This is a genomic window from Phycisphaerae bacterium (genome assembly GCA_019636475.1).
Lineage (GTDB): Bacteria > Planctomycetota > Phycisphaerae > UBA1845 > UTPLA1 > JADJRI01.
Genome location: JAHBXN010000011.1, coordinates 1 through 57,671 on the forward strand (window position 1 = coordinate 1; position 57,671 = coordinate 57,671).

49 protein-coding genes, 1 tRNA gene and 2 pseudogenes (1 of these 52 running past the window's edge) are annotated in these 57,671 nt (G+C 60.5%); 33 read left to right on the forward strand and 19 right to left on the reverse strand.

What is annotated here, in order from left to right:
• Positions 1-2,495 (reverse strand): RHS repeat protein (locus tag KF841_15120; protein ID MBX3396689.1); only part of this gene is annotated, 2,495 nt, incomplete at its 3' end.
• Positions 2,496-3,204: 709 nt separating this feature from the next.
• Between KF841_15120 and KF841_15125 the strand changes: the two genes are divergently transcribed.
• Positions 3,205-4,407: a transposase gene (locus KF841_15125; GenBank protein MBX3396690.1), complete on the forward strand. Its 1,203-nt coding sequence runs from the start codon at positions 3,205-3,207 to the stop codon at positions 4,405-4,407.
• A 75-nt stretch (positions 4,408-4,482) separates the two neighbouring features.
• Here KF841_15125 and KF841_15130 read toward each other — a convergent pair whose 3' ends face one another.
• Together KF841_15130 and KF841_15135 are read right to left on the reverse strand one after the other, a co-directional pair.
• Complete coding sequence (locus KF841_15130; protein ID MBX3396691.1) at positions 4,483-7,926, reverse strand: protein kinase; 3,444 nt, start codon at positions 7,924-7,926, stop codon at positions 4,483-4,485.
• Positions 7,927-7,943: 17 nt separating this feature from the next.
• Positions 7,944-8,504, reverse strand: coding sequence for a sigma-70 family RNA polymerase sigma factor (locus tag KF841_15135; GenBank protein ID MBX3396692.1), 561 nt, complete (start codon positions 8,502-8,504; stop codon positions 7,944-7,946).
• 233 nt (positions 8,505-8,737) lie between these two features.
• On the opposite strand from KF841_15135, the gene KF841_15140 reads away from it, so the two are divergent.
• Together KF841_15140 and KF841_15145 are read left to right on the forward strand one after the other, a co-directional pair.
• Positions 8,738-9,316: an SIS domain-containing protein gene (locus KF841_15140; GenBank protein MBX3396693.1), complete on the forward strand. Its 579-nt coding sequence runs from the start codon at positions 8,738-8,740 to the stop codon at positions 9,314-9,316.
• Between the two features lie 543 nt (positions 9,317-9,859).
• Positions 9,860-9,933, forward strand: a tRNA-Pro gene (locus KF841_15145).
• A gap of 467 nt (positions 9,934-10,400) precedes the next feature.
• Here KF841_15145 and KF841_15150 read toward each other — a convergent pair.
• From KF841_15150 to KF841_15190, 9 genes and pseudogenes are all read right to left on the reverse strand, one after another.
• Positions 10,401-10,727, reverse strand: a pseudogene (locus tag KF841_15150) (recombinase zinc beta ribbon domain-containing protein).
• A 219-nt stretch (positions 10,728-10,946) separates the two neighbouring features.
• Positions 10,947-11,399 (reverse strand): annotated as a pseudogene (locus KF841_15155) (recombinase family protein).
• A 3-nt stretch (positions 11,400-11,402) separates the two neighbouring features.
• On the reverse strand, positions 11,403-11,615 hold the full coding sequence (locus KF841_15160; protein MBX3396694.1) for a hypothetical protein: 213 nt from the start codon (positions 11,613-11,615) through the stop codon (positions 11,403-11,405).
• Positions 11,616-11,705: 90 nt separating this feature from the next.
• Positions 11,706-11,879, reverse strand: a complete 174-nt coding sequence (locus KF841_15165) for a hypothetical protein (protein ID MBX3396695.1) — start codon at positions 11,877-11,879, stop codon at positions 11,706-11,708.
• A gap of 2 nt (positions 11,880-11,881) precedes the next feature.
• The gene (locus tag KF841_15170; protein MBX3396696.1) at positions 11,882-12,169 is read right to left on the reverse strand and encodes a hypothetical protein; all 288 of its coding nucleotides are present in this window, start codon (positions 12,167-12,169) and stop codon (positions 11,882-11,884) included.
• 35 nt (positions 12,170-12,204) lie between these two features.
• Entirely contained in the window at positions 12,205-12,795 is a 591-nt protein-coding gene (locus KF841_15175) for a hypothetical protein (protein MBX3396697.1), read from the reverse strand.
• 100 nt (positions 12,796-12,895) lie between these two features.
• Positions 12,896-14,401 carry a hypothetical protein gene (locus tag KF841_15180; protein MBX3396698.1) on the reverse strand — a complete coding sequence of 502 codons (1,506 nt, stop codon included), beginning with the start codon at positions 14,399-14,401 and terminating at the stop codon, positions 12,896-12,898.
• Positions 14,398-14,715: a DUF1232 domain-containing protein gene (locus KF841_15185; protein ID MBX3396699.1), complete on the reverse strand. Its 318-nt coding sequence runs from the start codon at positions 14,713-14,715 to the stop codon at positions 14,398-14,400. The genes KF841_15180 and KF841_15185 overlap by 4 nt, the downstream gene beginning before the upstream one ends.
• Positions 14,716-14,836: 121 nt before the next feature.
• Positions 14,837-15,667, reverse strand: a complete 831-nt coding sequence (locus tag KF841_15190) for a ParB/RepB/Spo0J family partition protein (GenBank protein MBX3396700.1) — start codon at positions 15,665-15,667, stop codon at positions 14,837-14,839.
• A 159-nt stretch (positions 15,668-15,826) separates the two neighbouring features.
• Here KF841_15190 and KF841_15195 point away from each other — a divergent pair, with 159 nt between their 5' ends.
• Positions 15,827-15,997 carry a hypothetical protein gene (locus KF841_15195; protein ID MBX3396701.1) on the forward strand — a complete coding sequence of 57 codons (171 nt, stop codon included), beginning with the start codon at positions 15,827-15,829 and terminating at the stop codon, positions 15,995-15,997.
• Positions 15,994-16,479: a hypothetical protein gene (locus KF841_15200; GenBank protein MBX3396702.1), complete on the forward strand. Its 486-nt coding sequence runs from the start codon at positions 15,994-15,996 to the stop codon at positions 16,477-16,479. Before KF841_15195 ends, KF841_15200 begins: the two co-directional genes overlap by 4 nt.
• 17 nt (positions 16,480-16,496) lie before the next feature.
• On the opposite strand, the gene KF841_15205 is transcribed toward KF841_15200, so the two are convergent.
• A complete protein-coding gene (locus KF841_15205; protein MBX3396703.1) occupies positions 16,497-17,045 on the reverse strand; it encodes a sigma-70 family RNA polymerase sigma factor in 549 nt (182 codons plus the stop codon).
• A 176-nt stretch (positions 17,046-17,221) separates the two neighbouring features.
• On the opposite strand from KF841_15205, the gene KF841_15210 reads away from it, so the two are divergent.
• From KF841_15210 to KF841_15225, 4 genes are all read left to right on the forward strand, one after another.
• Entirely contained in the window at positions 17,222-17,851 is a 630-nt protein-coding gene (locus KF841_15210) for a sigma-70 family RNA polymerase sigma factor (protein MBX3396704.1), read from the forward strand.
• Complete coding sequence (locus KF841_15215; GenBank protein ID MBX3396705.1) at positions 17,835-21,134, forward strand: protein kinase; 3,300 nt, start codon at positions 17,835-17,837, stop codon at positions 21,132-21,134. Before KF841_15210 ends, KF841_15215 begins: the two co-directional genes overlap by 17 nt.
• Positions 21,135-21,313: 179 nt before the next feature.
• A complete protein-coding gene (locus tag KF841_15220; GenBank protein MBX3396706.1) occupies positions 21,314-22,345 on the forward strand; it encodes a tyrosine-type recombinase/integrase in 1,032 nt (343 codons plus the stop codon).
• 77 nt (positions 22,346-22,422) lie between these two features.
• The gene (locus tag KF841_15225; GenBank protein ID MBX3396707.1) at positions 22,423-22,635 is read left to right on the forward strand and encodes a hypothetical protein; all 213 of its coding nucleotides are present in this window, start codon (positions 22,423-22,425) and stop codon (positions 22,633-22,635) included.
• On the opposite strand, the gene KF841_15230 is transcribed toward KF841_15225, so the two are convergent.
• From KF841_15230 to KF841_15245, 4 genes are all read right to left on the reverse strand, one after another.
• Positions 22,617-22,838 carry a hypothetical protein gene (locus tag KF841_15230; GenBank protein MBX3396708.1) on the reverse strand — a complete coding sequence of 74 codons (222 nt, stop codon included), beginning with the start codon at positions 22,836-22,838 and terminating at the stop codon, positions 22,617-22,619. The genes KF841_15225 and KF841_15230 overlap by 19 nt on opposite strands.
• The gene (locus KF841_15235) at positions 22,835-23,218 is read right to left on the reverse strand and encodes a helix-turn-helix transcriptional regulator (protein ID MBX3396709.1); all 384 of its coding nucleotides are present in this window, start codon (positions 23,216-23,218) and stop codon (positions 22,835-22,837) included. The genes KF841_15230 and KF841_15235 overlap by 4 nt, the downstream gene beginning before the upstream one ends.
• A 356-nt stretch (positions 23,219-23,574) precedes the next feature.
• Positions 23,575-24,003: a hypothetical protein gene (locus KF841_15240; protein MBX3396710.1), complete on the reverse strand. Its 429-nt coding sequence runs from the start codon at positions 24,001-24,003 to the stop codon at positions 23,575-23,577.
• A gap of 52 nt (positions 24,004-24,055) precedes the next feature.
• On the reverse strand, positions 24,056-26,722 hold the full coding sequence (locus KF841_15245) for a relaxase domain-containing protein (protein ID MBX3396711.1): 2,667 nt from the start codon (positions 26,720-26,722) through the stop codon (positions 24,056-24,058).
• A 505-nt stretch (positions 26,723-27,227) separates the two neighbouring features.
• On the opposite strand from KF841_15245, the gene KF841_15250 reads away from it, so the two are divergent.
• The 8 genes from KF841_15250 (at position 27,228) to KF841_15285 (ending at position 31,412) form a co-directional block, all read left to right on the forward strand.
• The gene (locus KF841_15250; protein ID MBX3396712.1) at positions 27,228-27,440 is read left to right on the forward strand and encodes a hypothetical protein; all 213 of its coding nucleotides are present in this window, start codon (positions 27,228-27,230) and stop codon (positions 27,438-27,440) included.
• A gap of 58 nt (positions 27,441-27,498) precedes the next feature.
• Positions 27,499-27,903, forward strand: a complete 405-nt coding sequence (locus KF841_15255) for a hypothetical protein (protein ID MBX3396713.1) — start codon at positions 27,499-27,501, stop codon at positions 27,901-27,903.
• A 67-nt stretch (positions 27,904-27,970) separates the two neighbouring features.
• Entirely contained in the window at positions 27,971-28,219 is a 249-nt protein-coding gene (locus KF841_15260; GenBank protein MBX3396714.1) for a hypothetical protein, read from the forward strand.
• On the forward strand, positions 28,216-28,449 hold the full coding sequence (locus KF841_15265) for a hypothetical protein (GenBank protein MBX3396715.1): 234 nt from the start codon (positions 28,216-28,218) through the stop codon (positions 28,447-28,449). Before KF841_15260 ends, KF841_15265 begins: the two co-directional genes overlap by 4 nt.
• Before the next feature lie 245 nt (positions 28,450-28,694).
• On the forward strand, positions 28,695-29,195 hold the full coding sequence (locus KF841_15270) for a hypothetical protein (GenBank protein ID MBX3396716.1): 501 nt from the start codon (positions 28,695-28,697) through the stop codon (positions 29,193-29,195).
• Positions 29,182-29,526, forward strand: a complete 345-nt coding sequence (locus tag KF841_15275) for a hypothetical protein (GenBank protein MBX3396717.1) — start codon at positions 29,182-29,184, stop codon at positions 29,524-29,526. The genes KF841_15270 and KF841_15275 overlap by 14 nt, the downstream gene beginning before the upstream one ends.
• Before the next feature lie 282 nt (positions 29,527-29,808).
• A complete protein-coding gene (locus tag KF841_15280; GenBank protein ID MBX3396718.1) occupies positions 29,809-30,447 on the forward strand; it encodes a hypothetical protein in 639 nt (212 codons plus the stop codon).
• Between the two features lie 308 nt (positions 30,448-30,755).
• Positions 30,756-31,412 (forward strand): hypothetical protein, encoded by a 657-nt coding sequence (locus tag KF841_15285; GenBank protein MBX3396719.1) that lies wholly within the window; start codon positions 30,756-30,758, stop codon positions 31,410-31,412.
• On the opposite strand, the gene KF841_15290 is transcribed toward KF841_15285, so the two are convergent.
• Positions 31,404-31,646 carry a hypothetical protein gene (locus KF841_15290; protein ID MBX3396720.1) on the reverse strand — a complete coding sequence of 81 codons (243 nt, stop codon included), beginning with the start codon at positions 31,644-31,646 and terminating at the stop codon, positions 31,404-31,406. The genes KF841_15285 and KF841_15290 overlap by 9 nt on opposite strands.
• An 884-nt stretch (positions 31,647-32,530) precedes the next feature.
• Here KF841_15290 and KF841_15295 point away from each other — a divergent pair.
• From KF841_15295 to KF841_15305, 3 genes are all read left to right on the forward strand, one after another.
• Positions 32,531-33,211 (forward strand): ParA family protein, encoded by a 681-nt coding sequence (locus tag KF841_15295; protein MBX3396721.1) that lies wholly within the window; start codon positions 32,531-32,533, stop codon positions 33,209-33,211.
• 14 nt (positions 33,212-33,225) lie between these two features.
• On the forward strand, positions 33,226-33,525 hold the full coding sequence (locus KF841_15300) for a hypothetical protein (GenBank protein ID MBX3396722.1): 300 nt from the start codon (positions 33,226-33,228) through the stop codon (positions 33,523-33,525).
• A 101-nt stretch (positions 33,526-33,626) separates the two neighbouring features.
• Positions 33,627-34,484 carry a replication protein gene (locus tag KF841_15305; protein MBX3396723.1) on the forward strand — a complete coding sequence of 286 codons (858 nt, stop codon included), beginning with the start codon at positions 33,627-33,629 and terminating at the stop codon, positions 34,482-34,484.
• 359 nt (positions 34,485-34,843) lie between these two features.
• Here the strand turns inward: KF841_15305 and KF841_15310 are convergent, their stop codons facing one another.
• The gene (locus KF841_15310; GenBank protein MBX3396724.1) at positions 34,844-35,779 is read right to left on the reverse strand and encodes a hypothetical protein; all 936 of its coding nucleotides are present in this window, start codon (positions 35,777-35,779) and stop codon (positions 34,844-34,846) included.
• A 176-nt stretch (positions 35,780-35,955) separates the two neighbouring features.
• On the opposite strand from KF841_15310, the gene KF841_15315 reads away from it, so the two are divergent.
• The 13 genes from KF841_15315 to KF841_15375 all read left to right on the forward strand — a co-directional run.
• Positions 35,956-36,177, forward strand: a complete 222-nt coding sequence (locus KF841_15315) for a helix-turn-helix transcriptional regulator (GenBank protein MBX3396725.1) — start codon at positions 35,956-35,958, stop codon at positions 36,175-36,177.
• Positions 36,178-36,235: 58 nt separating this feature from the next.
• Positions 36,236-36,934: an HNH endonuclease gene (locus KF841_15320; GenBank protein MBX3396726.1), complete on the forward strand. Its 699-nt coding sequence runs from the start codon at positions 36,236-36,238 to the stop codon at positions 36,932-36,934.
• Positions 36,935-37,241: 307 nt separating this feature from the next.
• Entirely contained in the window at positions 37,242-42,959 is a 5,718-nt protein-coding gene (locus KF841_15325) for a DEAD/DEAH box helicase family protein (GenBank protein ID MBX3396727.1), read from the forward strand.
• Between the two features lie 620 nt (positions 42,960-43,579).
• A complete protein-coding gene (locus tag KF841_15330) occupies positions 43,580-45,118 on the forward strand; it encodes a TolC family protein (protein MBX3396728.1) in 1,539 nt (512 codons plus the stop codon).
• A gap of 544 nt (positions 45,119-45,662) precedes the next feature.
• A complete protein-coding gene (locus KF841_15335) occupies positions 45,663-46,700 on the forward strand; it encodes an efflux RND transporter periplasmic adaptor subunit (protein MBX3396729.1) in 1,038 nt (345 codons plus the stop codon).
• A 541-nt stretch (positions 46,701-47,241) separates the two neighbouring features.
• Entirely contained in the window at positions 47,242-47,913 is a 672-nt protein-coding gene (locus KF841_15340; GenBank protein ID MBX3396730.1) for a hypothetical protein, read from the forward strand.
• A gap of 27 nt (positions 47,914-47,940) precedes the next feature.
• Complete coding sequence (locus tag KF841_15345; protein ID MBX3396731.1) at positions 47,941-48,225, forward strand: hypothetical protein; 285 nt, start codon at positions 47,941-47,943, stop codon at positions 48,223-48,225.
• Positions 48,222-48,836 (forward strand): isoprenylcysteine carboxylmethyltransferase family protein, encoded by a 615-nt coding sequence (locus tag KF841_15350; protein ID MBX3396732.1) that lies wholly within the window; start codon positions 48,222-48,224, stop codon positions 48,834-48,836. Before KF841_15345 ends, KF841_15350 begins: the two co-directional genes overlap by 4 nt.
• 15 nt (positions 48,837-48,851) lie before the next feature.
• Complete coding sequence (locus KF841_15355; protein ID MBX3396733.1) at positions 48,852-52,379, forward strand: CusA/CzcA family heavy metal efflux RND transporter; 3,528 nt, start codon at positions 48,852-48,854, stop codon at positions 52,377-52,379.
• A 66-nt stretch (positions 52,380-52,445) separates the two neighbouring features.
• Positions 52,446-52,730 (forward strand): hypothetical protein, encoded by a 285-nt coding sequence (locus KF841_15360; protein ID MBX3396734.1) that lies wholly within the window; start codon positions 52,446-52,448, stop codon positions 52,728-52,730.
• A 61-nt stretch (positions 52,731-52,791) separates the two neighbouring features.
• Complete coding sequence (locus KF841_15365; protein MBX3396735.1) at positions 52,792-52,992, forward strand: hypothetical protein; 201 nt, start codon at positions 52,792-52,794, stop codon at positions 52,990-52,992.
• A gap of 499 nt (positions 52,993-53,491) precedes the next feature.
• Positions 53,492-55,648, forward strand: a complete 2,157-nt coding sequence (cadA, locus tag KF841_15370) for a cadmium-translocating P-type ATPase (protein ID MBX3396736.1) — start codon at positions 53,492-53,494, stop codon at positions 55,646-55,648.
• A 543-nt stretch (positions 55,649-56,191) separates the two neighbouring features.
• On the forward strand, positions 56,192-57,671 hold the 5' portion of the coding sequence (locus KF841_15375) for an efflux RND transporter periplasmic adaptor subunit (protein ID MBX3396737.1). 839 nt of this gene lie beyond the right edge of the window; the window shows 1,480 of its 2,319 coding nt (coding positions 1-1,480); its start codon is at positions 56,192-56,194; its stop codon lies beyond the right edge, outside the window.

Consider the following 57,671-nt stretch of genomic DNA (forward strand, 5'->3'; position numbering starts at 1 on the left):
TTGCCATTGCCCTGATCGACCTGCGTCATGCGCCCGGCCGCGTCGTAGGTTGATTCAACCACAATTGTCCGCGTGTTCGGCGATTCGCCCACGCTCCGCGTCACACGCCAGACCCGCCCGGCCGCGTCCAGTTCGGTGATGACCGAGTCCCCGTCCTGATCGGTCGCGGTGTAAACACCGCTTGCATCGTCGTAGTTGTTCGTGAATGTGCGGGTAACTGGTGTTCCTGCGGCGTTGGGTAGATTGACCGGCTCCTCGGTCGCAAGGGAACAAGTCAGAGGGCGATCGAGATCATCATAGGAGAAGCTGCGATTCCGATCGCTGCTGTCATAGGGCGTATCCATGAGCGGATCATTGACACAGCGATTCGACGTGAGCGATGATCCCGTCGGTGAATAGCTGGATGTCGCACAGCCAGCCATCAGCGTCGCGTTGATGCCGGTCGGCTCGATCGGACAGAACGAAACACAGGTCGTTGGACACTGCGCGCAAATCTGCTGTCCCGCGTTGTCGGTGCAATAGGTCGCCGTATCGGGGCCGCACCCGGTGCAATTGGGCTTTCTACGCGCTGAACTGGAAGAGCCAACCACCGCGCCGCCTTCGTTCAGTGTGCGCCCCTGAAAAACCATCGGCCATGCCGGTTTGATATCATATTGCGAATCGACCGGGTTCTCCGTCTCTCGGGCCGTCTGCCCCCATGCGTCATAAGTGAACAGCGTCACCACCCCGTTCGGGTCGGTCACACTCTTGACGAGGCCGTTCCAGTCTTCCGGGTCGATGCCGCTCCCCGTCGCGTCGTCGTCGTAATATGCAATCACCGTCGTCGCTGTGCCGTTGCCCTGGCCGTCGGCCGGCTCGATCAGGTGCGTCGGGCTGGTCGGATGATTGGCATCGTTGTATTCGATTGCGACGGCCTTGGCCGTGTTGCCGGTCCCCGGCGTGGTCCCCGGCGGTATGATCTTGACCAGGTTGTTCATCCCGCCCGTGTCATACCCGTACGTCGTCTTGTTCCCGAGCGGATCGGTGGTCGTCAGAACATTGCCGTTCGAGTCATGGGTCGAGGTCCAGGTCTTGCCCAGCGGATTGGTGACGGTCGCGACTTCGTGCACCAGGTTTGCCGGCGAGGTGACATGGCCGATCGTCGTCGTCTCGCTGAGCGGATCGGTCGCCTGAATAAGATTGAAGGTGAGAACGTCAAAGAGGAAGAACCAGTCATTCCCTCGGACATCCGTAAAGACCGTCTCCTGTTCAAAGCTGCTGCTGCCAATTCCGTAATCGATGTGGACCTCCTGCGCCAGCGGATTGGTTACACGGCTGAGGCGTCCCATGAGGCCGTCATAATCGTGGTCATACACCTTCCCGTTCTGATCGGCGATCGTGTCGATATCGTAGTCGGCCGTGTAGTCCCAGTGGATGCGATGCCCCAGCGGGTCCTCCAGCGCGACGAAATGGCCGTCGCCATCGGTGTGCGGGTTGCCGGGGTTCGAGGTGTCCTCGTAAAGCAGCAGCCAGACGCGCTCCGCATTGTTGCCGAGCGATGGGTTGTTCGTCACGCCCAGCGGCGCGGTGATCTCCGCCAGCTTGCCATGAGAGTTGTAGGAGAAGTCCAGTACGCGACCGGATGCGTCGGTGATGTAGTCGAGTTCACCATCAGCCGGATCGGAGGCGTTATCAATGTAGGTGCAGACCACCTGGTTGCCGGAGGGGTCTTCAATGAAGTCGAGCAGGCCATCGGTGTGGAAATAGAGCTTTGATTGCGACCTGGTGGTGAGCTTCCAGCCGGTGATGGGCGATGAGCCGATGGGTTCGAGCCTGTTGAACACTCCGGGCATGGCATCCCACTGGCCGGTCGAGATATTCCTGCTGAACCTGTCTTTTGTGCCGTCGCCCCAGACGACCACAACCGTGTCCGGACCGCCGACACCGCCGGAAATCTTGAGGCTGGTGTCATAGGTATGCGTCCAGACCGGGCCGCCTTCCTTCGCGGCGAGCAGGGCGACGAATTCGTCCAGGTCCTGAAGGTCGAGTTCATCATCCTCGTTCATATCCGCGACGGCCTTTTCAGCTTCCGTGGGCGCGTCGGCAAGCACAATACCGACAAACGGGGACAAATCGGATGTATCGACCTTACCGTCGAGGTTGGCATCTCCGCGCCGAAGCGCCTCGGTCGGCTCCTCCCAGTCGCTGATCATGTGATGGTGCAGTGCCAGCGAGATGCCAGGGCCGCGGCCGCCCCAGCCGACGATCGGCAAGGCGGTATGGACCCGGCCGGTGTAAAGATCGACCTGCGAGAAAGGCGTGACGCCCATGCCGGCCGACCAGCGACGCGCCGGTCCCGTCGGCGCCTTGATGGGATACAACTCGACAGCCCCCGGCTGAGCCGAGGCATGCTGACCGTCCGCTGTAAGAATGAATGATACGCAAATGAAGGTGAAACTCGGTACAGACCATCGGCGCGAGACAGCGCGCAGCCGCATGATGGCTCGAAATTTCATATGGATCCTTTCCTTAAGAATCGGAAGCCCGTTCGTATCACGCCGGCAAGCCCCGCCCAAGGCCCGAGCGTTATTCATACATAACCGCTGACCAAGTTGCTTAGTCAACTTTTTTGCGGGACTTTTCTCTCCGGCGACGACTGCCGGGCAGTGGCATGATGGCCCGCCTGCATCTCCGCGCAGAAACTGCCCGCCCGCTGCGGCAGGGTTGAAAAGCGGGATTGGCCGAAGTCTGTGTCGTTCTCGTTGAATGTCCGGCGGCCCGGGACGATTCCGGCCCGGTTCCGGCCCTGCTGAAGCCGGTTACGGTTCATTCGTAACCGCCTCCCGTTCGGCCGTCACCGGTTACGGTTCATTCGTAACCGCCTCCCGTTCGGCCGTCACCGGTTACGGTTCATTCGTAACCGCCTCCCGTTCGGCCGTCACCGGTTGCGGTTCATTCGTAACCCCCTCCCGTTCGGCCGTCACCGGTTGTCACGGGATCGGCACCGGTCCGGTTTGAGGCGGGGCTCATCCGTTCTACGACCGGGTCAACGCAATTCTCAAGGCGCAAACCTTTGACCGCATTGCCGACGGCGCTCATGGCATTGCCGACGGCGCTCATGGCTTTGGCGGCTTCGACGCCTTTGTCGAGGATCGCTGCCGCAAGTTCTACTCCGACAAGGTCGGCCGGCCGTCGCTGCCGCCGGCGGTCTATTTCCGACTGCTGATGATCGGCTACTTCGAGGGGATCGGCAGCGAGCGCGGGATCGCCTGGCGGCTGGCGGACTCGCTGGCGTTGCGAAGATTCGCGGGTTACGCGCTGACCGACTCGACGCCGGACCATTCGACGATCAGCCGCAATCGGCGGTTGATCGACGTTGAGACGCACCGGGAGATTTTCACCTGGGTCTTGCAGGTTCTGGCGAAGGAGAAGCTGCTGGATGGCAAGACGCTGGGTATCGATGCGACGACCTTGGAGGCGAATGCGGCCTTGCGGAGCATCGTTCGTCGCGACACGGGCGAAAGCTATCAGGAGTTTCTGACGCGACTGGCGAAGGAGTCGGGCATCGAGACGCCGACGCGGGAGGACCTGGCCAGACTGGACAGGAAGCGCAGGAACAAGGGGTCAAACGATGACTGGCAGCATCCGCACGATCCGGACGCGAAGATCACGAAGATGAAGAACGGCAGCACGCACCTGGCCCACAAGGCCGAACATGCGGTGGACATGGACACGGGTGCGGTCATGGCGGTGACGCTTCAGCCGTCCAGTCGCGGCGACACGACGAGCCTCGGCGAGACGATCAAGCAGGTGGACGAGAACCTGGTGTCGGTGATGGCGGATGAGAAGGCGTGCGAGCAGTTGAGCGAGCAGGTCTTGAAGGAAGTGGTGGCGGACAGGGGCTATCACAGCAATGAGGTGTTGAAGGATCAGAAGGAGCGGGAGATTCGCACCTACATCGCCGAACCGGACCGCGGCCGACGGAACTGGCAGGGCCGGACCGAAAAGGAGATCGCCGAGAAGCTTGAAGCGCGTGATGCGGTGTATGCCAATCGTCGCCGGATCAAGGGCGAGCGCGGCAAGTCCCTGATGCGGAAGCGCGGGCAGCGGGTGGAACGGAGCTTTGCCCATTGCCATGACACCGGCGGGATGCGCCGGACGCACCTTCGCGAGCACGAAAACATATTGAAGCGACTGCTCATTCACGTGGCGGGATTTAATTTGAGTCTGATCCTGCGCAGGGTGCTCGGCTTCGGGACGGCCAGGAGCATGCAGGATGCGGCGGCGCGGCTGTTGCGCGCGATCGCGGAGTGCATTGCACATGCCCTGCCCGACCTGTGGCGGAGCTTGAACGACAATCGGGAGCCGCGGCGCCGGACAACGAACAACACGACGCCGGACGCTCTATCGATCCATTACGCCGCGTAAAGCACAGCCGTTCGAAAAAACGGAGTTCCGCCACGGGCTGATAGGGGAGGAAACGCGATCGGTATCCGGGCGGGCTTAGTTTGCCAAGGCCGACTGATGGGCGCGGTTGCCTTCAATACAGGCGTCGGCGAAATGCAGATCGAGTACATGCGTTTCGCCGGCTGAACATACGGCAGCAATGTATCGGCCATCAAAGCTGAAACACGCCGTGATGATCTCTTCGCCGGGACAAATTTCGTGGGCGGCAAGTTCCCGGCCGGCCGAAACACTCCACAGCCGCACAGTGCCGTCACTACTGCATGACGCGAACACGTCAGGCTCGTTCGGCTTGAACTCGACGCCCCACACGGTACCGGCGTGCCCCTCAAAGACATGAAGTCGCTCACCGGACCCCACATCGAACATCTCGATATTGAAGTTCCATGTTCCGGTCAGTACGCGCGAGTCGTCGGGCGTGAAGGCAATTCCCCACGGCGTGTAGTGGCAGAGCATTCTCGATATGGGTTTTCCGTCCTTATCCCATAACCTCAGTAACTGATCGCGCGATGTCGTTGCAATCCATCGCCCATCATGCGAGAAGGCGGCCGAAATCGCTTCGTATCGATCGCAGGAAAGTACGGTCGCATCGGTTGTCTTCGGATAGTCCGCAAGCGCGAAGCTGTCGCCGCGGCGAGCGAAGACCCAGCGCTGCTGGTCAGCACTCAATGCGACCGACTGCTGGGAGATGAAGTTCGAGTTCGGTACTTCCTCTTCACAATTACCAGTCTCGACATTCCAACGCCGCAAAATGCGGTCTCGTGAAACGGCGATCACTTCCTTCGCACCAGGACCAAATCGCAAGGCCCGGATCCGGTAGAGCCTGTCGTCCTCTCTAACCGGCAACTTAATCGGCCTGAGATGCCGGCGGATGGTGCTCGTTCCGAGATCAAGAATCGCGACGGAGCCATCGTCCCGAGCGATGGCCAACGAATTCTCGGCGGGATGAAAGGCGGCCGACCGGGCATCGGAGATTGCCGATACTTTCTGCTGTGCTGGCGAACCGAGCCGCCAGACCCGGATGTCTCTCATCGTCGTGGCGACCAGCGCGGACTGGTCCCGTGTGATTGCGAGCCGGGAGATCGAGCCGCGCTGGAAGGATCGCGCGCGTCGGCGGGATTCAACGTCCCACACATCCGTCGAGAACCAGCCGCCGGCGTAAATCGTTCGGCCGTCATCGGCGAACGCCGCATCGACCACGACGCCGGCAACCGGGCCAAAGGTTCCTTCGCACTCCAGTGATTTGAGGTTCCACTTCCGAAATGACCGATCGAAGTTGCCGCCCGCGCTGATCAGTCCCCGACCGTCGGGCGAAAATGCCAACATGGAAACAACATCGACATGGCCGACCAGCGTCGCGATGGGAACCGCAAATGCGTCGTCGATCGCGGATCCCGGCATCGCGCGCTCGCAGAGGCGCTCCGTGTTCCAGAGCACGATGTTGCCGCCGCGCACGGCTGATGCCATTCGCGTGCCATCCGAGTTGAACCGAATCCGGTAGATACCGGATCCGCCCGTATCCAGCTCGGTGAGCATCTTCGCCGTGCCTGAATCCCATATCCGAATCCTTCCATCATCGCCGCCGGCGACAATGGCTCGACCGTCGCAGTTGAAGCAAATCGTGCCGGTGCTTCGCCGATTGGCACGAATCTCATGAATCAACTCGCCGGTGATCGGGCGCCAAAGTCCGAGCCTGCCGTCAGCCGTGGAGGCGGCAACCATCTCTCCATCCGAGCTGAACGCCAGATCAAGGGTCACCGCTTTCAATCCGGTCAAACTGGCGATTCGAGTCTGCAAGGTGATATCCCAGACTTCCGGGTCGGCTCCTTCGCCGCCCACCGCAGCGAGTCGCCCGTCCGGGCTGAGCGCCATCGATCGGATCAAACTGAGACCGGTTCGCATGGTCGTCATGCTCGGGAAGCGGCAATAGAGTTCGTTGAGCGCCCAGTAAGCGGCCGGCGAATCGGGATCACGGAGGAATTCGCGCCAGATGATTGCTTCTGCATCGCCGAAATTTCCGGCCGCCCCGAGCGCGCGGCCGCGGTCGATCTGGCTCTGCGAGATTTCCACGCGAAGTTGTTCGGCCGTTCGATTGGCGCGATCTCGCTGGGCGAAAGCGTCGTTCCTGGCGACGATCGATTCATCCGCCAAACGTCGATTGGTGCGTGCCTGCGCCGAGGCCCAGACCGCGAAGCCGGTCAGCAGGACGACGAACGCCGCGACCGCCGCAAGCACGCCGCGATATCGCCTGACATTCTTGCGGAGCAAGTAGAGTGCCGAATCTCGCTTGGCCTCGACGGGTTCGTCATTGAGAAATCGTCGGATGTCCTGAGCCAGCTCCGATGCGGACTGGTAGCGGCGATCCTTGTCCTTGGAAAGCGCTTTGCAGACGATGGCTTCGACGTCCTGCGGAATGCGTCCGGTGCGAGCCGAGGCGGAGGAACGAATCGGTGCTGGCGGCTCCTCGGCGATGATCCGGGCGATCTCCGCCATGCCTGCGGACCCGAACTCGTAAGGCAGCCGACCTGTCAGCAATTGATAGATCAGTACGCCGACGGCGTACACGTCGGATCGGGTGTCCACACTATGGGACTCGCCCCGAATCTGCTCGGGACTCATGTAGGCGGGTGTACCGACGACCTGTCCCACGTGCGTGCGCCGTGCCGCTCCGGGCTCGTCGGCCTCGATCGCGGCCGCGACACCAAAGTCCAGCAGCTTGGGTTGCGCGTCAAAGACGCGCGTGCCCGAGACGAACCGAGATCCTGACTCGGGCGTGGTGCGGACGACAAGGATGTTATCCGGCTTGATGTCGCGGTGGATGATGCCGTTCTGGTGGGCGTGTTGCAGGGCATCGCACACGCGGGCGATCAACTCGAGCCGTTGCGTGACACTCAGGGGATCGTGGCCATCGCCCGGTGACACGGCGAACTGGAGCACATTCCGGCCTTGAATGTACTCCATTGTGTAATAAGGCATCCGCGACGGAAATGGCGGACCCTCGCCGGACGGAAATGTCACTTCCGCGACACCTGCCTCGAAAATCTGCGCGATCCCCGGATGCTGCAAACGGCCCAGGACGTGTGATTCGTGCTCGAATCGGGCGAGCGCGTCGGCCGACGCCATGAACCACCGAACCACCTTCAAAGCGACCGTGCGCCGCGGATTCTCCTGTTCGGCGAGATAGACCACGCCGAAGCCACCCTCGCCGATCTGCCGAAGAATGCGATAGGCCCCGATTTGAATCGGAACCGGCTGGCTCGAAGGGCGCAGAAGGACTTCGGTGGCGGCACGGACGGCTGCACCCACGGCGGTTTGAAATGCGGCGACGGGCGCTTCATCGTGTTCGAGAAGTCGCATGACGCAGGAACGCAGTTTTTCATCGCCGCCCGATTCACGCCGGACGAAGCGCGAGCGCTCGCCCGGCTTCAGAGCGCAGGCAGCCTGAAACAATGCCTCAGCTTTTCGAAATTCCTCGGGGGACATGCGGCGATAATCCCTCGTCAATTCCGCGCGAGCTGGCTCGATAGGTGTGCCCGGGCCATGCGCCAGTCCGCCTCAACCGTTGATATTGAAATGCCCAGGACATGCGAGATCTCATCGACGGTCATGCCGCCGTAGAATCGCAACTCGACGACCTTTGCCTTGCGGGAATCGAGCGCCGCGAGTTGCGTCAACGCTTCGTCCAACTCAACCGCGTCCACCGCATTTTTCTCCGAAGGCATGATTGACGTGGACAACATCACAGGGCGAACACCGCCCCCGCGTTTGTCTGCGGCGCGAGCCAGGGCATGATTCACCAGCGTATTACGCATGGCCCGAGCCGCGAGTGCCATGAAATGGGCACGATCGCTCCAGTTGATGTTTGCCTGGCCGGCTAGCTTGACATAAACCTCGTTGACGAGCGCCGTCGGCTGAAGCGTATGGTCCGACCGCTCGCCGCGAAGACATGCGGCCGCGAGCGCCCGAAGCTCGTCGTAGACGATCGGCAGCAGCGCATCCACGGCCGCTCGACCACCGACCGACAGGCCGGTGAGGAGTTCAGAGCGCGAAGCGTCATCCAGATGTCTGTCCGATCCGTCCACATCCGAAGTATACCCGCCCCGCGTCCTGAACACACAGTCGCGGCAGACCGTCCGCCCGCCCCACCCACCCGGAATCTTCACCGATCCGCTCGGGGCATCCCGGGCTATTCAGATCGTGACATTCGGGCGATAATCGGGCACCGATTGCGAACAGCCAGCGGCCGGCGGATGGCCATGGACTGAGAGCGATCCAACGACACCAACGAGTCCCGATGAATCGCAAAGAGGCCATTTCTCGATCGATCGAGTCCCATATCACGGCATTGCGTTCGTTGTCCGGCCAGGCCGGGACGATCGACCGGATTGTTGGCGTGATGCAGGCAGCACTTGATTCCGGTGCAAAGATCATGACCTGCGGCAACGGCGGATCGGCGGCGGAAGCCCTGCATCTGGCGGAGGAAATGATCGGGCGGTTCAGTCGCGATCGCGATCCGCTTTCGGCGCTGAGTCTATCGGCGGATCCGACCGCGATAACATGTATCTCCAATGATTTTGGATTCGAGCAGGTCTTTGCCAGACAGGTTCGCGGACTGGGCCGTAAAGGTGACGTTCTTATTGCACTCTCGACCAGCGGCCGCAGCGTGAATATCGTGGCGGCATTGGAAGCGGCCCGCGAACTGGGGATCACGACCATCGGCCTGCTGGGACGGCCGGGCAGCGCGGCAGAGCACCATTGCGACATTGCAATGACACCGGATGCGGCCAATGGCGCACACATTCAGGAAATGCACCTGATGACGATTCATCTCATTTTGGAGCAGTTGGAGCCCAAACCTCGGCCGGAAGCCTGAGCTCTGCCGCAGGCGACAGCCACTTCATCCTCCGCACATAGCCGCCGCTCACCGACGTTTTATTTGCGATGGATTGTCGACTTCTCCGGGAGTACTCGAAGGAATCCAAACTGCGCCGGTCGTACCATTGTGCCGGCGGCTTGAAGGAACTGGCTGGCTTGATACAGCAGCGGCCGGCTGCGACTAACGACAGTGCAACCGCACCGGCTGAAAGGGCCCGTCCGTGGACGGATTGCCGAATGAGGCAGCAAAGTCTTGAGGAGGCGTGTTCAATGCGGCGGGACTGCTATTCAGGGCTACGGATTGCGTACTCACGACGGCAGACTGCTTGTCCGCGGCGGCGGTTGGCCTGTTCTGAGGGACGGAATGCCTGTCCCTGTCGAGTGAACGTGATTACAGCGTCGGGTTATGACTGACAATTCTCAGCGTGAATTGCTGAGCTGGCGGCAGGTGCGTCCGAGGTCAAGTGAGACTACAATTGACCTCGTTGTCGCGCAGGGCTGTAATCTGTTGGTCGCCGGAGCGTCAACGAGGCACAGCCGCCGGGGCGTAGCTCAGTCTGGTAGAGCGCTTGGTTTGGGACCAAGAGGCCGCAGGTTCGAATCCTGTCGCCCCGAGTCTGACTCATTTCAAGCCCTTCGATGAGTACATCGAAGGGCTTATTCACTTCATAGCAGAGAGTTGCGCCGTTCAAGACGAAGTTCGAAAACACGATTTCGAGCAACTGGCGTTTTGCGGCGTAATCGGCTGAAAGCCATTTATCGACAAGGGCTTGCGAGAGTTCGAAAACCCGGATAGCCAGTTCGGCCTGTTCGCCGCGATCGCGGTTTGCGGCCTCGACGCGCAGGCCTGCCGCTGCAATCCTGTCACGCAACTCCGTTGACTTGCTTGCGAACGTGTCGGCGTCGATTTCGTCGAGCAGGCGGAGGTTGAGCAGCCGGTCCTGTTGTTGTCGCAAGAGCGTCATTTCGCGTTCGGAAACTTCGGCCTGTGTCGAGGATTCGGCCCGTTCTCGTTTCGACCATTCGCGCAGGGCGTTCGAGAACCATGTCTGAACCGTGTCGGGCTGCCTGATCGAGCGGAAGACGGCGAGAATCTGTTCGTCCAGCTTCGACTCGTTGAGGCGAACCTGCGGATGCCCGGGCGCGAGCTTGTACATGGTGCAGCGGTAATAGACGTACTGCTTACCGGTGGATTTCTTAACGACCTGTTCGCCGGTGATGAGATTGCCGCAGTGGCCGCAGCGGATGAGGCCGCCGGCGTAGGTCAGTTCATGTGAGCGGTAAGTCTTACCACCGAGCAGGACCTGCACGCGGTCCCAGGTCGCCCGATCGACGAGCGGCTCGTGTTTGCCCGGATACCACTGTCCACCATATTCGACATCGCCGAGGTAGCAGCGGTCGCGCAAGATCGCGTACACCGAGCTTCGCGGGAAGCGGGGAGAGGAGGGGCGGTACTTCAGCCCTTCATCGGCGAGACGGGCGATGACCTGATCGACGGTCAGTGGCTCGTAGGCGTAGAGGTGGAAGATTCGCTTGACAGCATTGGCCCGCATCGGATCGACTTCGATGATGCCGCGGCCGTCCTTGCGGATGTTCCTGTAGCCGTAGGGCGCGGCCCCGACGAACCAGCCCTCCTGTACGCGGCGGGCGTGACCTTCGCGGACATCGACCGACTGTTGTTCCGTGTAGAAGCTCGCCATATTGGCGAGCGTTCGCCGCATCATGCGGCCGGCGGGATTGTTGTCGGTCGGTTGCGAAACGGAGACGAAGGCGAGGCCATGCTCGCTTTCCAGCCGCTCCAGTTCGACGTAATCGAAGAGATTGCGGGCGGCGCGATCGACCTTGTAGAACAGCAGCGCGTCGAGAGTCGCCGCATTCTTCTTGGCGAAGGCGATCAGTTCCTTGAACGTCTTGCGTTCATCGCGTTTGCTGGCGGTCTCGGCGATGCGGAACAGGCGGACGATTTCGCCGCCGGTCGAGGCGGCGTAGCGCTTGAGCGCATCCTCCTGCACCGCCAGCGAGAAGCCCTCGCGTTCCTGTTCCCGGCTTGATACCCGCGCCAACGCGACATATCGCTTCATGGTTCAACCCCGCGACAAGACCTCGAACAAACGACCGACGTTGGTGAGTATCTTAACGGCGTCGTCTACGGGCATCGAGTCGCGGTAAAAGGGTTGCCATGTCGCCAGCGTCTCACGGATCAGCGCGGGCGTGATCCAGTCCGGCGCGCCCTCCGGCACGACGATGCCGTCGTGCGGCTTCTCGTGCGTTCGGATTGGAGTCTTGCGAGCGGGCATTGCAATCGTTTCGTTTTCCCTTGTGAAGTGAGGGCAGGGACGGCGAGGCGAGGGGGCTGGCGACAACGGGCCGATACATCGGATGGCCGTTCACGGGTGTGCATCGAGGCGACCCGCGCACCATCGCCATGCACCTCGCATTCGTTCGCCGATTGCCTTGATACAACATGCGGCCAGCCATGTCGGAATCACCACGAAGATGACGATGGTGACGATCATCCACCACTTCACGACAGACCAGGCAAATTCCAATGGGTCGCTCATGTTCAATCTCGCTCCGGTTGAGGCGGCTCAGGCTCAGGACCCTCGTTGCCTTTCTCAATCTGTTGCATCCGTTCATCGAGGATGGACGGCCGCTCGTCGGGGTCGCGCAATTCGCCTTGTTTGTCCTGCATGACCTCGCCGGGCGTTTTGGTTCCTGCGATTCCGTAGACTGTCGGCTGCGCCACGTTGGATTCGGGATAGACCGCGGCGCGCAGTTCGGCGAGGCCCTGACGGAACATGGCCGATGCGTGGCCGGCGCCAATCTTTGGGGATGCGTCTTCTTTTGCCATGAGTGTTGCACCTCTCAAATGCGATGAGACCTTCGCTACTTATCTTTCATGTCACGGAACCGTTCCGCGACGTTGCGTTGTTCGAGATAGGCGTCGTGCATGTCCACAGCGCGGCGACGCTCGTAGCCATCCGTCAGGCTGTTCGTGATGAAGAGGCTGCCGGCGGTGACCATGAGATAGCCGCCGAGGGGCGGGCTGACCGACAGCATGAATGCGCCGGTCAGCCACATGACGATCGGTTCAACGACGCGCTTGACGGTGACTTCGCTCGTGATTCCGGTGATTCGCATCAGTCGCGGCGTCCCGTTGTATCGCGAGTGCGGTTGCGGGCAGTCGCGCGTGATCCGGCGATTCGTCCGCAGGCGCACGGCGACGCACATCAGGATGAACGTCGCGAGGAAGATGAGCAGGGGTTCGGGCGGATATCCGGGATCGCAGAGGATCGGCCAGAAGACGATCATCACCATTCCGCCAATGACCTGAAGCCCGAGATACCGCTCGCCGAACGAGTCGGCCCGGTGCAGGAAGACCTCGACCGTGACCGCCATGGCGCGGGCGATGAAGACGAGGATTCCGAAGGCGTTTCGAGTTTCTTCGCGGTGATCGGGCATGGGGCTGTCGTGCATGGCGGTCAGTCTCCATGAGGCGTAAGTCGCAATTCGTAGAGCGATGCCGACATTGCGCACTGTTGGCTGGTGCGCGACGTGGACAGCGTTCGCAATCGTGTCAGCCGTTCTGTTGGAAAGACGTTCGCAGCCAGGTGCGGCCGCTCGCAGCGAACTGACGGCCGTTCTGGAACACGATGCCATCCACCTGACATCGGTTCTCGGGACCGCCGGTACGAAGCCGCGTGAACTCGCGCGGCTGCACCTCGTATTCGTAGGTCTCGCTGAATCCCGCCGACGTGCTGCCGGTGCGGCCGAACCAGTCGAGTCCGATGGCGGCCTTCCATTGGTCCTCGGCGTCGTAGGTGCTGTTGCCGCTCGACAGCACCTGTAGCGAGCGGCCGATCAGCCCCGCGGCCCAATCGTTCGTCACGGGATCACCGTTGGCATGCAGAATCTTGGTGTTGAGATTCGCCAGCAGCGAGTCGGTCTCGGCGCGGCCTTTCTCGCCGCCGCCCAGCGCCGCCAGGAAGTTGCTGTAGTTCTGTGAGAGCAGGACTGTGGCGACCCGTGCCGCACGGCAGGTGGTCTGGAACTGCATGTCGTAGGACGTGACGAAGTTCTGCGCCTCGTCGGCCCACAGGAAGACCGGGCGTGGGCTTACGGCGACATTGCGTCGCTCGATCGCGCGTTGAAACATCAGCTTCCAGAGCACCTGCGCGAACTGGCCGACTTCGCCGAAGGCTTTGACCGGGAGATCAATCAGAATGATCTTTCCCTGCTCGGTCTCTTCGGGCGTGATATTCGTGTCGGTGCTGAACAGCTCGCGAAGCAGGCCGCGGTTGAGCATGTCCGCCCAGCCGCTGAACGTCGCCTGAATCACGCTGCGCGTTCGCTCGGCCAGGTTCGGCCATTCGATGAGGTTGTAATCCGCTACGACCGCAAAGTCGTGCGCTTGCCGCGAGGTCTTCTCCTTGGCGTCAACCAGTCGATGATAATGAAAATTCAAGGATTGCCCTTGCCAGTACTTGTCTCGGATTTGCGCGGGCGACAGCGGCGCGGACAGCACTACCTGCACCAGATCCGGCACCGAGACGCGGCCGGTCGCGAGTGACACGAGATCGACCGCATTCCGCATCGCCTTTTGGGCGTTCTGTTTCCAGAAGTCGCCGTCCTCTCGGCCGCCGCCGGACGCATTGCGCTCACGAATCTCCATGACATTGGAAAACAGTGCGACGATGTTCTCCGTCAGGCCAGCCCCACTATCTTTTCGATTCAATTCGTAGTCGAGGAAGTTGAATCGGCGTGACGCATCAGGGCCGACGATCACCAGATCGCTCTGTCGTCCGGATTCGCGGCAATAGGTTTCCCACATCAGGCGTTCGTCCGATTTTGCGGTGAGCACCAATCCGCCGAATCCGGATTCCAGCATCGCCAGTGCCAGGGTACGACCGCTGCCGGAGGACTTGCCCGACCCGGTTGCGCCGGTGACGAGTGTGCCTTCGAGTGCATCGCGCACCGTCCAGGCATCTGTCTTCGACCATCGCAAGAGTTCGTCGCTCAGATTCCACTGACGCGGGCGCGCTTTCGGACGGGATTTGCGTCGGAATAATCGACCGAGCATCATGCGGCCTCCCGTTCGTCGTTATCATTCGAATCGGACGACATCACGGAGTTTCGCTTGGCGGCCAGGGCCTGCTCGAACTCCAGTTCCTCCAGCATCGTGCGTCGCTTGCGTTCCGTGACGGCCGACTTCGCGGCGCCGAGCGCGCCGAGGATGTAGCCAATGTCGTCGAGCCATCCGACGCCGGGCACGATATCCGGGAGGCAATCGACTGGCGACGGGATTAACAGTAGCAGCCCACAGGCCAGCGCCCACTTGGACATTTCCAGTCCGACCGAGCGCAGCTTCGATTGCGGCATGGCCAGCAGCACCGTCATCGTGATGAAGAACACTGTGCCGCAAATCACAAATACCCTCAGGAATTCAAAGAACTCAACCATGACTGACCTCCCAACTTTGTCAATAGAATCGCCTGGTGAGACCATCCCACCATTCGTATCACCTTTGCGGGCCGACTCTGTTGCCGACCTGCTGTCTCAATGTCTTGCAGAAAGTAGTGAGCGTGACGCCCTTTGGTCGTGCGCGGCGTGCCTTAGCTAACAGTTCTGAGAGGCACGAGATGAACACGTCGAGAGTTAAGCCACTACATGTCACTGTCACCGAACGACCGGCCGACAATACGGCGGTTACTCGCGATTTGCGTTCGCTTGGTATCGAATTGCCTACGTTCTTAGATTGCTTAATGCTGGCGACGACGGCGTCGCGCGATAGGCCGTGCTCAACCGCGTCTTCCGCCAGACGGTTCTGTGTTTCCATGTCTCCGGCTCGAGCAATTTCCACAGCGGTGCTCGCCGCAATCTCGCCACTCGCAACGAACTTCTTCACGATCGGCGACGCACCCAACAGTGTGAGCAGATTGCTGACTGACGATGTGCTGAGTCCGAGTTCGACTGCGGCCTGCGATGCAGACAGGCCTGATTCCTCCATAAACCGAGCGATCGCATTGGCCGTATCGAGGTCAAGTAGATTCTCCCGGTGAATGTTTTCGACCAACCGTGACGCGAGTAATTGTGACCGGTTGTAGTCGCCCTCGACGATTCGCGCGGGAATCGTCTCTTTCTCGGCTATTTGCGACGCAAGAAACCTCCTCATTCCGACGAGCAATTCATACTCATCCCCAACTCTGCGAACAATAACGGGATGCAGTACGCCGACTGTCTGAATCGACTTACTCATTCCAAGCAATGAATCACGCGTCGGAACGTCTCGATCGTTTTCTCCGAGTCGTATTCGGTCCAATGGGATGTCAACCGTGTGGCGCACAACCATGATGTTTCTCCCTGCTAACAAGCGGCAGCGCCCGCTTGGTGCCAAGCGCTTGTATTACATACTTGTCGCAGACCATCGGTTCCTTACATCGCGCCACGTTCCGTATTGCCACGCAGCGCCGGCTATGGCATACTGAAAGCAGCACATTGCGGGGGATTCATGGCCGAGACTTCATCGCGCGACCGCCAGCGCGAACCGCTTCACGACGAGATCGCTTCGCTTTTCGTTGGTCTTGCCGACGAGCCTGAACGCCGCATCGCCGAGCTTCAGGCGCTAAAGCGCGCCTTTGATGAAGTGTGGAGCGCGGCTGCCGATGAGCACCGCGCATGAGGGGCGAATCGCAGTCCCCCATACTCAATCAAGCGAAGCTCTCGGCTATCCGGTCGCTCTTCAAAGGATTGCCCGACGGCTTCGACGAGCGCCACGCGGCACTCAAAGCGATCCGCGATGAGTTCCATACCGAGCTTGCCCGTAATTTCGAGACGATTTTGAACGAGTATGCCCAGCTGTTGCCGCAGGACACCTATGACGAGAAGCGCAAAACTGCCAGCATGATTAACGGACTGCTTCGCAGCGTCGGACTCACGATCCGCAACGACAACGGGCAAGCGGCCTTGCTGGTGGTTGACACGTTGGGAGACGCCGATCCCAACGTCTCGCGTTTCCGTTTGGAATGGAGGGACGACGAAGGCCGCGTCCGACGCACCGGCACCAAGCAGTACCTTCAAGAACTCACGCTGATGCAGGAGCATCCGAGGCAGGATTTCTGGGCCAAGCGCATGCGGCGCGAGCCGCCAGACCGGGAACGCTAACGCCCTGGCGCGACCTGTTACTCGCCCGCGAAGTCGATCAGCAGCGTGCGGAGCCGCTGGCGGCAGCGGCTCTCACGGGCATAGTGGACCGACGCTCGAGTTTGACGGACTTCGGGCCGGCTGCCTTGCGCCCGATCCACGACATCCGCAAACACCGACCGCTCGGCCGGCGTCAGGCACTCCACCGCGACGGTCAGCGCCTCGCGAAACTCGCGATCCCTCACTAAGGCGACCGGATCAAAGGACCGCTGACGCGCGGCAGGTTCCTCGACGGAACCGAGCCCGATCGACAATCGCTTGGATTGCCGCACCAAGTGCAGGCAGTGGAAAAAGATGATGCCATCCACATAATGCCAAAAGGATCCCCGGCTCGGGTCATACCGCATGAGGAAGCCCCGGCACAAGATGGTGATGAGCACATCTTGGCAGGCATCCCGCGGGTCGATGTAGGGACGGCTCGCCAATAGTCGCCCGCAGCGTTTGATTACGCGGGCCTCAATCTCATCCCAGGTCGCTCCCGCCAGTTTTTCAAGCATTTCCACGCCATTGCTTTGGTTTTTCCGCATGATCTGCCTTTCTGGATGTCTTTCGTTTTCCTAGGTAGGATTTTCCAACCTGGAGCGGGCGCGACCGTCATAGCGCCACCCGGCTACAAAGAGGAATCCACGTGAGGCCCGGACGTAGCGCGGTCTGGCGATTTTTCTTTACGAGCGACAAAGGCAGGCGTGTACAAGTGGACCAGATGGAGTCAAATGAGGAGCTTTCAACGCTGCTTCGGCTGGCAATCGGCGGAGACATGGCAAGTCTGGGGCAACTGCTTGAAGCCCAACGATCATGGTGCACGGATGTTGCCCGAAGGCACATGCGAGACGGCATCCTTTTTGCTATTGACCCCGAGGATATCGTACAGACCGCGTTCGCCAATGCCACGAACAGCATTGCTTCCTTCACCCTTCAATCCGGCGATCCGATGCCGAACTTCAGGGCGTGGATGAAACGCATCATTATTAACACGATTCGCAAGGCAAATCGGCGCCGAAGCGCTGGCATCCGAGACCTTCATTCCGATTTGTTGGTTGGCTCTTCAAGCCACAATCCGCTTCGCTCACTCGCCAAGAAAGAGGCGCAACTAATCCTCTCCACATCGTTGGCTACCGTTTCGAAGCAGCACGCTCAGGTCATTCACATGTTCTACTTTGAGGGACTGTCAAAGGCTCGAATCGCCGAACAACTTGGCAAGACCCAGGCGAGCGTCATAGGCCTGATACAACGAGCCATGGAAGCGCTTCACGAGGCTGCGGGACACTCATCTGAGTTTTACTTGAAAGGTCGGAGACGGCGACGGAAGGGCACCGATGAGCCTGTTCCCTGATATGAGCAACTCACCGTCCGATTCGTTCAAGGAGTCGGACGCGGATTTGATCCCATCGGAGCCCGGTGGGAAAACGGTAGAGTGGCCACGCGAGTTCGGCCCGTTCCACCTGGTCGAGCAGATCGGCGCCGGCGGTTGCGGAATCGTCTATCGTGCCGTCCCAACCTTGCCGGATTCCAACGAGGTCGTGGCGCTCAAAGTCCTCAGGCGTCAGCACGCAAGTTCGGACATCCACCTCAAGCGGTTTCACCGCGAAGCGCGGCTCGCGCGCAAGCTGGATCATCCACGCATCGTGAAAACGATCGGTGACGGCGTCCATGACAATTGGCACTATTTGGTGCAGGAGTATGTCGATGGCGGCGACTTACTGCATTACATGAGCGATAGGCCGTTACACCCGACCCAGGCGGCCGAATTCATTCAGCAGATTGCGGAAGCCTGTCAGCACGCGCATTCCCGTGGCATTATTCATCGCGACATCAAACCGCAAAACATTCTCGTCAACGACGGAGTGCCGAGTATTACCGACTTCGGGCTTGCCAAAGACCTGGACGCCGAAACAAAGCTGACTCGCACGAATTCTCAACCCGGCACCCGGCCTTACATGGCTCCAGAGCAGGCCGATCCGTGCCTTGCTCCAATCAGCAGTCTATGCGACGTTTATTCGCTCGGCGCGACCCTCTACCAACTCCTGACGTGCCGAACGCCTTTCCCAATCGGATCGGGCCTCAGCGACGAGGCCATCGTGAACCAGATCGCCTGGGCCGAACCAATCCTGCCGACCAAGCTGAACTCCAGCATACCCCGCGATCTCGAGACCATTTGCCTGAAGTGCATGGAGAAATGGCCCCACGATCGTTATCCGACCGCTTCGCGTCTTGCCGACGATCTTGCCAGGTTTCTGCAAGGCAAGCCGATTCTAGCAAGACGTTCAAGCAGGCCGCGGCGATTTGTTCGACGCTGCCAGCGAAGGCCCGGACTAACCGCCGCGATCATTGTCCTAACCGTGCTCGCCGCAGCCGGCGCGTTCGCCGCTTTCGATTACGCCCACGAGGCGGAGGTGCAGAAGCAGTTCGCAATATCCGAGGGAACGGCAAAGGAAGAAGCCCTAATCGAAGCAAACGCCGCAAAGGCTCAAGCGCGGGTGGCGGAAACGCAAGCCGGGGAGGAATCGCGCAAGAAGCGGCTTCAGGCATATGCCTCCGACATCCAACAAATCGAGGCATCGTGGAAAACAGGTGACATCTCGCGCGCGAAGGAACTGCTCGCCAGGCACGCCCGCCCTGATTCCGGCGAAGATCTGAGGGGCATCGAATGGTATTACTGGGCATATCGACTTCGAGACGATGAACGCCCGTCATTCAAGGCCGCCCGTCGATGTCGCAGCATGGCATTTGATCCAGACGGACGATACATAGCACTTTCCACGCTGGTGAAATTGCAGCTTTGGACTATCGGCGACCAATCACTCGTACTCGATACAAAAATTGGACGTGGTACGCACACGATCGTGCTCAATAACGGACATTACTCAGACGGGAGTGTTGCTTTCAGCCCCGATGGTCGTTTTGTCGCGGCCACAAGCTACTTCAACGACAATTCATCGCGAGTGGGCTCGATAGATGTCTGGGAGTTGGACACGCTCGTTAAGGCTTTTACGATAGAAGATAGCGCCGAGGTCGGTGGGCAAGCAATCACATTTACGCCGGACTCGCGGTATGTGATCGCGGGCGGATACGACCACCGTTGGATTGCTTATGATCTAGCAGCAACAAACGCCGAACCTCGGCGAGGTCGTCCTTCCGCTGAATTCATCGCAGCACGACCGCAATTCGATGATCAGCCGCAGCTTCTCGGATTTGCCCTCCCAGTTTGGAGCATTCGCTTCTGCCCAGCACTATCGACGGCGTGTTCTGCCGGACCTTCCTATTATTGGGACTGGCCGTCCGAGCAGGTGGAGGGAGCGGCGCTTAGACCAATTCGTGATCTCGATGATGCCGTCGCGCTGCACGCACAGGCCGACGACCCGATGCTAATCAAGTTCACGAAGGACACTCTCGAATTGATCTACTTCGAGAAGGCCAAGAGACCTGCACCGGCCGATTACGAAAAGCTGCGCCGCAGATCGCTCTCGCCTGAGCTTCCCATCACGGCGGTCGGATTCTCGCAAAACAAGATTGCTGTAGCATGCAATGACAACATTATCCGGCTCTGGTCCTTCAATCCACCAGACGCGGTATCGTATGAGAAAGAACTTCGAGGAAACACCAGGTTGATAACCAGCCTTGCGTTTGACGCGCGCGGATCACGTCTGGCCGCAGCACAAGACGATGGTACGATACTGATCCATTCGATGTCGCGCAGAGCCGCAAAATCGAAGCAGGCCATACCCTCTGCGCCACAGGTTGCGTCATGTTCGTCCGATGACCGAACCCTCCGCGCCGTATACAGCCCCACCGATCGAACGATCGTTGTTTCTCGTTCGGACGATGCTGTACCTGCGTTGCACATCCCGGCTCCATTCGAACCAATTGACATGGCCTTCTTTCCATCACGGCCCATAATCGCCGTTTCATTCGGCAATTCCCCTGAGGCACACAGCGGATCGAGTAAGACATCGAAATGGCCGAAGGTCGTCATCTGGGACATCGAACAAAAGGCCAGGGTTGCATCGTTCAAGTCGACAGCAGCACTAAGGCTATCGCAATTGAGCTTCGATAAGACCGGCGACTTGCTTGCGATTCCGCTTTATGGCAGGGGGCTTGTCGTATATGACGCGCGAATCGCTTCTGCGATTTCGCTTCCCACGATCGAAAGTTGCCATGCCGTTAAACTGAGTCCTTCGGGCCGATATTTGGGTATTGGTGGCAAAGAACGGTCTGGTATCTACGACTTGCAGAGCGACGCTTGGTTATTCGCTATCGATGGTTCGTGTCAGCGATGCGCTTTTAGTTCTGACGAATCGATGGCGTTCATGCTGGATCATGAAGGCGAGTCGCGCAATACGGTAATTGACCTCAACAAGCGCGAAGTCATCCCGGCAGCGCTGGGTGGACATGTTAACGACGACATCGATATTTCAAGCGATGGCAAGCGCGCCTTCGTTCGCGGCCGGATGGGAATCGACGTGTTCTTCGTTGAAATTTGGGCAAGGGCGACCACTATGGAAGTCACGCCGCAGTTGGACGATGGAATGACGCTTTCCGGGTGGTTTGACAAGCAACTTGATTCGTGGAAAGAATTCGGCGCTCGCTATGAGCAAGTCGATACAGGTAAGGAATAGCGGCGTTCAATTCCGGCGCCGCTTGCTAGTGAATCCATGAACTAAGGCCGGCCCATTTACATTTTCTTAACGATTCTCTAGTAAGCATACTTATGGTAGACAAAGGACGTTATACCCCCGTAGTTAACGGGCAGGGGGCGCGTTTACGAATTGGCAACCCATAGCGGCATGGAGGTCGCTTGAGTGACAAGGACATCATTCCACATCCCAACCGGTCGTTGACCCCATCCCTCGACGCGGGCAAGCCGCCGGCGATCATCGCTCAGGCCAGCGCGAACGCGCAGTTCGCCTACACCGAGTTCTTCGGCGACGAGATCGGCAACGATTATACACGCAAGGCGTATCGCCACGCCGTGCATCGGTTCCTGTTGTGGTGCGAGGACAATGGCTTTGAACTGACCCGCATCCCGCCGGGCAGCGTCGGCCAGTACATTCGAACACTTCAAACCACCGAAGGCAAGCCGGCGTCGAAGCCGACCTGCAAATTGCATCTGGCGGCGATTCGCAAGTTTTTTGACACGCTCGTACAGCGGCACGCGATTGTGTTGAACCCGGCTGCGTCGGTGCGCGGGCCGAGGGTGAGCAACGTCACCGGCAAGACGCCGGCGACCGATCCGGCCAGCGCCGGAGTGTTGCTGCGGTCCATCGACGTAGGCAACATTGTTGGCCTGCGCGACCGGGCGATCCTCGCCATCATGATGTACACCGCCTGCAGGGTTGGCGCCGTCGCCAAGCTCCGCCGCCGTGACTTCTATACCGACGGCAGGCAGTGGTACCTGCGCTTCGACGAGAAAGGCGGACACCAGCGCGACATCCCGTGCCGCCACGACTTGCAAGGCTTCGTCCAGGAATATATCGACGCACTCGGCGACTCGCTGGATGCCGACGGGCCATTGTTCCGCTCTGCGCTTGGCCGCACGCGGCAACTCACGGCGTGGGCGTGCCAGAGCAAGGACATCCACCGCATGGTCAAACGACGCCTCAAGACTGCCGGACTGCCGACGATTTTGACGTGCCATTCGTTTCGGGCGACGACGGCGACTGATCTGCTTGAACAGGGCGTGCCGATCGAGGACGTGCAACAGTTGCTCGGCCATGCCGACCTGCGCACGACGCGACTCTACGACCGTCGCGACCGCAAGGTCACGCGGAATATCGTCGAGCGGATTTCGATCAAGGCGGAAGGCAGTTCCGATTCGACGCAGTCGTGATGACACTTGTCAAGGTCGTCCGGCGGCGCTATCAATGTGGCCCTCACCCATTGCAATAATTGTCAACAGGAACCCGCATGACCCAGCCCAGCCCGCTCCACCTTGCCAACAGCGCCCAACAGATGGCACGCCTCGCGCCGAAAACCGACGCCGTTGTCTTCAACAAGGTGGCGATGGTCTGCATGGGCGTCATGGCCGCGGCTGCGGTGGTGCAGATGCTTCAGCCGCTGTTGCGGGAGTTGAATCGCAGGCACGACCGGCACGAAGGTCGTCACGGTCGCGGTCGATGACGATTGCAGTTTACAGCCATCCAACCGCCAATCAGAACGCCGGCGAATGCCGAGATTAACAGGACGGACGTGGAATCAAGCCAGCCGGCGTAAAGCAGCAATGAACCGGGCATCCCGTAGATTGCCGCCGTCCCGCCCACCAGCCCGATGCAGAATTCCTGCACCGGCCCGGTCTTCGGCTCTTCGAGTTCATCCCACGTCATAGCGTCGCCTTCGCATCGTCGGTGAGCGCATCGGCGATTCGGCCGACCAGTTCTCTGACCTGATTGCGGGCGGCGCGGGAACGGATGCGATTGAATTCGGCGAGCAGCGCTGCCGCGCCGTAGGGATGCCAAGGCGGCTCGCCCGTCAACGGCCTGTCCGTCGCGCCGTCGCGGTACAGCGCATCGACCGAACATTGAATCAGGTCCGCCAGTTGGAGCAGTTGGTCGCAATCAAGGCCGGCACGGCCGCATTCGTAATTGCGGTAGGTCTTCAATGCGACGCCGATGTGGGCGGCCGCGGCGCGCTCGGACAGTCCGGCGAGATGACGATGATGCCGGAGATTACAGCCGATAAGCGTGTTGAGACTGCCGCGTTGCATGACGACCCCGCTTTGGTGTGCGTTCTGTTCGTTTGCATCCCGCCGGTGTCTTTCGGCGGAGTGCCGGGAGTCGAAAACGCCGCATACGGGCGCAGGCTGATTCCCCTTGCGGGTCTTGTATTCACCCACTCCCGACGCGGACAGCGCGGAAGCAGGGCTTGAGATACGAGCCTGCTCGTGAAGTGATCGTAGTATGCGGGATTTCGGCCCCTCGGAATAATTCATAATCCAGTGGAATTCGTAAGTCAAAGGATTCTGCGATGGCGCGTGTTCACGCGTGGATTCGTAAGTCAGTACACCGACTTGCATCGAATTGGAATGGTTGCATGAAGGATCGCTCGGCGATCAGCCGCACTTCATTCAATGGCGTCAATGACCGTGTCACCCTCGTTTGCCGTCATGTTTTCACGGTGGTCGGCTTCGCGGACCCAGGGGACGCGGTGGCGGGTGATGCCCTCGAAGAGGCGGACGTTCGGACGAACTTCGGCGTTGAGATTGCGGCCCTTCAGGCGGATCTTCTGGCCGAGGACGTGCAGCGTGATGCCTTCGCCTGGGTCGTACTCGGCCTTTTCGAGGTAGCCATAGCCGATGGCGGTGATGCTGCCGTCTTTCTTTCGCAATTCCAGCATGATGGCGCGGTCGCGGATGCCGCGCAGATGTCCGAACGCGCCGAGGTCGTCGGGCGATTCGGGGTCCGCGTTCTGTGCACTGTCGGTCGCATTGCGATGCTCGGACAGATTCTCGACGGCGCGGCCGGTGTAGCGTTTGAGGATGCTGTCGGTCATGGCGTAGGCCCTGTTTCGTTCGGGATGCGATGGCTCACCTTGTGATGATTCATCAGGCCAACTCCCGTTGCGGCTCTGCGACGCGCGGCGGTTCCGGCTCGCGCGGACGGAGGGATTCCAGGCGGTGCAGCGTTGCCGCGCGCTGGCGCAGCGTGGATGGAGTCGGAGGTTGCGCATTCATGCCCCGACCGGCTACGAACTCCGTCGCCGACAGTCGCTCGTCGGACCGGTCAACCGCTTCGAGCAACGCTTCTTTGTCGTCGGTGTAGACAGTCACCCCTTCCCTGCCCCGGCTGGCCGAGACGTAGAACTGTTCGCGGCTCGATGCCGGAAACGACTGCGACGACTGGCCAATGAAGACACGGTGTACGGTCTTGCCCTGGCTGGCGTGGCTGGTCACGACGTAACCGTGCGACAGGTGCCCGTAGTTGCGGGCGACTTTCCAGCCGTTGGAAAGGACGATGTTGCCGCGCTCGTCGAACTTTTTCACCGTGAAAATCGCGCCGTTGTTGAGCCGATGCCGGTCGTCCAGCGTTTTGCCGTTGCGCGTGACGCGCACCGCGTCGCCGGGAGCGAGCGGCAGGATGCTCGGACGGTAGACCTGATACTTGGCAGCTTCACTGATTGGCGCGGGGCCGTCGCCGAGGATGACGCGCTCACCTTTTTTGAAGCCCTTCGCGTTCTGATGGAATACCAGCACGTCGCCGGCGTTGAGGTTCACCGGGTCGGCCCGCTCGGCTTCCGTGAGGTTCGCGCTTTCGAGGACGACAAGGCGGCGCTCGCCGTCGCCGAGTCTGCCCAGTTGCTTGAGCCGGCCACGGATTTCGTCGGTGATCCACTCGCCTTCGAGATGTGTCGGCGATACCACCAGTGCCGTCTTGCCGGTTTCGACGGCATTGACGTAATCGCTGGCCAATAGCTTGTACCGCTCGGTCTCATTCACTTCCCGAATCCAGCCGAGCCGGTCCAGTTGCTCGAAGCCTTCGGCGGTGCGGCCATCGGAGAGCGCCTTCACCGCGTCCTTGTATGCGCCACTCTGCCGCCGGATGTCGCGGATTTCGGCGGGAATCAGGCCCGCTTCGTCTTCGAGCAACCGCAGCGCCGCGCCGCGCTCGACGCTGCCGTGCTGTCGCGTGTCCCCGGAGAGAATGACGCGCGCGTCGATGTGTTTGGCCAGGTCGAAGACCTTTGCCATCTGCCGAGTACCCAGTAATCCCGCCTCGTCAATCCAGAGGACATTGCCCGCAGCATCGCGCTGCAAATCCTGATCGACCAGCAGCCGCGCCACCGTGTCGGCATCGGCGAAGCCCTCGTTTCGCAGCACGCCGCGGCTGGCATCGGCCGACGGCGCGAAGGTGAACACACGCTTGCCGTTTGCCTCAATCGCTTCGACCGCCTCCTGCATCATCGTCGTCTTGCCGGTGCCAGCCACGCCGCGAATGAGAATCACTCGGTCCGGCGTTTGCAACACATGCAGGACAGCTTGCCGCTGTTCGGTATTGAGCCAATCGCGTTTGAATTCGTGCGATGCCGTTCCGAGTCGGCGGCAAGTTCCCCTGCCCTTGCGCGCGAAGTCAATCATGCCGCGCTCTTCGTCGAGCACGGCATTCGTCGTCGCCAGCGTCCGCCCGTCGCGATTGGCGATAATCAGCCCCTGCCCTTTGAGCTTGCTCTCAACGTTCGCGAGTGTCGCGTCGCCGACGGAACGCTTGAGCGCTTCGGCCATGAGCCTGCGCTCGGGAACGACCGAACTGCGCTCGAAGCAGTGCTCGACCGCCTTCTCTGCCGCGTCGCTCGCCACGCGGTCGTCTTCGGGGAGTGCGTCGCCGCCGATGCGATCGCGGACATTCCGCAGGGCGTCCCATTCGTCCGGGTCGAGGCGAGATTTCCAGTTGTCCTGCAATTCGGCCAGGGTCATGTCCTTCTGCTTCTTCTCGCGTGTCTTCGCGCCCAGCTCACCCTTGGCTTCCGCATCCGTGATGCCGCGTTCGCGAGCCTCTTTCTCAATCAATGCCGTCCGCCGCGAGAACTTTTCGAGCGCCGACGACGGCAGCCCGGATAGCTCCCAGCCCTTCTTGCTACGTTCAGTTTGAAGCCCGAGTTCCTCCAGCCTCCTTGCCAGCCGCGAATGAAACACCGCCTCGAAGAACGGAGCGTCGCGCTTCAGATCGGCAAACTGACCGGCTTTCCATCGAGCCTCTTCATCGTCCCAAGTCGTGTTGAATACGAAGCAGTGTGCATGCAGGTGCGGATCAGGGATACCATCCACCGGGCGGGCCGTCGTGTGCACGAATTCGCCCCACACCATGTTGCCGGTCGTGCGGTCCTCGTTTCGGCCTTGCGACCGCACGCGGGTTTTCATTTCCGCTTCGATGTCCTGCATCGTCGCATCGACCGACGCGCGGAATGCGTCAAGGATGCGCTCATCCTGCGTCAGGCCGTAAACCAGCGACGCGCTCTTGGGCACATGGAAGTTGAAGTCGTAGCCGACGCGGCGCTGTGTCCGTTGTCGCGGCGTCAGCGTGTCTCCGGTATTCGGGTCGCGGTTGTCGCACAGCGCGTCCCAGTCGTACTTGCGTACTTCGCCTTCAAGCCCGAGACGCTTCGCCCCCTCGCCTCGCCAGATGCCGGCCAGCTCATGGCCTTCAGTGTAATAGTCGGCCGTCGAGTAGTAACTCTTCGCGCCGGCAGCGTTCGTGTTCAGTGTGATCCGTAGCATGAATTTCAGTTCGCGGGGGGAGTCATAGATAGCAAACGTACATACACAAGAATGCTCACGGTCTGCAAGCACCCCGTGCAACAAAATGGCATCCGTATCGAAGTGACACGCAGATGACGCAGTCCGCCATGGCTCGCGAATCTGGATTGCATTTGCGCCGTGCCTGCCATGCAAGCGCGGCCATGCGGTTGCACTCCTTGCCAATGTGTCGCTGCACCTTTGGCTAACTGTTTTCGTCTCGACGTGAACGAATTGCCCGCTGTTTGTCACGTCCCCTCTTCGCATCTTCGTGCCGTCCCGCCACATGCGGCCTTCTTGATGGACACGTAAAGCCGCCGCCGGTCCCGTCAAACAGAAAATCGTTTCCCCCTAAAGGGGACCCACCATTTTCAGTTTGACCGGTGCGCTATCGCTTGGCTTCGCCCCCGGCTGCAAGCGGCTTTTTGAGTCGTGCCATCAGGCCGCGATGGTCGCGGCCGGACACTTAGATAAGAGGAGACGAATCATGTCAGACAGCAAGAACAATCCGAAGTCCACGCCGAAAGCGCCGACGCACATTGCCTACCAGGTGCGCGATCGCGAAGGCGGCAAGGGATTCTGGACCCGCATCGGGGCCGCGTGGGCGCACGCCGACAGCAACGGCTTCAACATCCAGATCGAATGCGTGCCGCTCGACGGCCGCATCACCCTGCGTGTCGCTACAGACACCAAAGAGTAATTGTCACAACGGGGCGGGTTCTTGCAGCCCGCCCCCTTTGCATCGAAAGGCATTTGATATGACTGACCATCGCACACTGACACACGCCGATCTGCGGCAATTCACCGGCGATCTGAAACGATACCGCCACTGGGCGACCCGCAGTGTCATCTACACGCCCGGCATTCAATTCCTGGCCGAAACGGGCGGCGCATACTGGCTCATTGACGAAATCGTATTTGCGCTCGGCTCAAAGCACCTGCAACGGCGGTTCGAGGCCGATCCACGGGCAGCGGAAATGCTGTTCTGGACTCTGCGAGTCAGCCCCGACGCCAGCGCTACGCTTGCGGCCGTGGTCGATCAGGATGAACCGCCCGTTTTCCAGAAGCAAATCTCGTTTACCGATTTCCCGCTTGACCAAGTGGACATTTGGTCGGCGTGCGACGGCGTGGTCTGGACGCTCTATCTGCCGAGCGAGCATTGATGTCCGCACGTTTTCCACAACCGGGACGCGGCATGACGCCGTTCCCAATTCTCGAAAGGACTTGACCATGAACCACTCGCCCACCAACTCCGACCGCGCCCGCTGGGCCGCGAATGCGCTCGCCGTCTTCACCGCCGAGACCTACGGCGGCGACCATCCCGACACGATGGATCGCGGCGACCTCGAAACCGCCATCAGCGACCTCGTCGCGGACCTGCTTCACTTCGCCGACCGGCACGGATTCGACACCGACGAAATCCTGCGCAGCGCGAATTTCCACTTCGAGGCCGAGCTGGCCGAGGAGGCGCTGCCATGACCAACGTCAACTGCCTGCAAGGCATCGCCTGCCCGAACTGTGGCAACGATTCCGTCATCCACATCGACGTGCGTGTCCTGGCCAGAGTCACCGACGACGGCGCCGAGACCTTCGGCGACATGGAATGGGACGGCGACAGCTTCACCGAGTGCCCGCAGTGCGAGCATCGCGGCACGCTGGCCAAGTTTCGCATCAGAACCACCCAAGATGATTCAACCAAGGAGGAGTAACGACCATGAACGCATCCACCTTCATCAATCCCTTCCTCGCGGCGCGAAGTGTTCGACGGGCTCCGGTCGCATTCGTCGCATCGTTCGAGAAAGTCGTCATCGGCAAGGCCACGCTCTACCGCGCCGATTGCTTCGATGTACTACCGACGCTCTCCGGTATCGGCGCTGCCGTCACCGATCCGCCGTACGGCATCGGTTTCACCTACCGCAGTTACGACGACGCGCCGGACAAGTACGACGCTCTCATGGCGCGGCTGGTGCCTGAACTGGTCCGCGTCACCGACGACGGCCCGTGTTTCGTCTGGCAAAGCCCGCTGAAAGCGGAAAGTTGGCACCGCTACTTCCCGAGCGGATGGCGCATTATCGCGGCGTGCAAGACATATCCTCCGCGTAACGGTCGAACGCCGTGCCTCAGCTGGGACCCGGTCATCTTCTGGAGCGGCAATTCGCTGCTTCGCGACCACCTGCCGCGCGACTGGCACATGGACGACCTGCGCCCGTGGGACGGCTATCGCGGCGACAACCCCGTCCCCTGCCCCCGTCCGCTGTCGCAGGTGCGGTTCTTCTGCGATTCCATTCGTGCAACCAGCATCGTGGACCCGTTCATGGGTTCAGGCACCACCGGCGTCGCTGCCGTCATGGCCGGCAAGCGCTTCGTCGGCATCGAGCGCGACCCGGTGTATTTCAAGTATGCGTGCAAACGCATCGAGGCCGCATGGAAGGAGCGCGCTCATGCAGCCGTCTAAACCCAATGCCTATGGCGTCCTTGAGCCAAGCCTCCGCGAAGTGGTAGCGACGCGCGGCCGCGCTTTCGCTGCCGTGAATATCGCATTATGCGATGACGGCATGTACCGATTCGGCGTCGAAATGCACTACGCCTACGGCGGCTTCACCTTCCCGATTTCTATTGAAGGTCCAGGCTACGCCACAATTGATGCTGCCCGCACGGCGGCAATGGAGTGTCTTCTCCGCTCATGGCACACGCCCATCCCCTCCGACCCCGACATTGTTCGGGCGGAACTCTTCGAAATGCGGCAGCAGATCGAGGCCCGCATGAGACAGCCGAGCCTGTTCTGATTCACACACATCGCTCGCACGCGCTTTGCACGGTTCGCGCCAGGCGGGGCATCGCCTGACACGGCCCTTGCCATTGAATTCCAAGGAGAACCCTCCGGCTCAGGACCATACCGGCAGGCAGGTGCGGCGGAGCGCCTGCGGCCGGTCGCGTCGGGTCCCAGCTACCGTGAGAACCCGACGGCGACGGCCTTATACGGCAGGCGAAACCGGCGCGAGATTTCTATTTACACGCGGCGTGAAATGCGGCAGGTTCGTAGCCCCGGTCAACTACGAATCGAGAGCATGAATTCAGAGCGAAACACCGCCCGCCAGGAACCGCGAGGCGAACAACTCCTGTTCGACTGGACGCAAGTCGAGAATCGCGCGGCGAATCAGCCGGTTATGCCGCAAGCCGACCAGGCGGCCGACGTGAGTCATGCGATTGATTCAGCCGCTGTCCCCTGCCTTTCGACCACGGCCCAATCGAAGGTCAAGGAGTCACGGCCATCGGAAGCCTCGGCATCGCATGAAGCCGAGCCGATTGACGGCGACGGCTATCGGCCGAACCATCCGTGGCACTATCTTGGCGACGGCGACAACGCGCCGCCGGTGCCGTTCGATGACATCCCGCCGGCCGAGGATTACGACGGCTCCGTGGAACGGGACCTGCCCAAGCCCGCCGCCAAGCGGATCATCAAGGCGCGGCAACTTCTGGACGCCGAGCGCGGCGGATTGGAGCAGGCTCGCACTCGTTACGAAGACGTGATCACCCGCGGTGTTGAAGCCCTCAGCCGCTACGACCGCGAGATCGCCTATGGCGGCAACGACGAGCTGGCCCGTGCCGGAACGCTCGCTCTGCTCTACAACCAGATCGCCTGGCGAAAGGGACGCATCGCGTGTCTGGAGCAGCTTCAATCGAGGCCCCTCACGCGTTCTCGGTAGCACGACAAGGCGACTGTAATCCGTACACTTCAATGCCCGAATGCGGTGTTTCCAGTCGCCGTTTCCACTGAGTCACCCGGATGATTTTCACCGTGAAAATGCCAAGACGCGGGCAAGGAGGACGCTCGCCTGTATCACGAGCGGCCTTTCTCAGGCGTCGTTGTCCTAGCCGTCCGCCCGGTATTGAGCTACATGCATCACCGGCGAATTCCGATTGGAGTACTTCGCAATTCTGTACACGATAATTGTAAGTAGAATGGCCGGACAAGGATCCCCCATACTGGGAGGAAGATGGCGTGGTGCCGACAATGACGACAACGAATGACGATGATGCGCCGTACATGCTACATGCGATCCTGCCGGCGATGCACCTGCGTGACCCCGTGGGCTGTGCTGGCGTAATCTTCTGCACGACCGATCATCTCGACCAGTACGCAGTCGATCCAGCGGCGATTCGAGCAGCCGTGCAGCAGCTAGCCCGGCAATACTGCGATGATCACAGTAACGTGCTTGGACGACTGGGCTTGGAGCTGATACCGAATTCGTCCGCTGATGCCTTGATTCGGCAGGGTGTAGCACGCATGTGCCGCGATGCGGTCGCCCTCTGCTTCATTATGCGTGGCGCGAGCCTGAATTGTCATCACGAGCAGGTGTTGTCGGTCGCCAATTCCGACTTTTTCGATACCCTTCCCATTCGGCTTCGAGATCAGGGATTTATCATCCAGCGACCCGGCATGCTCGGAACGAGCAACAGCCTTGACTACTACCATCCGGCGCTGCCCACGCATCTCGGAACCCCGCGAGACAGCGGCTTTCAGCTTGACGACTATCTAATGTGCGCGTTCGACCGTGCCATTGCGAAGTACATGGCCGGTCGGCAGCGGCAGGCGCTGCGACAGGTGTTCCGCGCCACCGCCCTTGCCATGCATGCAACACGAATCCTGCCCGAAACGGAGTCAACCTAATACGACCTCGGGATTCGCATCATCGGCTGGGTCTCCGCCTTCGAGACCCTCGTCCATCGTGGCACTGGTCGTGTGGGCTTGAAAGACGTTCTTCAACTGGTCGGAAGCGTACACTGGATCGATAGACCACCGCGCAATCGAACTTCGTCGCGCCGATCCGCGATTCAACTTGGCCATAAGCGATTCGTATTCCGCGACAAAAGTGGCGTGGGTCGCGAGACGGCGGCCTGCCATTTATACCGGCGTCTTTACAATTTGCGGAACGCCGTGGCTCACGGTAATCAAGTGAAGCTGCGTGAATTCGCCGCAAATCCAAAGCGCCGTGAAGGTGGCCGTATTGACGAAGTCGCACCACTCCTGTTTCGGGGCTGCCTCTTGGAGCGGTTTCGCCAGCTTCGCATCATCGAGCGAATCCCTCGACAGGGAACCTTGACACCGAGACAGTTCCACGCCGCCATCAGAGAAACTATGAACGCATCGCATTTTGATGAGGCTCTGGCCAAGGTGCTGTTCGGACGAAACGATGAATAAAGATTCGCTTCGTTTCGCTGGAAGGCGGAGAGCAGCACGCCTGATTGCTCGGAATCATCCGTGTTCCGCAGGCGTTGCCCCTGCCCTCGGTCGCACACAACATCGGCTATCCAACGGCCAATTCCAGTCAGGCACCCGGCTGATTTTCACCGTGAAAATGGCCCAGTCAGTCGCTTGACTTGTGGCGTCAAGCGTGATGAATATCGAATCATGAATTTCCGTCAGACATCTCCCCTATCACAGCTCGTGATAGGACTTTCACCGTGAAAGACCGCCTTGCTTCGGTCATTCCCGAAATGCAGAGGTCATGCTTGCGGTCTTTCTTTCCTGCCGTCTTGCTTGCCAGCAATCTGGAAGGCTGGCAAGCAAGATTGCCATCCACCCGTCATTCGTTCCTTCGTTCCATCCCTACAGCACGAAGGCATGCCCGCCAGACAGCTTGCGGGACCGATGGAATGACAGATTGCAGGACCGACGCACAGATGGACCGACGGAAAGATTGACGGCAGTACCGCATGACGGCGGGCATTCCTGACCGACTGAAATAATGCTTGCCATCCATCCCGAAATCGTGCTAGCCATCTTGCATGATTATCGTCGTTGCAAATTCGAAGGGCGGGGTCGGCAAGTCCACCCTGGCCGTCCACCTCGCCGCATGGCTCAGCGAGCAGGGGCACCGCGTCACGCTCGCGGACTGCGACACGCAGCAGTCATCGTCCGAATGGATACGCGAGTCGCGCCCTGACATCAAGGCGGTGCGCCTCGACAATCCCGACACCATCCTCAACGAATTGCCGAACCTGGCGCAGGAGGCGGACTACGTCGTCGCCGACGGGCCGGGCAGTCAGACTGAAACGAGCAGGGCGCTTCTTCTTCGCGCCGATTTGGCGATCGTGCCGTGCAAGGCGTCGATGCTTGAAGTGAGGGCGCTCGCGAAGGCGACCGACGTGCTTCGCCAGGCGCAGGACATTCGCGCCGGCATCCCCAAGGCGGTCATCGTGCTCAGCATGGTCGGCAAGACCTACCGGCTCACCAAGGACATGAAGGACGCTGCGGCGGCTCTGTCGCTTCCGCTCGCGTCGAAGGCGCTCACGCTTCGGCAGATTTACGCCGACGCGCCGGGGCAGGGGGCCGTCGTGTGGACGATGGGCGCTCGCGCCCGCGAAGCAGCCGACGAGGTGGACAAGCTCTTCCGCGAGATTCTGCCGCAGGCGGTTCGCGACAAGGGAATCAACGTGCGCGCAAAGCGCGTCGCAGCAATATCGTAAAGAGGAGAGAGGACATGGCCGAACAGCGGCGATCATTGACCGAGGGACTTCAACAGGTTCAAGAGGCTGGCGACAAGGTCGAGAAGGCCTTCGTCTTCGGTAAGCACCAGGCCGCTCGGCCGAACGGTGATGAAACGCCGGCAACGGTTGTGAACCGCGTGCAACTCAGCACGCGCATCCGCGACGACTACTTCAAGGCACTCAAGCGCGCATCGCTCGAACGCCAGATGAATGGCATCGAGCCGAGCACGATCGTTGAAATCATCGAGGAGGCGCTCGAACCGTGGTTGAAATCGAAAGGATACCTTCGGTGAGCGAGGCTCCCGAAGTCGCGACTCAAGATGAGCTCTCGCCGACGGGAACCGAACTGACGCCGACACAGCAACGCCTCCTTCACGCCGGCAACTGGATCAAGATGATGCCGCCCGAGCGGGCCGACTTCCTGCACACGGTCATGTGCCAGGTCGGACTGCCGCGACGGCGGACCGACGCCAAGATGTTCGAGCGGCACAGCGGCCACGTCAGCATTCTGCTGGAGACCGGCAAGCTCTATGACGGGAAGGATTTTGTCGAGCAGCCGTTGCCGTATGGCACGATTCCCCGGCTGGTCATGGTGCATGTCAGTTCCGAGGCGATCCGTACCCAGCAGCGCAGCGTTGAGATCGGCGACAGCATGCGCCAGTTTCTGAACATGCTCGGCATGCAGACCAGCGGCGGAAAGCGGGGAGGGTACACGGCGCTCCGCAGGCAGATGGAAGCGCTCGCGGCTTGCCGTCTCACCATCGGCATGCACGCCGAGGGCCGCGTCGTTACGGTGGATGCCAAGCCGATCAAGCGATTCGAGGCATGGCTGCAACACGACGGTTCGCAGCGGACGCTGTGGCCGGGCGTGCTGGAGTTGTCCGAGGATTTTTTCAACACGCTGGCCGAACACGCGGTGCCGCTCGACTTCCGCGCGCTCGCAGCGCTGCGGCATTCGTCGCTCGGACTCGACGTGTACACATGGCTCGCCCACCGGCTCTGCCGCGTGAATAACGCCAACGGCGTCATGCTCAGCTGGGAGAATCTCCGCGACCAGTTCGGCCAGGAATACCACACGTCGAAGGATTTTAAGAAGGAGTTCCGGCAGGTACTGCGACAAGTGTGCGTCGTCTATCCCGACGCAAGAATCGAGGAAGTGATCGGCGGCCTACGACTCTACCCGTCGCCGCCGCCATTACCTCCGACAACCGTCAGCATGATGTTGCCTTCCGGCAACACCCCCTGTGGATAACTCTCATGAACCGAGAAGTTATCCACGCTGAATCGTCCCCCCTTGGTGCGCTGAATTGCCCCCCCGTCCGACCCGGTATATGCGCTGAATCACCCCCCCGTAAAACCTATAGTCTTATTACCTATAGGTTTCCTATAGTTGCGAGGCCGGAATTCGTGGAAAAGGGGAAGTAAAGGCATCCAGGAATAGCGTCAGGCAATCAGGGACCGTCGTTTATTCCGCATTAGAAGGCCGTACAGCAGCGGAAGGCCGTCTCGACAGCCCGTTCCACGCCCCGACATAAAAAGACACGCTCCTGACGCTTGTATCGCCGGGAGCGGTGTCTTCCGTTCAGTATCGAAACTGCGAGTGTCGTCAGTTCATCCAATCAGTTCGTTCACGAATGCCTGAATGTCATCACCATTGACCTGGCAGTCGCCGGACAGGTCGGCGCCGAGGATGCCGCAATCGGGATATTGTGCGGCGAATCCACCTGGATTGACGAGCGCCGTCACGAACGCGGCGGCGTCGAGACCATCCACCAGGCCGTCGCAGTTGACATCGCCGCGCACGCCGGAGGGCGCGGGGAGGGTGACAAAGCCGACATTGCCGCCAGCCGGCGACTTTTCCCACACCAACGAGAACGCGCCGGTCTGGAGATCGAACGTCCCGACGTACATCGTGGATGGCGAACCGGGCACGCGAAACGCGCCCCACAATTCATCGTTGTACATTTCAAGCCCGTTTGCTTCCATGTCGAACCCGACGTTCCCTACAGGTGTCCAACTACTCAGCGAGGGCGGATCTGCGAAGCGGTAGAGCGTGTCCGTGATACCGTCGATCGCGAACCATTCGTGAACGCCGTCGAATGCAAGGCCGCCGATATTGCTACTGCCCGTTGAAACGTTGACGGCCTCACCAACAATTTCAAAGTCGTGGTCGAGGCGTTTGATGCCGCCATCATCACCGATCGCCCACAATTGGCCGTAGGCGAAATCCAGTGAAACGATCGCGAGACCCGGCGCGCGCTGCCCGACTTCAACAAGTGTGGGCGTTCCACAAGCTGCGCCATCGACGCGCCAGAACTTCCCTTCGTTTACCGCCTGAACGGCCAATACATCGCCTGCGACGCATCCCGCGACTGTCACCCCGGCCGGAACGGTCGTCATGCCGATGATGGCTCCCGGTTGGTTGGGGAACTCTTCCACGGAACCGTTTCCGTCCGCGTTAAACCTGTAGAGCGTCGCACCGCGACTTACGAGGCACACCGGGTCGGCGAAGACCCGTTGGCCAAACGCCAAAAACACGAAACCCATCAAAATCAGATTCGAAGACCGCAGCATCCATCGACCGCGCGCGCAAGGCATTGGAAGTCCCTCCGGATGGCCCTTTAGCCGCACGCCAGCCTTTCCGTCAAGGCGTGGAGGCGACTGTTTCGAGACCATCTTATTCCAACTATAGTTGGCAGACCGGACCGATAGCAAGGGGTAGCCTGAAAAATGTGCTTGGCGACGAATTACGAAAGGAACGCCTCAGGGCCCAACTGACGCAGGAAGAACTGGCGTCCAGGGCCGGCGTGTCTCGAAATTACGTCAGCCTTCTTGAGTTGAACGAGAAATCCCCAACGGTTCAAATGCTGTTCAGGCTGTGCAAAGTCCTGAAGGTCCGGCCGTCGTCGCTGATTCAACGTGTTGAGCTAGGCGACGGGAGGTAGCCTTGCGAGCCGCCGTTTGGAAGTACAGGGCTCCCCCTGAAGGATCGGATAAATCGATATGCCAGAACGGCGACGAACAAGACCACCAAGGCAGGTTGAAAAACGCGTCTATCAGGAAGCAGGGTCGCGATGCGCGTACTGCCCCGAGGCCACTGTCGCCTCTCTCCAGATTCATCACATCGACGGCGACCCGCTGAACCACGTCTTTGAAAACCTGCTTCTGGTCTGCGCCAACTGCCATACGAAGATCACGGCAGGCACCATTAGCGCAACGACTGTCCGGGACCGGAAACGCTTGCTCATGCAAGCCGGTGCACCGCCTGTATCCATGCCCGCCGTTTCCGTATCAATCAACGCGTCTCAGTTTCAAGGCGACATCGCTCAGACGATCACCAAGATCGCTACGGGAGGACGCCCCCGTATCAAGCACCCCGACGGATCCTTGGGGGCCGACCTAAGCAAGAAGGGGTACATCGACTACCTTATAGCGCGATACTTCGAGTACCGCCAGGCGGACACGTCCTACGGACGGCACGTCGCGTTTTCGCACGGCGTGTTGCACAAGAGCATTCAGCGTAAATTCGGGCACAAGACGTTTTTCATGCCCGTCGAGTTTTTTCCGCAGCTGGTGAATTATCTGCATCAACAGATTGACAAGACGATCCAAGGCAAGCGCAACACGAAACGTGGCATCCCGAACTATCACACCTTCAACGTGCATCTGATCGAACACGATCACTCGGCCGCACGTCGATGAGTGGAGTGGACGAACCGGTCGGTACGTCGTCACCCAGGGTTTATTACGCCAGTTGTTTAACGCACTCCGGCATTCATATCAAATTCGCATTGTTTTTTGGTTGATTCCGCCGCGACGATGTGGCATGTCATGTCGCGTCCAATTTAATTCCCTTCAACATGCCCTTCCGATTACTTCGTCACCACACTGAACACACCGCAATCCCCGTCCTGATCCGGCTTCCGACGCCGGTGGGCAGGGTCGTTCACGTGCGTGCGGCCGAGCGCGCGGGCGGGCATGAATTCACGGATCGCGCGGCGTTTTGACGATGGCCCGGAAGTCGCGATCGCATTATCACACCCCATTATTGTTTTCGCTCGAGAGCGGCGACACAGCGGTTGCACTCGAAGACCCATCGCCACAACAGGAAGGAGACTCCCATGCCCTACAAGACGATCATTCTCGAACTGCTGCAAGCGAACACGAAGTTGCACGAGACGCTCCGCTGCGGTCGGATGCTGCTTCCGGTCACGGAGTCACTTGCGATAGCGCTGAAGGCGCGGCACGAGGTGCTGAAGGAGCAGCTCGCCACGACGCAAACCGGCATCGAATCGAGTCAGGCATCGAGCGCGGCGATGGAGATCGCGGTCACGGAGATGGAGAATCGTTTGCAGGCCGCGTTTCCGCCGGACGGGCAGGTGGAACTGTCGCTGGACGACGCGATGGCGTTCGTCCGAAGTCTCACGTCGCACGCCTGAAATGGTCGCGCAGCCCGACGCTTTGGGATCTACCCGGCGAAGAAACGCACGAGGATGCAATTGGACAGGCCGTCCACGGCGAGCATTCCGAATCCCAAGTCAGTTATTCGACTGAATCAAACGAACAGCATCACGCCACTCAATCCGCAATTCCCAATGACACGGCACCGGCACCCGTCGTCCAGTTCGCCGGCGGCGAAAAGGAAAAGGCACGCGACATCCTCGCCGCCATTCGCACACTGCAACAAATCGAGCGGGAGAAGCGGCCGGCATCCTTTGAGGAAAAACAAGTCCTTGCCCGGTTCCCCGGCTTTGGCCCCGTGGCCCTATCGATCTTCCCCGACCCGGTGACGGGCCGCTACAAGAACGCCGGCTGGCAGGTGCTGGGCGAGGAACTGCAAGCGTTGCTTTCGCCCGCCGAGTACGACAGCGCCAAGCGAACCACGTTCAATGCCTTCTACACGTCGCCGACCGTAATAGGCGCGATTCACGATGCAATCAAACGGCTCGGCGTGCCCGACAATGCCCAGATTCTCGAACCCGGCTGCGGCAGCGGCAACTTCATGAGCCAGGGCGGTGGCCGGCACTGCTTCATCGGCGTCGAATTAGATTCCATATCCGGCCGCATCGCCCGGGCGCTGCATCCCGAACACGACATCCGCATCGAGAACTTCCGCGACACCAAGCTGCCGGAAGGCCGCGTCGGCGCCGTTGTCGGCAACGTGCCTTTCGCCGACATCAAGCTCGAATACGACGGTAAGCGGCTGTCGTTGCACGATTATTTCCTTGCCAAGTCGGTCGATGCCCTGAATCCCGGCGGTGTCATGGCAATGGTCACGACGCATTTTACCCTCGACAAGCAGAATGCAGCCATCCGTGAGTACCTCGCCTCGAAGGCGGATTTTGTCGGCGCGATCCGCTTGCCCTCCGACGCCTTCAAGCGCGAAGGCACGAACGTCGTCACCGACATCCTTTTCTTTCGCAAACGCGCCCCCGGCGACCCGGAACATCACGCCGACCCCGACTGGCTCGGCGTCGCGCCGCTTGCGATCGACGGCCTCGAAATTCCAATCAATCGCTACTTCCTCAATCACCCGGAGATGGTGCTGGGCGACTGGAGCCGTAAGGACACGCTTTACGGCGGGGAAGGGTACAGCGTCCGTGGCAACGGCGACCTCACCGCGAAACTCAAGGACGCGATCCGCCAATTGCCGGAATTCGCGCCGACCCATACGGATCATGCGACTGAGAAGCACGCCCCGGAGTTCACGCCGCCGCCACCCGAGAAGCATATCAACGAAGGCAGCTTCTTCGTCGGAGCGGATCAGGCGATCAATCAGCTTGTTAGCCGCCAGGCCGTGCCGGTCGTGTACGGCGGGAAGACACTCAAGGCAACCGGCGCGCTGACCGGCCGCAGAATGGCCGCACTGATCGGGCTGCGCGACTGCGCGAGACGCGTGCTTCAATCGCAAAACGAAGACTGGCCGGTCGAGCATCGCGACGAAGCGCGGCGCGAACTCAATCGCGTGTACGACCGTTTCGTCCGTGCCTACGGCCCGATTAACAAAACGACGTTCGGCGAGACCCGCGACGGCAGCGTCATCCGTCGTCGGCCCAACCTCGTGAAATTCATCGAAGACCCCGACGCGATGCTTGTCATGTCGCTGGAAGAGTATGACGAAGTCACCGGCAAGGCTGCCAAGGCCGCGATCATGACCAAGGACGTGGTCGGCCGGACGCCCCCCGTGACGAACGTCGCCAGCGCCGAGGAGGGATTGCTCGTTTCACTCAACCAACGGGGCAGGGTAGACCTGCCGTTCATCGCCGAGTTGTACGACAAGCCCGAACAGCAAATCATCGAAGAACTAGGCGATTTGATCTACCGCGACCCCGAATCGAAGCAGTGGAAGACGGCCGACGAGTACCTGTCAGGCAACGTCCGGCACAAGCTGGCCGTTGCCGAAAAGGCCGGGCCGACATTCGCACGAAACGCCGAGGCATTGCGCCGCGTGCAGCCCGAGGACGTGCTTCCCGGCGACATCGACGCCAATCTCGGCGCGCCGTGGATACCCGCGTCCGACATCCAGGCGTTCGCAGCCCAGTTGTTTCACGTTTCCCCGGAGGCCGTGCCCGTCGCGCATCTTGAGAAGGACGCGGTGTGGAGCTTCGACGCAGGTTACGCCGCCAAGCAATCCGTCGCCGCCACGTCTGATTACGGCACCGAACGCGCAAACGGCACATGGCTGCTGGAACTCGCACTCAACATGAAGTCGCCGACCATCTACGACGTGATTGACCGCGGCGACAAGGAAGAACGCGTCGTCAATCAGGAAGAGACGATGGCTGCCCGCGAGAAGCAGAAGCAGATCAAGGAGCGCTTCCGCGCCTGGGTGTTCACCGACCACGAACGCACCGAGCGGCTGGTCCGCATCTATAACGACACATACAACAACCTCCGTCCGCGCCTCTTCGACGGCTCGCACCTCGACTTCCCCGGCATGAACCAGACGATCCAATTGCGCCCGCATCAAACGGCGGCCGTCTGGCGCGGCATGAGTTCCGGCAACACGCTGCTAGCCCACGTCGTTGGCGCCGGCAAGACGTTCACGATGGCCGCGACAGGCATGAAGATGAAGCAGGCCGGACTCATCAAGAAACCGATGTACGTCGTGCCCAATCACCTGCTGGAGCAGTTCTCTCGCGAGTTCATGCAGCTCTACCCGAACGCGAAATTGCTCGTCGCCACCAAGGAAGACCTGCGCCGCGACCGCCGCAAGCTGCTGACTGCCAAGATCGCCAGTGGCGATTGGGATGGCATACTCGTGACGCATTCTTCGTTCGAGCGGATCGGCATGTCGCGGGATTACCAGGAGGAGTTCCTCGTTGAGCAGATCGCCGAGTACGACCAGTTGCTGATCGAACACGCCGCCGCCAAGGGATCGAATCGCAACATCATCAAGCAGATCGAGAAACAGAAGGCGGCGCGGGTCGAGCGGCTGAAGAAGTTGCTCGCCCAGGAGAAGAAGGACGACGGACTCGTGTTCGACGAATTGGGCGTCGATCATGTGTTCATCGATGAAGCGCATTATTTCAAAAATCTGGAGACGCCGACCAAGATGGACCGGGTCGCCGGCATTCAGACCGGCGGCAGTGAGCGCGCTTTCGACGTGTTCATGAAGGCGAGCTACCTGGGCGAGCAGCATCCCGGCCACGGCGTCACGTTCGCCACCGGCACGCCGGTCTCGAACACGATGGTCGAGATGTACACCATGCAGCGATTCCTTGACCCGGCCGGGTTGGAGAGCAGGGGCCTGGAACACTTCGACGCATGGGCGGCCACGTTCGGGGAAGTCATTGACACGATGGAGATTTCACCGGACGGCGCTTCGCTTCGGCCGCGCAGCCGGTTCGCCAAGTTCACTAACCTGCCGGAATTGCAGCAGATGTTCCGGGCCTTCTCCGACGTGCAGACAGCAGAAATGCTGAAACTCCCGACGCCGAAACTGGAAACCGGCAAGGCGATCGTCGTCGCCTGCCCCATGTCTGACGAACAGCACGCACTACAGGACGAGCTGGTCAAGCGGTATGAACGACTACGAAGGGACAAGGTGGACCCGCGCGAGGACAACGCGCTGGCCATCACGACCGACGGCCGCAAGCTGGCCCTCGATGCGCGGATGCTGTCGGCCACCGCACCCGACTTCCCCGGATCGAAGATCAACCGACTGGTCGAGAACGTCCACGACATCTGGCAGCGTACCGCCGACACGCGCGGCACGCAGATGATCTTCTGCGACATGGGCGTGCGTACGACGCCGTGGGGCTACTCGGCATATGACGACGTGACAGAAAAACTGATCGCTGCAGGCATCCCGCGCGAGCAGATTGCCGCCATCGGCGATGCCGATTCCGATGCCAAGAAACAGGCACTCTTCGAGAAAGTCCGTAACGGCTCCGTCCGCGTTTTAGTCGGCAGCACGCAGAAGATGGGCACCGGCACGAACGTTCAGCAGCGACTTGTCGCTTTGCACCATCTTGATGCCCCGTGGAAGCCGGCGGAAGTGGAGCAAAGGGAAGGCCGCATCCTCCGCCAGGGCAACACGAACGAAGAGGTTGCTGTCTATCGCTACGTCACCGAAGGCTCGTTCGACGCCTACATGTGGCAGGCCCTTGAAACCAAAGCCCGATTCATCGGCCAGGTCATCACCGGCGACAACGCTGCCCGCCGGGCCGAGGATGTCGGGGGGCAGGAACTTTCATACGCGGAAGTGAAGGCCATAGCCTCCGGCAACCCGGCGGTGCTGACGCTGGCTGAAGCCGACGCCGAGTTGCAGCGGCTAGCGCTTCTCAAAAAGAACCACGTCGATGAGCAGTACATCGCCCGCCGCAGCGTACGGGACTTGCCAGAGAGAATCGCCCGGCTCAACGAGCGGATATCCAAGCTCACGGCCGACCAATCGACCGCCGTCGCCCATGCCCGCGACCCGGTTATGATCAACAGGCGAGAGTATGCGAAGGACGAGGCCGTCGCTGCGCTGGGCGCGCAGTTGGACAAACTCCCGCGCGACGTGCGTGAAGAGCAGCGATTCCCGATCGGCACGTATCGCGGCCTGCGCTTCGGACTCGTGCTGCACCGGGACTTCGCGCCCGATGCGTACATTGAGGGGGAGACAACGCGCGACGACCGACTCATTCGCGGCAGCCACGGCCCGCGCGCTGTACTTAACGCTCTGGAGCGGCTGTGCAACGCCTACGGCAACGAGATTGCCGGTGTGAGGCAGGACCTGTCCATCGCCGAGTCCCAGCTACGGGATTACCAGCACCGGATCGGAAAGCCGTTCGTCCACGAGCCATACCAAACTGAATTGGCCGCACTGCGCGACCGGCTCAAGGCGAGCCTCGCCGGTATTCCATCGCACGTCGGCAGTGACGCATCACCTGATCCCGCTTCCGAGCCGCCGCTTTCGACCGCCGAACTGGCCGAGCGTATCAAGGCGCTCAAAGCCGCCCACACCATCGACGCCGCTCCCGTACGCACCACCACCCGCCGCCTCGACGCCGAGGTACCCGTCACGGCCCGTATCCGCCGACGCTCGGCTGATCTTTCTACCGAACCAGTACCGCCCGACGATGCCGCTGCCGATTTCCATCCGAATGACTTCAAGTTGAGCACTCATTCCGACCTACCGTCCAAAGTTCACGAGAACTTGGACGGAACAATTCGCCTTCTGCAACAGCGGCGGTCGGAGCGTCCCGCAACACCTTCTCAACCCTGGAAACGCAGATGAATGGTCCGAAATGATGTCTTGCCCCCTTGTCGGCGTTGCGGAAACGTGAAATTCAACGTTCTATGGGAGCACAACATCTTGATGCTATTGACATCGCATGAGGAAGCCGATAGGACTATTACATGGTTCTGCGCGTGCTCAATCTAGCGGTCGCCTGCTGGGCGCTTCATATCTCGCCCTCGTTGTGCTTGGCGGGCGTCCTGACTCACCCCTGCACTCCAACCACGAGCGGCACAATCGCAACCACCTGCTATGGTGATCAAGATCACGATCAGCCTAATTCCGATCCTGGGTCCTGCTCCCACGAGGACAACTGTAATTCCGATCCATGCCATGAGGGCCCGATCGTTAAGGAGGGCGGCGACCAGACGCTCGCTGTAGCGCCTTTGCTTCCGGTATTGCCTGGATTCAATACGACGGGAGTCTCGCTCGCACCGCTCGCTCCTTGGCACAACTCGGATGGCCCTCCCAATCGACCCCAATTGCCGCTCCATCAAAGTGACCTTCCCCTTCTGATCTGATTCCCCAATTGACCAGCCGTTAATCGTTCGGCATTGCCGAATGCGTTTTCGTATGCGCGTGCTTTTTCGCGCAGCTTCGTCAATTGGAGATTGATTATCTTGTGCCATGCAAGAGTCTATTGCTGCCGAATTCTGCTTCTGTTCCCTGTCTTTGTGATCATGGGCTGCGCGACCGTAAACGCCCGACGCGATTACCAACGTGCAGGCTCTGAGGTCGCGCGCGCCATCGGCCAGGCTCCGCTTGAGAACCCGGAAGATCAGGCCATCGCCGACGCCGCAATCGCGGAGTTGATGACTGACGGGCTTACTGCCGACGAAGCCGTGAAGCTCGCGCTGCTCAACAATCCCAGAGCGCGGGCGGTCTTGCTGCAGGTCGGCATGGCGCGTGCGGACGTGGTTCAAGCCGGCCTCTGGTCGAATCCGACTATCGGATTTTCGTTCAATCTGCCGACCGGGGGCGGATCTAATCAGTTCGGCATGAACCTGGCCCAAAACATTGCGGACCTGTGGATGATCCCATCGCGCAGCCGTGCGGCAAATCAAGACTTGGAACGGATGACACTCAGCGCCGCTCAGGAGCTGGTCTCCTTGGCGGTGGACACGAAAGTTGCATACTTCAACGCCCTGGCGGCTGATAGCGCACTTTCGATTGCGCAGGACAACGTGTCGCTGACGGAGGAGCTGCTTCGCATTACGAACGCTCGTCTGGAAGCGGGCACGGTCGGGTCACTCGATGTGAATCTCGCAAAGGGGCAGGCGCTTCGAGCCGAGGTCGATGCTCGATCGGCGCGATTGGAATCAGCAAGTTCACGCCGCACGCTGGCGGCGCTTCTGGGACTGACCACGTCGGCAAAAGAGATCTTGCTCAACGAGACGCTACCGATGCCTGTTGAGAGCGAACTGCCAGTAGACCGCTACGTGGCGACAGCGCTAGACTCGCGCCTTGATGCCCGCGCTGCTCGCGACGCGGTTGAGGCGGCTGCCGCCCGAGTCGAGCTTGAACTGGCGAGTGTCTTCAAGAACGTCGAGCTCGGATTCGAAGCGGAACACCAGGCACACCGGGCGCAGGGCGGGCGAAAGATTCTCGCCGATACGGCGAGATCGTCCATCGCAAACGGTCAACTCACCGCGCCCGAGATTCAATCGCGCGGCCAGCGAAATCTGGAAGATAGCCAGCGAATCGACGCCATTCTTGGCCCATCGCTGAGCTTGTCACTGCCCATTTTCGATCAGAACCAAGCGCAGATCGCCAAAGCCCGAATGAGCTACCTGGAAAGTAAGGCGATGCTGGAGGGCCTCGAACGGGGCATTGTGCAGGATACGCGCGAAGCTGCCGATCGCCTTGCGACTGCCTGGAACGTAGCGACCCTTTACCAGAATGAAGTCCTGCCACAAGCGCAGGAGACGCTCGATCTATCCCAGGCAACATATCAGGCGGGTCAGACCACGATTTTGAACGTCATCGATGCGCAGCGCTCGTTGCTGGAAACGCGTCGGGCGAACGTCGCAGCATTGCAGGCTGCGGCGAGCGCCATTGCTGAATTGGAACGGGCTACCGCACGTCCTGTGGATGAATTACTTGAACCGGCCGGGCCAACGACGCAGCCGACTGAAACGCAACCTTCGGGCGAGGGATAACAAATGCTATTTCAAGAAACAAAACGGTCTGGCGCTTCCTTGCCGATTGCCATCTCTGCAATCGGAATATGCTTGGCGAGCGGTTGTCAAATGGATGACTCCGGCAGTGGCGACGCTAGTGCCATTGCAACCGTTGTCGCGTCGCTTGGTGAGTTTGCGGCGTCGTTTGCAAGAAACTTACTGGCCGCCTGGCTGCTTTGAGGGTTCAAAACCTACGACGGCTGGATTGCCGTGGAGAGGCGATATGCTTCGAATGACAACAATCGGACTGTTATCTCAATTTCTGGGACGTGGACGCAATGCAATTGCCTGGTGCGTCCTCATAGGAACTGTCCTTTGCGCGTGCCTGACCGCATGCCGCGATTCTGGGTCGAATTCGGGCTCGGCGGCGGAGTCGGTCGCCGCGGCCGAAAGCGGCGGGCACGACGGACACTATCACGGCGAGGAGGCGCACGTTGACGAAGTCACGCTGGCCCGTGACGCAATCGACCGCTACGGAATCAAGGTAGAGACGGCCTCATTGTATCGGCTTGGACCGAGTTTCGTGGCTCCAGCCAGAGTCGCGTTCAATGCGGAGGCGATTGCGCATATCGGTTCCACGTTGCCCGGCCGCGTCGTGGAATTGGCGGTCCGCCTCGGCGACATAGTGACGAAGGGGGACTTGCTGCTGGTCGTGGAAAGTCCGCAACTGGGCGAGGCTCAAAGTGATTATCTTCAAAAACTGATCGCGGCCCAGACGACGATTGCGACCGTGGACTTGGCAAAGAATGCGTTAGACCGCGCACAGCGGCTCTACGATGAAAACCGTGGCATCGCGCTGGACGAAGTGCAAAAAAGAGAGGTCGAATTCAAGGTGGCCCAAGCATCGCTTCGCACCGCAGAGTCGACCGCGGTCGCGGCAGAAAACAAGCTTCATGTGCTCGGAATGACACAGGAGACGGTAACAGCGATTAAGGCATCCGGCGAGGTCAACCCGCGCTTTCCGATCGTGGCTCCGATTTCTGGTGAGGTGGTGGAGCGCGAAGTGACGCTTGGGGAGCTTGTCAGTCCCGAACGAGAAAAACTCCTCGTGCTGGCCAACATCGATATCTTGTGGGTGCTGGCCGACGTGCCTGAGGCCCATTTGCCCGAACTTGCTCAGGGAGCCAAGGCGTGGATAAACGCTGGGAGCCTCGATCCACATAAGCACGAAGGTCAAATCTCCTATGTCGCGCCCATGATCGACCCGCACACCCGGACGGTCTCGGTTCGCGTGGCGGTGGAGTGTGAGGATCGCTCACTGAAGCCGGGCATGTTTGTGCAGGTCGAGATTGCCTCGACCGACCGTAACAATCCAGATCCTGCCCCCGTTGTGGCGGTGCCGGACATCGCGGTTCAAACCGTCGAGGGCGAGACATCGGTGTTCGTTCCTGTGCCGGGCGAAGAGAACACCTTTGCAAGGCGCGCGGTCTCAGTCGGAAAGGCCGTGGCCGGCTTGGTGCCGGTTTACCGCGGCCTGGCCGAAGGTGAAGCGTACGTCGCATCCGGAAGCTTCCTCCTGAAGGCGGACCTCGGCAAGGCGACGGCAGAGCACGCGCATTAAGCGGTTTCGAGCGGGATATCGGCCAAGGGAAATCATATGAGCGCGAATTGCAGGCGATTGGTTGTCACCGGCTCCGCAGGGACGGGCCTGTTCGAAGTTGAACAGCGCGTACCGGCACGCGGACACGGATGGAAAGGTTCACCCCCTGGCGCGGAGCAGGCCCCGCCGAAGGGCGGCGCGCCGCGCCGTCGAGGGGAAATGCGGCAGGCCGGGGCGGCTTGGGGCCGCCTCGGTGGCAGGTTTCCGCGCGGGGGCGTGGACCGCCGGTGTGTTGGTCCCAATCCGCCGCACCGCTCAGTGGCGCGCTCCCCCGTTGGAGCGGCGGGTCCGCTCCCCGGAGCGGGCGCTCGGCTCCAGGGGCGTGAACGTCCGGCCCCCGTCGCTCAGCGGCGGACGGTGCGAGCCGAACATTGGTGCAAGTTATTGCAAATGTGTAGGTTATGTCAGCTTTGGCCCGTCCGTCCGGAACGAGGCGCAGGGATGCACGGTGGCCGTCGGCCGCATGTCGGCCGGGCGCGACGGGCCGTTTGGAGGAACTGCAATGCCTGATTACATCCCCGGCGGGGACGCCGAATTCGGCACCTGGCTGGACAACTTCATCGCCTATGCCAACGCCAACCTCACGGGACTTGGGCTGGTTGCGGGCGACCTGACGCCGGTGACCACGGCGCAGTCCGCGTGGAAAGCCGCCTACCCCGCGCATATTGCCGCGCAGCAGGCGGCGCTGGCGGCCCGGCAGGACAAGGACGCGGCCCGCGCCGGCGTCGAGGCTGCGGTTCGCCCGCTGGTGCGCCGGTTACAGGCGAGCCCGGCGGTGGATGACGCCGAGCGGGCGTCGTTGGGGATCACCGTGCCTGATGCGGGCGCGACGCCGGTCGGCCCGCCGACGACGCGGCCGCTGGTGCTCGTCGAGTGCGGACAGCGGTTGCAGCACACCATCAACTTCCGGGATGAGGCCACGCCCACCCGCAAGGCCAAGCCCCCGGGTGTGCTGGGGGCTGAAATCTGGGTGAATGTCCTGCCCATCGGCTCGCCCACACCGGGCGACCCGGAGACATTCGGCTTCGTGGCACTGGACACCAAGACACCCTACACGCTGAACTTCGACGCTGCCGATGGCGGGAAAAACGCGCATTACCTGGTGCGCTGGGTAAATTCGACCGGCCAAAAGGGACCGTGGAGCGAGACGGCCACGGCGACGGTCGGAGCCTAGGGGCTTTTGCGGAAAGGCGAATGAGACATGCGGTCCATCGTGAGATTCTCCGTGGATGGCGAAACTGACGGGCAACTGCGCAACCGCCTGGCCGCGCTCTTGACCGATGCGGGATTCGTGCTCAACCCGCACGTTACCGCGACGTACGAGCACAACATGATCAACGAGCACGAATTGGCCGGCGTGATGCAGCAGTTTTGGCAGCAGGCGATGAACCCGCCGAACGAGGCCCACGTGGACCATGTCTGGATGTACGCGGACAATCCGCCGGCCTTTCCGCTTCATTTCCCTGATACGGGAGACGAGCCATGATTCTCGACTGGAATGAATGGCGGCACGGGAACCCCCGGCTCTTCTCCCTGATTGTGCTCGCGAAGCGGCATCGAACGGTGGTCGGGGCGCTGCTGGTCGTAGGCGTTCTGATCGAGCATGTGATGACGCGGGCGGCGCCGGTCGACTTGCACCGGCCCTCCCTTCGGCAGGCCGGAGGGTTGATGTTGATTGCGATCGGTCTGGCGATCCGGCTCTTTGCGCTGGCCTCCATCCGCAAGAGGCGGGTGCTGGCCACCAGCGGCGCGTATTCCTTTTGCCGCCACCCGCTTTACTTGGGAACGGTGGCGATGGCGCTCGGTTTGTGCGTCCTTTTGTCGGACCTGAAGAGCTTCGTCCTGTTCGCAGTCTATTTCGCGCTGTTCTATCCGCTGACGATTCTGTGGGAGGAGTTCCGCCTCGCGGAGCGCTTCGGAAAGCGGCACGAGGAATATGCCCGCACGACGCCCCTTTTCCTGCCGTTCGGCAGGTTCCGACCCGGCACGTTGCTGTGGCCGCGCGCCGTGCGAAACGGCGCACTGGGATTGATCGGGATAACCGCGCTGCTGCTGGCGTGCATCGAAGTCATGGCCGAGGTGATGTCGGCACATTAAGGAGCGTCTTCCCTCATGCTTGAAAAAGTCCTCCATTTTTCCATCCGCAACCGCTGGCTGGTCATGCTGTTCACTATCATCATCGCTGCTATCGGCGTCAATTCGCTGATCAAGCTTCCGATCGATGCGGTGCCGGACATCACCAACAACCAGGTGCAAATCAACACAGAGTATCCGGCGCTTTCGCCTGTTGAAATCGAGAAGCAGATCACGTTTCCGATCGAAGTGTCCTTCGCCGGAATCCCCGGCCTGCAATCAACGCGTTCACTGTCGCGCAATGGGTTCTCGCAGGTTACCGCGATCTTCGATGACGACGTGGACATCTACTTTGCCCGCCAGCAGGTGTTTGAACGGCTGAGTCAGGCGGGTGAGAGTCTTCCTCCGGGAGCAGAGCCGGTCATGGGGCCGATCGCGACCGGACTCGGCGAAGTTTACATGTACACCGTGGAGTATGAGCATCCTCACGGAGAAGGCGCTCCGAAGACTGACGGAAAGCCTGGCTGGCAGAGTGACGGCTCTTACCTGACGCCGGAAAGTCGAAGTCTTCGTGGCGATGTCGAATTGGTGGCCTATCTCCGCGAGGTCCAGGACTGGCTGATCAGCATGCAGCTTCGCACGGTATCCGGTATTGCCGGCGTTGACTCCATCGGCGGCTATGTGAAACAGTACCACGTCCAGCCCGATCCGATGAAGTTGGTGAGCTATGGCCTGACCTTTAGCGACGTGATCGAGGCGTTGGAGCGCAACAACATCAGCACCGGCGCGGGCTACATCGAGCACAAGGGAGAGATGTACATCGTCCGCGCTGCAGGACGAATCAACACGCTTGAGGAAATTGAGACTATTACGGTCGGTTCGCGAAACGGCGTGCCCATCTACATCCGAGATATCGTCGTGCCGGGAGGCGTTCGAATTGGCCGCGAGTTGCGAACCGGGTCAGCGAGCGAAAATGGCGAGGAGATAGTCGTCGGCACGGCGATCATGCTCTTGGGGGAGAACAGCCGAACGGTCGCAGCCGCCGCAGATGCAAAACTGGCCGACATTCAACAAAGTCTGCCGCCTGGCATCCGCGCCAAGACCGTATTGAATCGTACCAAGCTGGTTGATGCTACGATTCGCACGGTTGAAAAGAACCTCGTTGAAGGCGCAATCCTGGTCATCGTGGTGCTGCTGCTCCTGCTCGGCAACTTTCGCGCGGCGCTGATCTGTGCCCTGGCGATACCCCTGTCGATGCTCTTTGCTGCCATCGGAATGGTGCAGACTAAGGTGAGCGGAAACCTGATGTCGCTTGGTGCCATTGACTTCGGTCTGATCGTCGATGGTGCTGTCATCATCGTGGAGAACTGCATCCGTCGGCTGGCGGAGGAACAGCACGCCAAAGGGCGCCTGCTGACGCTCCAAGAGCGACTTCACATCGTCTTCGAAGGCAGCAAACAGGTGCGTAGCGCAACCGCCTTCGGCGAGGCCATCATCACAGTTGTGTACGTGCCGATCCTCACACTGACGGGCATCGAAGGGAAGATGTTCCACCCGATGGCGCTGACCGTCATATTCGCCTTGGCCGGAGCATTCGTCTTGTCGTTGACTTTCGTGCCGGCAATGGTGGCGATTCTGGTGCGAGGCCGGGTGAAGGAAAAAGAAGTCTTCGTCATTCGGTGGGCAAAGGCAGCGTACGAGCCCGCAGTTCGTTGGGCGCTAAGGGCCCGTTGGGCGGTCGCAGGCGTTGCGGTTGTAATTTTCACCGCGTCGCTGGTCTTGTTCAACACGTTGGGACAGGAGTTCGTGCCCAGGCTGGATGAGAAGGATCTCGCGATGCATGCGCTTCGCATTCCAAGCACGTCTCTCACGCAATCACAGGAGATGCAGTTTGACGTTGAGCGTGTCGTCAGCGCATTTCCGGAGGTCGCTTTTCTTTATTCCAAAATCGGCACCGCAGAAATGGCGACAGACCCGATGCCGCAGAACGTGGCGGACACCTTCGTCATTCTGAAGCCCGAAGAAGAATGGCGCAGCGAGGCTGAGTTGGACAAGCTGATTGCGGCGAAGACAGAGGAGATGGAGCGGATAATGGGTCACGGCGAGGAGGAAGACGCCCACGGAAGTGATGAGGGTGGACACGATACAGTCGTAGCCATAGGCCATAAGGGCAAGTTGCTCAAGCTCATCGAGCTGAGCGTCAAGGCCCTACCGGGCAACAACTACGAATTCACGCAGCCCATCGAAATGCGGTTCAACGAACTGATTGCCGGCGTGCGAGGCGACGTGGCGGTCAAGGTCTATGGCGATGACTTCGACGCGATGCGAAAGACCGCGGACCAAATACTGGCGGTGCTGCAGACGATTCCTGGCGCCGCGGATGCGAGAGTCGAACAAACAAGCGGCATGCCGGTCCTCACTGTGGAGATCGACCGGGCCGCGATCGCGCGCTACGGGCTCAATGTTGCCGATGTGCAAGACGTTGTGGCTGTCGCGATCGGTGGCCGAGAAGCGGGCCTGGTCTTCGAGGGCGACCGCCGATTCGACGTGATCGTTAGGCTCCCCGATTCGCTTCGCGCGCAACCGCAGACGCTCGAAAACCTGTGGATTCCTCTTCCAGCCCGCGAGGACGACTTCGAGGATGTTCGCGTCGCATCCGCTTCACAATTGACCGGAATCATGACGCCGCCGGCGCGCATGGGATTTATCCCACTTGGCGACGTTGCGAGAATCGACGTCACCGAGGGAACCAATCAAATCAGCCGCGAAAACGGCAAGCGGCGCGTCTTTGTGCAGTGCAATGTGCGCGGGCGCGACCTCGGTTCGTTCGTGGCAGAGGCACAGGCAAAGGTAAGGGCGATTTCGCAGCCGTCAGGTCAATGGATTGATTGGGGCGGACAATTCGAAAACCTCGTTGCGGCCAAGCGCCGGCTGGCTGTGGTTGTGCCGATCTGCTTTCTGCTGATTTTCATTCTGCTATTCAGCACGTTCAAGAGCGCAAAGTATTCGCTTCTCGTCTTCAGCGCCGTACCGCTGGGACTCACCGGAGGTATTGCGTCGCTTTGGCTGCGCGACATGCCCTTCTCCATTTCGGCAGCGGTCGGCTTTATTGCCTTGTCCGGCGTCGCGGTACTGAATGGTCTGGTTATGGTCACGTTCATCAACCAGCTTCGCCAGGAAGGCATGGCGCGTGATCAGGCCATTATTCACGGTTCATTGACCCGACTAAGACCAGTGCTCATGACCGCGCTCGTCGCGTCACTGGGGTTTGTGCCGATGGCACTAGCAACCGGCACCGGCGCTGAAGTCCAACGTCCGCTTGCAACGGTCGTCATCGGAGGGCTTGTGACAAGCACGCTTCTTACGCTGCTCGTGCTTCCGGCGCTCTATCGAATCTTCACTGGTTGGGATCCCAGCGGTGCGCCGAGTCCGGTTCCCCAAAAATGGGAGGAGCCCGACGCAAGGTCGCTGGAATCTCAACGGGAGTCGGATACTTCGGCTGCCGGACCGTCGTCCGAACAACCCAGAGAAGACGATGATTCGCGCGATTCAAACCGAACAGGTTGAGGCGGGTGCGACGGTGTACTTGCCAAGCATTGTTGTTCATGTGGCACTTTGCCAAGGAGACAAGTCATGCGAAATGTAAGTCTGAAGAGCGTTGCTGTAGGTCTGTTTCTGGGCGTTGGCTTGACTGCCTGCGCTGCCAATCTTTTTGCGCAGCCCGGAACCGCCCAGCCGGTCAAGAGTGAAACGCAGTACTTCGTGACCGGCGAGGGGGATGATGCTCATCTGTGGGTCCGCGAGGGAACCAAGCTTCGCTGTGTCGGACACGGCGAATGCAAGACTCACGGCGACCACAAGGGACATGATGACGATCACGCTGGCCACGATCATGACAAGGAAAAAGCGAAACCGTAGGCGCCGGCGAGGCGGGAGCCAAAGCGCACGGCGTTCGCCGAAACCGCCGAGCGTACGCAGCATGGTGGCATGGACGATTCCCTTCGTGGTACTCGCCGTGCTCGTCGACTGGCTTCTGTACCACGACATGGCCAGTCATCGCGCGAAGTATGGCCATTGGTACTTCCCTCTTCAGGGAATCGTAATGGCGGTGTTCGTCACGATATCGGCGATCTCATTTCCGATTGTGTGGTGTCACCTGCGGCGAAAGGGCGCGAAATGACGGCGGAACGATGCGCGATGATATTTCGGGTCATCGGAATCTTGGTGTCGGTAGCTGGCGCAGCATTTATTACTGGGTGTGCGCCCGGTCGAGTAGATCTATTCGATTCCGGCGCGCTCCGACTGGAAAAGGTTCCCGACGAACGCGGACATTACCGCGACATACACGCCTACCGAACGGACGACGGAATCTCGGTAGTTGGATACGTTCGTCGTTCATCGCGGCCCGCTCACGTTCATGTGCGGATCGACAATGCCACGGGACAAACACTCGCCGAAACCAAGGCAAGTGTACGCCGAGTTCCGCGAAGCGCCCGACGCGTTCGCCACGCGCGTTTTGAGGCTGTTTTTCCTGTGCAGGCATCTGACGGTTTCATCGTACGAATTCGGCATCATGTCGGTAGATGCGTTGATACCGACCCCGAGCAATCGATAGTGCCAACTGATCGGGATGGAGCTTGAAAGTGGCCAAAACGTCCACGCAATTCCGCGTAGCAGGCATGGACTGCCCCGACGAAATCGCGGAGCTGCAGCAATGCCTGGCTGTGGATGGTGTCGATGACCTGTCGTTCAATCTGATGCAGTCGTCCATGACGGTTGAACATGATCCCGCCCGAATCGACGTGGACGAGATCATCCGACGGGTTCGGACTACGGGCATGAAGGCATCGGTCTTGGAGGACTCATCTACGGGGCCGAATGACGCGCGAGCTCCGTCTCCCAAGGGCCCGTTCTGGATGGCTGTGACTTCCGCCGCCGCAGCGGCCATCGGCGCTGCGTTGTCGTTGTTTCCCGCAAGTATGATTCTTCATGCCCCGTGGCCGGCGGCGATAGCATACACACTCGCCATCGCCGCTGCCTGGCGTTTTGTTCTGCCCAAGGCATGGTCTTCGCTGCGTCGGCTACGCCTCGACATGAATGTGCTGATGACAGTGGCGGTCATCGGCGCGGTCGGACTCGGTGAGTGGCTCGAAGGTGCAGCCGTCGCTGTTCTCTTTGCTATTTCCCACCTGCTGGAAACATGGAGCGTCAACCGCGCGCGACGTGCAATCCAATCCCTCATGGAACTCAGTCCGGAACGGGCCCGAGTGTTGCAAGAGGATGGATCGGAGCGCGAACTCGCGGTTGAGGACGTAGAGGTTGGGAGCCGAATCGTCATCCGTCCGGGTGAAAAGTTTCCGCTTGATGGCGAAGTCGTGGAAGGCGAAACGACGGTCAATCAAGCCCCAATCACCGGCGAATCAGCTCCGGTTGACAAGGCGCCTGGTGACGAGGTCTTCGCCGGTACCGTAAACCAGGACGGCGCCGTCACCGTCAGGGTCACCAAAGCTGCCGGCGACACTGTGCTAGCAGGCGTTATTCGTCTGGTCGAGCAGGCTCAGTCTCGCCGTTCTCGATCCGAGCAGTTCGTCGAGACGTTCGCTCGGTATTACACACCGGCCGTCGTCATCGGCGCCGTACTATTGTGCATCGTGCCGCCTCTGTTTTTCGGCGCAGCATGGTCGGCGTGGTTCTACCGCGCACTCGTTTTGCTGGTCATCGCATGCCCCTGCGCCCTGGTCATTTCGACGCCCGTTTCGGTCGTGAGCGGCTTGGCCGCCGCCGCCCGAAACGGCGTGCTCATCAAAGGAGGCGAATTCCTGGAAGCCGTCGGCCGGACTCGCGTGATCGCCATCGACAAGACAGGGACGCTGACGCACGGCAAACCGGTCGTTCAAGAGGTAATACCGCTCGGCGATGCCACGGAGCAGGGGTTGTTGGAACTCGCAGCCGCGATCGAGCAACGCAGTGAACACTCGATCGCGCGGGCCATCGTCGATTTCGCCAACGAACGAGGAATCTCGCCGCCGCCTTGCCACGATTATCAGGCTATTCGCGGTAAGGGTGCACAGGCGACCGTGGACGGCACTCGTCACTTCCTCGGCAACCATCGCTTACTCGAAGAGAAAAACGTCTGCACCGACGAGATTCATCGAGTGATGACCGAGCATGAGGATTGCAATCACACGGTCGTCGGCATCGCGTCGGAAAAGCGTCCTCTCGGTGTCATCCTTCTCGCCGACGGCTTGCGCGAGGAAGCCCCGGAGGCTATACAGTCTCTGCGTCGCGACGGCATTGAACGCGTCATCATGCTGACGGGGGACAACACTGGAACGGCCGAAGCGATCGCCAAGGAATGCGGCGGAATTGAACCGCGCGGCGAGCTACTCCCGGCGGACAAGGTCAAGGCCGTCGAAGCGCTCCGACACTCGCACGAGCACGTACTCATGGTTGGCGACGGAATCAACGATGCGCCGGCACTGGCGGCCGCGAGCGTCGGCATCGCGATGGGCGTCGGGGGCACCGACGCCGCCTTGGAAACTGCCGACATCGCCCTGATGACCGACGACCTACGCAAGCTCCCCTGGCTCTTGCGCCACAGCCGTCGCACGCGCCGCGTGATCATGCAGAACATCGCCCTTTCCTTGGGCATCAAGGCGGTATTCCTGGTACTCGCGGTCCCCGGGCTGGCAAACCTCTGGATGGCCATCGCGGCCGATATGGGTGCTTCGCTGTTGGTTACGGCAAACGGCCTACGGCTGCTTCGATCTGGGTTCCGGGAGGGGGCGGCATTATCGACCGGCATTCGACGGGCGTCGGGTCAGAGGGTAGAATAGACGTGATGATTCGAGGAGCGGTCAGACTGTTGATGGCGTGCCTGCTGGTTGGTCCGCCTGCGCTCTGCAAGGCGGGCGTGCTTGTCGCCTGCTGCGATCACGAGTCCCTTCGGGCAAGTAACGATGAGCCCTTGGGGTCGGCTTGCTGTACCGATGTGGAGGATGGCTGCAACACAGACACGACGGTACCGGATTCAACTCCTCGAAAATGTGAGGCGTGCGCAGGTATCTGCGCTGGAGCGGTCAAACCGTCTGACGAGTCCAAAGCCGCCGCACTTGACGCCCAACCGGCCATCCTCGTGGTCATCGTCATCAACTCAATGGCCTGTCCGAGGATTCGCCCTGATTCCCTTCACTCCTTGCCAGGTTCCAGACTGCCCTTCCCAGTATCCGACGTTCCACTGCTGATCTGATCTCCGTTAACAATTTCGATGCCCTCATTGACCGCGCGCCCAATCGGTGTACGCGGAGCTGTTTGTTGATAGCGCAATCAGGTGCGAAGTTCAGCAACTGGAAACGAATCCCATTGTCAGGAGATCATCAATGCAAGAAAGACGTTGGATGTCGATAGTGATCGCTTGCGCGATCGTTGCGTGCTTCTCATCGGTCGGCTGCGAAAAAAAAGCGGACAGCGGATCTGGCGGACCCACAAGCTCATCAGGCGACGACGGCTCTGGTACGTCCAATGGCCCTGCTGCCAGCGCCCTAGCCCCCACCCTTGACAAGGGCTGGTGTAGCGGGCATGGCGTGCCGGAATCCGTCTGTACTCGGTGCAACGCATCGCTCATTCCGCAATTCAAGGACGCCAGCGATTGGTGCGCGGAACACAATCTTCCTGAGTCGCAGTGCACAATCTGCCGCCCGGAGATCAAGGCGGAATGGGCCAAGCTCGATCCTGCGAACGCGGCCAAGGAGAAAGCCGGAGCCGCCTCCGTGTCCGAGAGCGGGACGAGTTCCCTCGGTCCTGCTTCCAGCCCGATCGAGCCGACGCTCGATAAGGGCTGGTGCGGCGGACACGGTGTACCGGAGTCGGTCTGCACGCGGTGCAATTCGTCATTGATTGCCGCGTTTAAGGAGGCGAGTGACTGGTGCGAGGAGCACGGACTACCTGAGTCGCAGTGTGTGTCCTGTCACCCGGAAGTCGAGGCGGAATGGCACAAGCTCAATCCCGCAGCCTCTAACCAGGATCAACACGGCGATTCGAGAAGCATGGGCAACACGCCTGACGATGACGAATCGCGCTTCGCTGGAAAGTGGTGCTCGGAGCACGGGGTTCCCGAGTCCGTTTGCACCCGATGCAATTCGGCCCTGATCGCCGGTTTCAAGGGCGCCAACGACTGGTGCGGTGAACATGGGCTGCCGGAGACTCAATGCACGATCTGCAATCCGCAGGTGCGCGAGAAATGGGCGGCCATGCGGCCGGCGGCGACCAACGTGATTGACGACAAACTTAAGGGAATCCTGTTGGAGCGCTCGCCTCGAATCCTGACAGGCGCGAGCGATCCCTTGTGCCAGGTCGATACGCTTCGCGTGACCTTTCTTGATCCCAGTATCGTCCGGAAGGCGGGAATCACGGTTGAAAGAGTTGGACGGCGAACGATGTCTGCGACGATTGATGTCCCTGCTGAGATCGAGTTCGACGCGACTCGTATGACTCGCGTGACGCCGTTGGTGTCCGGAGTGATCCGGGAAGTTCCCGTAGAACTTGGTAGCAACGTGAACGTCGGTGATCGACTGGTCGTCATCGACAGCCCCAGCCTCGGAGAGGCCAAGAGCGAGTACATCGAACGCGCCCAGAATCTCAAGCTGGCAAAGGCGGACCTCGAACGCGTCGGCACGATTTATGAAGGGACGCGGCGAATGCTCGATGTATGCACGGCGGACGCGCAGCCCGTCCAGATTCGCGAGGCACTCGATAAATCGCCGGTGGGCGACGCGAAGGCGAAGCTGCTGCGGGCTCATGCTGCGCTGCAATTGGCGAAGTCGGAAGCCGCACGAGCGGAGACGCTTCAGCAAAAGAAGA

Coding starts and splice junctions, on each gene's coding strand:
- KF841_15125 (MBX3396690.1), top strand. CDS start 3,205: ATGATCGGCTACTTCGAGGGGATCGGCAGCGAGCGCGGGATCGCCTGG.
- KF841_15130 (MBX3396691.1), bottom strand. CDS start 7,926: ATGTCCCCCGAGGAATTTCGAAAAGCTGAGGCATTGTTTCAGGCTGCC.
- KF841_15140 (MBX3396693.1), top strand. CDS start 8,738: ATGAATCGCAAAGAGGCCATTTCTCGATCGATCGAGTCCCATATCACG.
- KF841_15160 (MBX3396694.1), bottom strand. CDS start 11,615: ATGCCCGCTCGCAAGACTCCAATCCGAACGCACGAGAAGCCGCACGAC.
- KF841_15165 (MBX3396695.1), bottom strand. CDS start 11,879: ATGAGCGACCCATTGGAATTTGCCTGGTCTGTCGTGAAGTGGTGGATG.
- KF841_15170 (MBX3396696.1), bottom strand. CDS start 12,169: ATGGCAAAAGAAGACGCATCCCCAAAGATTGGCGCCGGCCACGCATCG.
- KF841_15175 (MBX3396697.1), bottom strand. CDS start 12,795: ATGCACGACAGCCCCATGCCCGATCACCGCGAAGAAACTCGAAACGCC.
- KF841_15180 (MBX3396698.1), bottom strand. CDS start 14,401: ATGATGCTCGGTCGATTATTCCGACGCAAATCCCGTCCGAAAGCGCGC.
- KF841_15185 (MBX3396699.1), bottom strand. CDS start 14,715: ATGACGGTGCTGCTGGCCATGCCGCAATCGAAGCTGCGCTCGGTCGGA.
- KF841_15190 (MBX3396700.1), bottom strand. CDS start 15,667: ATGGTTGTGCGCCACACGGTTGACATCCCATTGGACCGAATACGACTC.
- KF841_15195 (MBX3396701.1), top strand. CDS start 15,827: ATGGCCGAGACTTCATCGCGCGACCGCCAGCGCGAACCGCTTCACGAC.
- KF841_15200 (MBX3396702.1), top strand. CDS start 15,994: ATGAGGGGCGAATCGCAGTCCCCCATACTCAATCAAGCGAAGCTCTCG.
- KF841_15205 (MBX3396703.1), bottom strand. CDS start 17,045: ATGCGGAAAAACCAAAGCAATGGCGTGGAAATGCTTGAAAAACTGGCG.
- KF841_15210 (MBX3396704.1), top strand. CDS start 17,222: ATGGAGTCAAATGAGGAGCTTTCAACGCTGCTTCGGCTGGCAATCGGC.
- KF841_15215 (MBX3396705.1), top strand. CDS start 17,835: ATGAGCCTGTTCCCTGATATGAGCAACTCACCGTCCGATTCGTTCAAG.
- KF841_15225 (MBX3396707.1), top strand. CDS start 22,423: ATGACCCAGCCCAGCCCGCTCCACCTTGCCAACAGCGCCCAACAGATG.
- KF841_15230 (MBX3396708.1), bottom strand. CDS start 22,838: ATGACGTGGGATGAACTCGAAGAGCCGAAGACCGGGCCGGTGCAGGAA.
- KF841_15235 (MBX3396709.1), bottom strand. CDS start 23,218: ATGCAACGCGGCAGTCTCAACACGCTTATCGGCTGTAATCTCCGGCAT.
- KF841_15240 (MBX3396710.1), bottom strand. CDS start 24,003: ATGACCGACAGCATCCTCAAACGCTACACCGGCCGCGCCGTCGAGAAT.
- KF841_15245 (MBX3396711.1), bottom strand. CDS start 26,722: ATGCTACGGATCACACTGAACACGAACGCTGCCGGCGCGAAGAGTTAC.
- KF841_15250 (MBX3396712.1), top strand. CDS start 27,228: ATGTCAGACAGCAAGAACAATCCGAAGTCCACGCCGAAAGCGCCGACG.
- KF841_15255 (MBX3396713.1), top strand. CDS start 27,499: ATGACTGACCATCGCACACTGACACACGCCGATCTGCGGCAATTCACC.
- KF841_15260 (MBX3396714.1), top strand. CDS start 27,971: ATGAACCACTCGCCCACCAACTCCGACCGCGCCCGCTGGGCCGCGAAT.
- KF841_15265 (MBX3396715.1), top strand. CDS start 28,216: ATGACCAACGTCAACTGCCTGCAAGGCATCGCCTGCCCGAACTGTGGC.
- KF841_15270 (MBX3396716.1), top strand. CDS start 28,695: ATGGCGCGGCTGGTGCCTGAACTGGTCCGCGTCACCGACGACGGCCCG.
- KF841_15275 (MBX3396717.1), top strand. CDS start 29,182: ATGCAGCCGTCTAAACCCAATGCCTATGGCGTCCTTGAGCCAAGCCTC.
- KF841_15280 (MBX3396718.1), top strand. CDS start 29,809: ATGAATTCAGAGCGAAACACCGCCCGCCAGGAACCGCGAGGCGAACAA.
- KF841_15285 (MBX3396719.1), top strand. CDS start 30,756: ATGACGACAACGAATGACGATGATGCGCCGTACATGCTACATGCGATC.
- KF841_15290 (MBX3396720.1), bottom strand. CDS start 31,646: ATGGCAGGCCGCCGTCTCGCGACCCACGCCACTTTTGTCGCGGAATAC.
- KF841_15295 (MBX3396721.1), top strand. CDS start 32,531: ATGATTATCGTCGTTGCAAATTCGAAGGGCGGGGTCGGCAAGTCCACC.
- KF841_15300 (MBX3396722.1), top strand. CDS start 33,226: ATGGCCGAACAGCGGCGATCATTGACCGAGGGACTTCAACAGGTTCAA.
- KF841_15305 (MBX3396723.1), top strand. CDS start 33,627: ATGATGCCGCCCGAGCGGGCCGACTTCCTGCACACGGTCATGTGCCAG.
- KF841_15310 (MBX3396724.1), bottom strand. CDS start 35,779: ATGGGTTTCGTGTTTTTGGCGTTTGGCCAACGGGTCTTCGCCGACCCG.
- KF841_15320 (MBX3396726.1), top strand. CDS start 36,236: ATGCCAGAACGGCGACGAACAAGACCACCAAGGCAGGTTGAAAAACGC.
- KF841_15325 (MBX3396727.1), top strand. CDS start 37,242: ATGGCCCGGAAGTCGCGATCGCATTATCACACCCCATTATTGTTTTCG.
- KF841_15340 (MBX3396730.1), top strand. CDS start 47,242: ATGCCTGATTACATCCCCGGCGGGGACGCCGAATTCGGCACCTGGCTG.
- KF841_15345 (MBX3396731.1), top strand. CDS start 47,941: ATGCGGTCCATCGTGAGATTCTCCGTGGATGGCGAAACTGACGGGCAA.
- KF841_15350 (MBX3396732.1), top strand. CDS start 48,222: ATGATTCTCGACTGGAATGAATGGCGGCACGGGAACCCCCGGCTCTTC.
- KF841_15355 (MBX3396733.1), top strand. CDS start 48,852: ATGCTTGAAAAAGTCCTCCATTTTTCCATCCGCAACCGCTGGCTGGTC.
- KF841_15360 (MBX3396734.1), top strand. CDS start 52,446: ATGCGAAATGTAAGTCTGAAGAGCGTTGCTGTAGGTCTGTTTCTGGGC.
- KF841_15365 (MBX3396735.1), top strand. CDS start 52,792: ATGGTGGCATGGACGATTCCCTTCGTGGTACTCGCCGTGCTCGTCGAC.
- cadA (MBX3396736.1), top strand. CDS start 53,492: ATGGACTGCCCCGACGAAATCGCGGAGCTGCAGCAATGCCTGGCTGTG.